A 57,671-nucleotide genomic window follows, 5' to 3' on the forward strand; every position below is an offset into this window, starting at 1 on the left:
ACCGCCGACTACCTGCATCTGATCGGGGAGGTTCAACGTCTGGCGATTGCCGACCGGAACCGTTACGTCGCCGATCCCGAATTCGTCGCGATTCCGCTCGCGCGGCTGATCAGCCGGGATTACGCGGCCGAGCGGCGCAAACTGATCGTGCCGGGCCGCACGATGCCGGTGGTACCGCCGCCCTCCGGTACGGCGCTCGCGCCTGCGGGAGCGCCCGATGGCAAGGTGGAGAAATCCAGTACCACGCACCTGACCGTGGTGGATGCGGCGGGCAACATGGTCGCGCTGACGCAGACGCTCGGTGCCTGGTATGGCTCCGGGGTCGTGGCCGCGGACACCGGCGTGCTGTTCAGCAACCAGTTGAGGCACCTGCACACCGAGCCCGACAGCCCCTCGAAGCTCGCGCCGGGTCGCCGACCGCGATCGAACCAGTCGCCGCTGATCGTGCTGAAGGATGGCCAGCCCTGGCTCGCGATCGGCACGCCGGGCTCGGACGGCATTTGGCAGCGTCTCGCCCAGGTCGTGGTAAATCTCGTCGACTTCGGCATGGACGTGCAGGCTGCGGTGGCCGCGCCGCGCATGATCTACGGCGGGTACCAGGAAACCGGCACGCAGGTGCCCGCGAAGTTCGAGATAGAGGATCGCATCGCGCCCGCCACCATCTCCGCATTGCGCAGCCGCGGCTTTGATCGACAAGCTCAAGCTGACAGTCTAATAATTTGAAAGTAAGTGTCTTTCATATTGTGTCATTAGCAGCTTGTCGAAACCGGTGCGATAGTCAACCCGCCTTCGACAAGCTCAGGCTGACAGCATTCTTTCAATCTCTAGTTCGTATTACTTTACTGTAACAGTTGCCTGCAGTTTATTATATCCTGTTACTGCATCCCATAAATCGGTATTAGCAAGGCGGATGGCATATTCGGGTTTTGCTGCAATGGAAGAATATTTATCGGGCATAAATAAATACATATCATACACACCTGCAGTTAAAGATGTGCCGGTTGCTATTGCTGTTTCTATTTTTGCAGTGCCGCTAAACCATTTACGAATGTCGGTGCTTAATGTATATTGAACTTCCTGACCGTTTGTTTTATTTTTTAAAATTAATTTAACGGGCCTTTCATTAAAAGGTGATGCATAGCCAATATTATTTACAGTAAGTGTAAATGCCATACTGCTTCCTGCAGTAATTTCTTTTGGATAAACAAATTCTTTCAGCACAAAACGATAGCCCAATTTTTTTCGGATGTTAAGCATACAACCATTAGTTTGCCAGTCGTTGTTTACTGCATTGTTGTAAGCACAGTTTAAATAGCTGTAATGGTAAGCCGCCATTTCTGTTTCGGCCATGCCTGCAGGTTCGCAATCGTTTTGCGGACTGTAAGCATCATCACAAGTTTCGCCACCCACAGCAACATACTTGCTATCTGCTTTTGTAAAATTTCTTAATACGGTGTTGGCAGGCTGCCTTGGAGTGGAAGAATTACCATAATCCATATAAGTGCCATAATCATCTGTGCCTGCTAAAAAACAATCGTTATGAAAACCTATCCTGGCTTTATCCGAAGCGCTGAATGCTTCTGATTCCGTAATGGCCAGTGCATTTACTGCAGCATTAACACCATACACAAACCGTTGTTTTATTTGTGGAAACCGAACCTGTATCATCCTGTCTTTTGGCACTGCATCAAGTAATGCTGTTATCACTTCATTCCTGTCGAGCCAGTTATTATCCAATAATTTTCCCTGACCGTTTTGCGAAGCATCTCCAAAATAATCGGTATAATAATTTTCGCCCCACATACCAATCAATCCCATTTGCACCACCGCAATTACATCAGCAGCATCTGTTAACACCGGTTTTAATTGTGCCAGGTGTTGCAACACAATAGTTTTTGGTGCGTCGCCATAAGGTGTACAAATAAATTGTTCGGGGCAACTGCCCGATGTTACGGTGGTAGTATAAACAAATCGTGGAATTAATTTTACCCCTGCTGCACGGGCAATATCAAAATCGTTTTTTACAGATTGCAAAAAAGCAGCCGACAGTGGTGCATTTTTAAAAATATCCATTATAAAATTACGGTACACTATGGTGCTGTACACCTGGTAATTACCGCCATTGGCTGTAGTTAAGCCACGCCACAAAACTAATTGCGATTGTATTAATGCTGTATAAGCGCTTGCCTTTGTTTCAGTAAATTTATAAAATCCTCTTTCAGGATTAGCAAAATCTTCTGTGCTTTCTGTATAAGTAACAGTATTTTTTGTATCTGGCGGCACTGGCGGGCTGGTTGTTTTTGATTTAGAACAGGCAGCCCACACCATAATAACTGCTGCAATAAATAAAATTTTACTGAATATTTTTTTATTGAAAAACATAATCCACAATTTTGTTTGAAATTTATTTTACGCTAATAATATGTTGCAGGTAATTATAGCCTGTAGTTTTTTCCAACATATTTTCATTAGCCAATACTACGCTATATTCTGTTTGGTTGCTTAGTAAAACGTTTGCATCAGGTAAAAATAAAAACATTTGGTAGCTGCCGGGGTTTATGCCTGCGGGCAATTTTATTGTTTCTTTTATTTGATGAGTGCCACTAAACCAAAATTGCGGATTTGCTTTTAATGTTACAATAAATTCTTTTTGTGTTTTTGTATTTCTTAAAATAATTTTTACCGGCCGGGGGTTGTAAAGAGAAGCGTACCCCAAATTTTCCAGAGTAAAATCTATATTTACTCTATCAGTTTTTTTTAACTTCGCAGGCAAGATTGCTTTTCGTAAAACAAACCGGTAGCCCAGTTTTCGTTTTATACTGTACATGCAACCGCTGCTGTCCCAATCGTTGTTTACATCATTATTATAAGCAGCGTTTAAATAGCTGTAATGCATGCGCCGCATTTCTTCTTCGGCGTAGCCGGCAGGCGCACAATCGTTTTGCGGACTAAAACTATCATCGCAGGTTTCGCCGCCGACAACAGTAAATTTTGTATCAGCTTCAATATATTTTCTCAATATTTCATTGGCAGGTTGCCTGGGTTGCGACGAACTTCCATAATCATAATACGTTCCATAATCATCTGCTGTTGATAAAAAGCAATCGTTATGAAAACCAATTCTTGCATTATCAGAATTATTAAATGCTTTCGAAAGTTTTAGTGGCAAACTTTTTACAACTGCGGATGGCCCGTAAACAAATTTTTGTTTTATCTGCGGCGTACGCACCTGCACCATCCTGCTTTTGGGTAAAGCAGTAAGCAACGCTTTTAGTAATTCGTTACGGTGCAACCAGCTGCTGTCTAAAATTTTTCCTGCTCCATTGGTGGAGGCATCACCAAAATAATCTGTAAAATAATTTTCTCCCCAAATACCAATAAATCCTTCCTGCAGTACAGCAATAACATCAGCATTTTTTTGCAGTAATGGTTTTAATTGTTTTATGTGATTTAAAACCACCTCACGAGGAGCGTCGCCATAGGGCGGGCAAATTTTATATTCATCAGTACAATTGCCGCCCTTTGCGTTATTGGTATAAGCAAAGCGCAAAATTATTTTTAAACCAGCTTCTCTCACTGCATCAAAATCTTTTTGCAAATTTTTTAAAAAAGAAATTGATAAGGGTTGATTTTTAAAAGTATCCAGTTCGTATCCTCTGTAAATTAATGAAACCGTTACAGCATAACTTGCCTTAGCGGATTGCTGCGGTTTACTGCGGTATAATTTTAGCTGTGCAGCATCCAGTAAAATATAATTACTTGCTTTAGTACCCGTGGGTATATAAAATCCTCTTTCCGGATTAACTATATCATCCTGACTTTCCTTATATACAATAGTTTTATTTTGTGCCACCGCACTTATTACAACCAAACAGCATAAAAATGACCAACAAAATTTTAGCATAGTTAATCAGAGTTTAAAAAATATTTTCTTTAAAAATAACCAGTAACACAAGCCCCACTCTAAGCATAAAGTTACCAAAGCATTTATTACTGCCTGTAATTTATCAGGCGCAGCAAATAAATCAGTAAAGCCATTAACAAAAATTGCTACTGTATTGTTTAACCATTGCAACCCCACTGTCTCAAAAAATAAGTAAATGAAAATAGCATTGGTACCCACGACAACAAAAATCCATGCATATTTTTTAAAGTCTTTAATATCGGTAAGCCAGTATAAAAATGCCATCATCAATATTACCCATCCTGCCGAAACCACAACAAATGAAGAAGTACTGATACGTTTTATTATGGGTGTAATATTGAGGATATTTAATCCATATCCAACCATTAAAGTAATTGCTGCTGCAACAAATAAAATTTTTAGTTTTTTATATTCTTCAATTGGTGCTATTAATAATTTACCCACCAATACACCACAAATAGTATGTGCTGCTGTAGGAATAAAATTTATTGCCACCCAGCCATCGGTGTTTATTTTGCCCATGAGCAATGTATCGAACCATGCACCAAAATTTTTATGCTCAACAAATGGTTCATCATATCCCGGCATTAAAACAAACCTGTATAAAAATTCAGTAAGTAACAATAGTAAAACAGCAACTGTAATTTGATATGCTGCTGATCTTTTAATAATTAAATAAGCGATAACAGTTGTTACAGATAATTGCGTTAATACATTCCATAACTCCCATACCGTTTTGCCTGCATACACACAATGCAAAGCTGTGCCGCAAATAAACAGTTTAACGGATCTTACCAAAATATGTTTAAAATTTTGCTTCCAGGTAATACCTTTTTTTTGTTTGAAATAAAAAGAAATGTATAAAGCAGCACCGGCCATTGTCATAAATGCAGGTTGCACCAAATCCCAAAAAAGCAAACCATGCCATGGGTGATGAAAAAATTGCTGCACCATATAGTTAGAAAAACCTGTTGGATAAAGATCATTTAATGAACTGTACACCAAGCAACTTTCTGCTGCCAGTAAAATCATAATCAGCCCACGCATTACATCTAACGAAAGCAACCGTTGCTGCTGAAAAGGAGTTATATAATTTTCTGCAGATTGTACTGTTTGCATAATAAAGCAAATTATACAAAGGTTTGCTGAGAATGCTATGCAAACGTTTTACTGGTTTTAACCAGATGTGTAAAAAAGAATTTACTTTTAAGGTATGGAACAAAAGCCGGCTACTATAAAAGAAATTGCAAAACGTCTCAACGTTTCTTTTTCAACTGTATCAAGGGCACTGCACGACCACCCTAATATTGGATTGCGTACAAAAATGCGTGTGCAGCAATTAGCAAAGGAATTAGACTATCAACCCAACCAAACAGCTATTTTTTTTCAGCAGCGCAAAACATTTACCATTGGTGTTATTTTGCCGGAATTATCAGAAGCATTTTTTTCAACTTCTATAAGTGGTATTGAAGATGCCGCTGAAAAAAATAATTATACAGTGTTGCTGGGACAAAGCCACGATAATGAAGAAAGAGAAAAGAAAATTGTAGAAACAATGAAAAACCATCGTGTAGATGGTGTTATAATTTCAATTTCTAAAAACACAGTAAACTACGAGCATTTTGAAAGCCTTAAAAAATATGGCATACCAATCGTATTTTTCGACCGCATACCAAAAATGACTGACATACATTATGTTGCCTGCAATATGATCTCGGGAACCATACAGGCCGTTTTATTTCTTATAAATAAAGGCCACCGCGTAATTGGTATGATCAACGGCCCTGAAAAATTATTTGCCAGCCAGGAAAGAAAAGATGGTTATATACAATCGATGACTAAAAGCCGGTTAAAGTTTGATCCATCGCTGGTGGTAAACAGCGACCTTACTTTAGAAGGCACACAAATGGCAATGGAAGAACTGCTGCGTTCTAAAAGAAAACCTACTGCCATTGTTGCCTTTAATGATTACGTGGCACTTGATGCCATACAGTTTGCATTAAAAAGAAAAAAGAAAATTAATAAAGATATTTGTTTTGTAAGTTTTGCCAATCTTCCCATAAGTACCTACAGTGCCTACCCGCCTTTGGCATCGGTGGAACAGCATCCGTATGTACAGGGACAAAAAGCAACTGAAATTTTAATTGAGCTGATGAATAAAAGTAAAGATGAAACTTCGCAAACAGATGCGTATTACAAAATAATAGTAGATTCTCAATTAGTGGTTAACGAAAAAAAATAAGTTTTAATTTTTGTTATTAAAAAGGACAAACGTTTTACTTATCATTTAGTTGCTACATTAATTAAGTTTGATAATAGATTTCATCATTAACAACTGTACATGCTGCAAAAAATTTTTACTGCATTTGGCCTTAATGAAGCTTTTGATAAAGCTGTGCCTTTTGGCTCGGGGCTGATTAACCATACATGGAAAATTAAAAATGGAAACAACACATTTATTCTCCAAAGAATTAATGATCAGATATTCAAAGACCCCGGAGCTATTGCTTACAATATTGATATAACTGCAAGTTATCTTCGCCAGCATTACCCTGATTATTTATTTGTAATGCCGGTAAAATCAATTTACAAAGAGGATATTTTTTTTGATGAAGAGCATGGTTATTTCCGCCTTAGCCCTTTTGTAGAAAACTCCCACACTATTGATGTGGTAAAAGAACCGCTGGAGGCTTATGAAGCAGCGGCACAATTTGGAAAATTTACTAAATTGTTAGCAGGCTTTGATGCAACCCAATTAAAAATAACACTTGTCGATTTTCATAACCTTACCCTGCGTTACCAGCAATTTGAACAGGCATTATTGAATGGTAATGCTGAAAGAATTCAGCAATCAGCTAAATTAATAGAAACCATCATCGCCAATAAATCTATTGCTGCTATTTTTGAAAAAATAAAATTAAATACAAATTTTAAAATACGGGTTACCCACCACGACACTAAAATTAGTAATGTGCTTTTTGATAACAATATTAAAGGTTTGTGTGTAATTGATCTGGATACTTTAATGCCCGGATATTTTATCAGTGATGTAGGTGATATGCTGCGTACTTATTTAAGCCCGGTAAGTGAAGAAGAAAAAGATTTTTCAAAAATTGAAATACGGAATAATTATTTTGCTGCCATTGCAGAAGGTTATCTTGGCCAGCTAAAAGATGAACTGAGTACCGAAGAAAAAAATCATTTTGTTTATGCCGGAAAATTTATGATCTATATGCAGGCTATACGTTTTCTTACCGATTATATTAACAACGATATTTATTATGGCTCCAAATACGAAGGGCACAATTTTGTAAGAGCAGGCAACCAGTTAACTCTTTTGCAAAAACTAATGGAGAAAGAAGATAAGCTGCAACAAGTTGTAACAAATTTTAATGCCACACAAACTCCTGCAACTGCAGTATAATATTTTATGCATTAAAAAAGCCCGGAAATCATTTTCGGGCTTAATTTTTCATAAGAAAATATTTTTAAAATTTCCATCTCACAAATGCTTCCATTGCCGCATATTCGGCCAAACCCAATTTATTGTATAAAGCTGCAGTGGCACTGTTTCTTTCTTCTGCCCTTTGCCAAAACTCACGGCTGTCCGCACCCTGAAAAACAACACCATCTTTTTGACTTTGATGTTTAAAAATTCCATTGCGTTTTTTTAATACCTGGTCAGGGCTCATAGGCACCGCCATTTCAATAAGGTCGATATCCCACTCTGCCCAGGCACCTTTGTAGAGCCAAAGCCAGCAATCGGAGAGCCAGCTTTCGGCTGTAAGTTTTGAGCTTTTAGCTTTGAGCCGCTTCATCGCTTCAAAAATTCCATCCAGGCAAACTTTATGTGTACCATGTGGATCGGCCAAATCACCTGCAGCATAAATTTGATGTGGCTGTATTTCTTCAATCAGGTTACTAATAATTTCATAGTCTGCTTCTCCAATTGGTTTCTTTTCTACTAAACCAGTTTCGTAAAAAGGTAAATTTAAAAAGTGGGCCCTGTTATCCGGTACACCAACAAAACGGCAGGTGTTTTTTGCTTCTCCCATTCTTATAATACCTTTTACTTTACGCAGCGATTCGATATCTTTTTCTCCATTCTTTTTTATTTTTAAAAAAGCTAATGCTTCATCATACATTTTATCAGCATCTGGGTTGCTGATTCCAAACTGCTGATTGTAATCTTTTATAAAATCTATAAACCTAAAAGCTTCATCATCTGCCACCGCAATATTGCCACTGGTTTGATACGCAATATGAACCTGGTGCCCCTGATCTACCAAACGCTGAAATGTTCCACCCATCGAAATAATATCATCATCAGGATGAGGACTGAAAATCAACACCCTTTTATTTTCCGGCATTGCTCTCTCCGGCCTGAAAGTGTCATCAGCTTTTGGTTTGCCCCCAGGCCACCCTGTTATAGTGCGTTGTAACTGATTAAACACTTCGATATTTATATCATAAGCCTGGCCGTACAGTGCCAGTAAATCACTTAATCCATTTTGATTATAATCGTTATTGGTTAATTTTAAAATGGGTTTATTAAGTGTTAATGCTAAATGTGTTACTGCTTTTTTTATCATGCCATTATTCCACAACACATCATCGGTAAGCCAAGGTGTTTTTTTTCTGGTTAATGCTGCAGCAGCACTTTCATCTAAAATAAATTCAACATTATGGTGGCCCTGTAAATAAGATGCAGGAATAAATTCTGTAACAGGGCCTTCTACCGCCTGCTGAATAATGTTTGCTTTTCTTTCGCCCCATGCCAGCAATACAATTCTTTTTGCTTTTAAAATAGTCCCCACCCCCATCGTTATTGCTTTACGGGGTACGTTGGCAAGGCTGCCAAATTCGTAAGCTGCATCAAAACGTGTAAGATGATCAAGAGTAATTAATCTTGTGGCGGCACTGACATGGCTGCCCGGTTCGTTAAAACCAATATGCCCGTTGCGGCCAATGCCCAGCAATTGAAAATCGATACCACCAAATTCTTCAATTCTTTTTTCATAATCCCAGCAATGCATTTTTACCATCTCCTGCGGTATGCCACCATGCGGAACAAAACAATTTTTGCTTTCAATATCTACATGCTTAAATAAATTTTCTTGCATAAAATACCGGTAACTCTGTAAAGCATCCGGCTGTAAAGAATAATATTCATCCAGGTTAAAGGTTACTACATTTTTAAAACTTAATTCTTTTTTGCGGTACAAAAGTATTAATGCTTCATACACTTTTTTAGGTGTGGCACCTGTTGCCAGCCCCAGCACAGTTGTTTGCCCGTTGCGTTGTTTATGTTGTATCAGTGCGGCTATTTCGTTGGCAGTTGCATTGCATGCTTCTTCTGCAGTGGCGTAAATAGTAGTATCAATTTTTTCGAACGATACTAATTTATGCGGTGCTAAAATTTCTGTTATCATAATTTTTTATTAGAGATTAAAAAAAATCTGGTATAGAAATACCAGACTTGCAGTTTTAACTGCTGCTGCTTTGCTATATGAAAAAAGATTTTTAATAGTCATTACTTAATCCAAAAATTGGTTTACGGGTTTTCCATTTTCCCCTTGTAAAGTCAGGTATTTTTTGCATCGCTCCTCCTTCGGCAATTGATTTTTCGCTCAATGGCGTAACAGCATACCAGGTTGCCAGGTCATACACATCTAAAGGAAATTCCTGCTTTCTTTTTATAGCTTCGATAAATGCATTATCAACAAAAAAATCCATACCACCATGGCCGGAGTTGGCTGCATCTTTTTCATACTTTACCCATAAAGGATGATCCATTTCTTTCATTAATTTTTGCGGATTATCCCATACATGTTTTTCGCTGAGTTGATCGATATGTATCATGCCTTTGTCAAATTCACCTTCGTGATGATCTTGCCAAATACCATTAGTGCCCTGCACCCTGAAACCTAAATTGTAAGGCCGTGGCGAACAGGTATCCAATGATAAAATAATAGTTTCGCCATTGGCAGTTTGCAATTGTGTTGTTACAATGTCTCCTTGCTTAAATTTTATTTTTGCGTTGGGGTGATCGGCCCCGCCTTTAGGATGATTTTTTATGTAGCGGTTAAGGCCTCTTGCTTTTGTTGCAACAGATGATAGAGTGGTTAAGCAATTTCCTCTTTGCAAATTAATCATAGTGCCTACCGGGCCTAAACTATGTGTAGGATAATTTTCTCCATTACGGTCAACATAATGTTGTGTTCTCCATTTTGCTTCGCTGTATGCTTTTTCGCCAAACTCTGCGCCACTATTGTAAGGCGTTATACCGTCATTAAATAAAACACCTCTTAAGTCGTGCTGATAGCCGCCCTGCAAATGCAATACTTCACCAAACATTCCTTTGGTAACCATATTGTGTACCGCCATAATATCCCTGCGGTAACAAACGTTTTCCAAAGGCATAATGGGCACTTTTGTTTTTTCAGATGCGTTTACAATATCCCAGCAATCCTGCAATTTTATTGCACCGCAAACTTCCAAACCCACAATTTTACCGGCATTCACGGCATCAATTCCCTGCGGTATATGCCACTCCCACGGCGAAGCAATAATTACCGCATCAATATCATCACGCTGCAATAAATTTTTGTAATCGTAATTTCCATTGCTGTATTCAACAGGTGCTTTCTTTCCAAATTGTTTTACAATGTTTTGCGCCATTGCCATCATCTGTTTATCAGGGTCTGCCATTGCTATCACTTCCACATCATCCCGCTTCAACATTTCTGATAAATGTAATTGGCCACGAAGCCCCACTGCAATAATCCCAATTCTTACTTTAGTTATTTTTTCTGCAGCAAAAATTTTTAATGGCGATTGCAACAAAATAATTCCTGCACCTGCAGCAGTGGTTTGCTTTAAAAAATTCCGTCGGTTGTATTTAAATGTCATACAGTTATTATTTACTGTTCAAACTTATACCAATAACAAATACTAAATATGTGCAAACGTTTGTGTAATAATCATACCACAAAAAAATTATAAATTATTTTATGGTAAAAAATCGCCGCAGCTAATACGGCGATTTTTTTTGAAATGACAGCAGTTATTTTTATTGCACTACTATTTTAAATATTTTTGTTTCGTCAGGTGTAGCAATCTTTACCCAATAAATACCGGGTTTTATTGCTGCCTGTTTAATACCCTGTATATTTAATTGCTGTACACCTTTTGATAATTGTAGCTGCCTGCTTAATACTATTCTTCCTGATAAATCTATCATTTGCACATTTACTAACCCTGCAGTTTGCAAACTCATTTTTATAAATAAATTATTTACTACCGGGTTGGGGAAAGTTTTAATATCAATTTTACTTTCGTCAGTAATTAACAGCTCTTCTAAACCACCATCTAAAAAAGCTTCTGGTGGCGTACCACAACCTGAGGGATTATAGCTTTGTCCTTCGCAGGAAGAATTTTGATCGTAGCCGGTTCTTTTTGCATACTGATGAAAATTAAAATAAATAGAATCAGTTGGTTGTACAATTGAACCATCATTATTTTTATCCTGTACAAAAATGGCCTGGCAGGCATCGCCGCTAATTACATAATAAGTATTGTACCAGAGGGTATCTGCAGATTGAGTAAGGTACAAACCCAAAACAATATTTGATAAAGACTCAATAGTATTTTGTTTAAACATACTGTTTCTTAAACGGTAAATATTTACTTCGGTATAACGTTGCGATCCGTTAGTGATGCCATACTGATTATTAGCTTTTGCTCTCAATACAGAATCAAGTATATAATTATCTTTTATGGTATTATTTTTTACAGTACAATTTTGCACCCACGATGTGGGGTTAGTACTGCCATAATAAAGACCTGCCGATAAATTATCCCGGAATACATTACTATTTACAGTGTGGTATCCGCTTATGCTGTTAGGTTGCTCGTTACCCACCGACAACCCTGTTCCGTTATTATAAGATTCATTATTTTGTACCAGAACATTTCTTGAGCCATCTAAATAAATACCGGCAGAAACTGCGATGGGGGAAATATTTCTATAGACCGTGTTATTAAGTATAAATCCATTTTTAGAAAAATTATTTGGTGCAGTTACTGTAAAAGTTGCATCATCTACCACCCATTGATAATTACCTGCTGCCACTATACCAATGTTTGCATTATCAAAAACCAAATTATTATTTACAGCAAAAGAATCTACATTTCCATTTACAGTAACAGCCTCTGCATAACCAGTAATATTATTATACACTGTATTGCTGTCGATAATAACATTTCTTATTGATGTATCAGTTGTACCCAGTATTACCAATGGATTAAGGTTATCGCTGCCGGTGGGTATTTTTTGTTTGCTAACATTTCTTGTCCACGCCATATCATAAATTTCATTCTTCTTAATAATTATATTGGAAGATTTGCCGCTTACAATAATACCAAACCTTGTATCTTTTGTACCAACAGACGGGGCCACATTTTGCAATGCAGAATCATTGGTCATCTTAGTTAACTTTAATCCTTCTATACGAATATACTTTGCATCTGAAATTGCAATAAGTGCCGAAAATTTTCCGGTGATATTACTGCCATCAACAATTACATTTTCGCCAGGGTAATTCCGAATGGTGTACCACTGGCCGTTAGTACCCCGGTTACTGCCAATAAAAATCCCGTTGGTTAACGGCTTGTGTGTGCCGGCACGGAGATAAACAGTTACGGGTGCATTAATTAATGTAGAAGGAGAATAAGTATAATTAATACCTGCTAACTCATTTGCTTTTTTAACAGTGCGCCATGGCTTGGTGATGGAGCCGCTGCCGGCTGTATCGTTACCCGTTAAAGCAACATAATAGTCAGAAGCAACAGCGGTTACATTGGTTGATATTAAAGCCGTTTGCGTAACACCTGTATTACCTCCTGCATCTTTTACAAATTCTCCCCAGCCGGGTGCCGAATTTCGCAACGTATCATTTGCAACGGTAACATTAGTGTTGTTGGCAAGATAAACAGCATGAATAAAATTGCTGGTATTGTTAACTGTTGGGTAACCATATTCTACGCTGGTAGCAGTCCAGCGTAAAGTATCAAAAGCACAATTATTTATTTCAATATTTTGTGCCCCCTGTATATTAACAGCATAACCATTTGTATTTTTCAAACTTATAAACCGCAAGCCCTGCAGCTTTACGTATTTAGCACCACTAACAATAAGCATGTTAGGAAAAAATGGGTTAGTAGCCAGTTTGCTTCCATCTATGTAAACTTTACCTTCATCACCTGCATACGGCCTGAGTGTTAAATATTTTCCATTGGCACCACCATTGTTACTGCCAATATACAATTGCGATAAATAGTTAGTAGAATCAATGGTGTAAGTGCCGGCTTTAATATATACAATGGCATCTTTAGTAGTATCTCTTACCCTGTTGATGGCATAGTAAATACGGTTCCATGGGCTGGCCAAAGTACCCGTTCCGTTAGTAGCCTGTGAGCCATCTACATAATAAGAGTTGGCGGTTTGTGCCTTTGCCGAAATATAACACAGCAACAGTAACACAGGTAAATAAATCATTTTCTTTTTCATGAATAATTAAGTTTGGTTGTATAATAAATAAATTAAAGTGTTTAGTTTTTAAAGGCAAGGTGGTAAAATATTCTCTCACTGTAATTCTTACTGTTGATGCTGTTAGTTATCCTGAGAAAAAATAGTACTGTTAATTTCATAGTGTAGCGCAATCGTAAATCAAACATAGTAAATGCTTTTTGGTAAACATTGCGCAAGCGTTTGCACAAAAAGCATTTTACGCAAACGCTTGCACAGAAAGCATTTCATGCAAACGTTTTACATTGCATTTGTGAATATAATACCAGTAACTCTTTGTATTTTTCCAATTCACGTACATAAAAAATTATTATGGAGCAAAAACAAAACAACCGTTACGCCATTATCATCATTGGCATTTTATTTTTTGTATTTGGTTTTGTTACCTGGCTTAATGGAACATTAATACCATTTTTAAAACTGGCATGCCAGTTAGAAAATGATATACAGGCATTTTTTGTAACCTTTGCTTTTTACATGGCATATTTTTTTCTTGCTATACCCTCATCAATAATTTTAAAGAAAACGGGATTTAAAAATGGCATGGCCTTAGGTTTACTGGTAATGGCTGCAGGATCATTAATTTTTGTACCTGCTGCCAATGCCCGAAGTTTTGGATTATTTCTTACCGGTTTGTTTGTACAGGGTATGGGCCTGGCATTATTACAAACAGCATCTAACCCTTACATAAGTATTGTAGGCCCAATTGAAAGCGCAGCTAAACGAATAAGCATTATGGGTATTTGCAATAAAATTGCCGGTATGTTAAGCCCCATCATTTTAGGTGCATTGGTTTTAAAAAATGCAAACGCAATTGAAGAACAGGTAAAAACAGCAACAGATACAGCAACAAAAAATAATCTTTTAAATGAACTGGCCACAAGAGTTATTTCGCCTTATATTATTATGGCGGTAGTAATAGTGCTTTTAGCAATAATGATAAAAAAATCTTCGCTTCCCGAAATTGATATGAACAGGGAAGACGCAACAACAAACAATTCGATTGTAACAAAAACAGGTGTATTTCAATTTAAACATTTAATGTTAGGGGTTTTATGTTTGTTTTTATATGTAGGTGTGGAAGTAATGGCGGGTGATGCCATAGGTGCATACGGCAGAGAATTGGGAATGCCATTAGATGAAACAAAATATTTTACTGCCTTTACTTTGTTTTCGATGCTGGCGGGTTATATCATCGGCATTATTACAATTCCAAAATATATTTCTCAGCAAAATGCATTGGCAATTTCCGCTGTAGCAGGAATAATTTTCAGCATGGCAGTATTTGTAACCACCGGCTACACTGCTATTACTTTTATTGCCTTATTAGGTTTAGCTAATGCATTAATGTGGCCCGCTATTTTTCCGTTAGCCATTAGCGGGTTGGGAAAATTTACAAAAACGGGATCGGCTTTATTAATTATGGGTATTGCTGGCGGCGCATTACTTCCGCTTTTATATACAACTTTAAAAGACAAAGAAATTTTTTCTAATGCCCAGTCGTTTTTAATATGTATGCTTCCTTCTTACTTTTATATTTTTTATTTTGCTGTAAAGGGATATGCCGCAGGCAAAACAATTCCATCAACAAAAATTCAGGCAGCTTAATTTTTTTTAGAATCCGGGTGCGGTAATAACGGTAGAAATCGAGATTGCTGTCGAAATAATGTTTCAACTAGATGGTAAATAAGCAGTGAAAGAAATTTCGGTTTTGCTGTTTTGAAAAATTTAATTTCTTCGGCCTGCGATTTGAATTTATGTTTAAGAATAATGAGCTTTAATTTTTTCTACAGCTTTCAAACAAACATCAATAGAAAGCTGTGCACATTTTAAAGGGTCGTCTTGCTCCAAATCAATAAATTTTAGCTGGTCATCTAAATCATTTAAGAGTTTTGCAAAAGCTTCAAGCCTATTTTATTTGTAAAACAATATTGAAATCTAAACTTGTAGAAAGAAATTCTACAAGAGGGCAACGTATCAGTAAATAAATTGAGGTTATTGATATTTTTTCATTCTTAACAACGCTTCTATAAAATAATAATCAGCATAAATGATGGGAACCTCAACATCTTTATTGGATGGTTTATTTCCTGTGGAAAACAGAAGAAATGCATGATTTTTCTCCTTGCTTAAATATTTGTCTGTTGCCAGTTCAGTGAGCATATCTTTTGCAGCGATTAAATATTTTTTGGCTGATAAGCTGTCTGTACATAAAGTAGAAAGCTCTATCAAAGCAGAAGCTGTGATTGCAGCAGCAGATGCATCACGGGGTGCATAGGGAATTGTGGGGTCATCAAAATCCCAATAGGGAATTTTATCTTTTGGTAATCTTTTAAGATAAATTTCAACTGCGTTAATAGCAGTTTGTAAAAATTCTTTGTTCTTTGTTTCTCTATAAGCCATTGTAAAACCATAAATAGCCCAAGCCTGGCCTCTTGCCCACATACTGTTATCTGCATAGCCCTGGTGAGTTACTCCTTTTATTACCTGCCCTGTAGCAGTATCATACACCAATACATGATACGTACTGAAGTCAGGACGAAAATGATTCTTCATGGTTGTTTCGGCGTGTTTTACAGCAATGTCATACAAATTTTTGCTCCCACCATTTTTGGCAGCCCAGAATAATAATTCCAGGTTCATCATGTTATCAATAATGGTATTGTGCGGCCAGCCTTTTTCTTTTACCCTTGATGGCCAAGATAAAATTGTACCCACATTCGGATTAAACAATTTTGCCAATGAATCGGCTGCTCTTAATAAAACCTTTTTGTAAGCCGGGTTGCCTGTTAACCTGTATCCATTTCCATAGCTGCAATAAAACTGGAAACCCAGGTCATGATTAGCAACGATTGTATCAATAACGCCAACTAATTTTTCTGTAGATTTTTCCGCTGCCTTTTTCCAATATTCATCTTTAGTGCTTTCATATAAATACCATTCAATACCCGGCCAGAAGCCGCTACGCCAGTTATAAATATTATTTTTTGTCCATGCTGTTTTGCCGCTATCAATCACAACCGGCATATTGTTATCTGTATCATCACTATTGGCAGTGGCCTTAGCCTGTGCGGCACAATAAGCAAGTAAATCATCATTTGTCATTTTCTTATTTACATTGCTGTTGCATGCAAAAAGTATTACGGGTATAGCGATTAACATGACCTTTTGCAAACTCAATAAAATATAAACTTGTTTGTACATTTTGATTAATTTATCAGTAGTCAATCTTTTTTAATTTCGGTACCAGGAAATGCATGATTGCCCAAGCCAGCAAATAAGCCAACCCACAAATGATAAACATAATAAAGTAACCCGTCTCTTTATCACCAATGGATTTATAATAATCAAACAATTTTCCTGCTCCTCTTGCAATTAAAATTCCCCCGACTGCGCCAAACATACCGCCAATGCCAGTAACGGAAGCCGTTGCACTTTTGGGAAACATATCACTAACTGTTGTAAATATATTGGAGCTCCATGCCTGGTGCATACCCATGGCACAACCAATCATAATAACGGCTAACCACATATTGATGCTACCAAGATATTGAGCAAATACAACTGGCAAAATAGCTAAAGCAAAAAGCAGCATTGAAGTTTTACGGGCACGGAATACCGGCCACCCTTTTTTAATAAACCACATCGGTAACCATCCACCAAATACACTTCCAATAGTTGATAATGTATAAGCCAATGCCAAAGGCAATGATTTTGCAGTACCTAATAAACCATATTGCTTTTCCAAGAAATCAGGTAACCAGAAAAGATAAAACCACCATACAGGGTCGGTTAAAAATTTACCGACTGCAAATGCCCAGGTTTGTTTATAGGTTAATAATTTGCTCCAGGCTATTTTTTTAGTAACCCCTTCAGCATCTTTTTCATCCTCAGGGTCGCTGTGTATATATTCAAATTCTGCTTGTGATAATTTTTTATGCTTTTTAGGCACTTCATATAAAACAAACCAGAAAATCAGCCATATAAACCCTACTAAGCCGGTTATGATAAATGCCCATTTCCAACCCCATACTTCTGCAATGGCAGGTACCGTAAGTGGAGCTATGATTGCACCAATATTAGCACCTGAATTAAAAATGCCAGTTGCAAATGCTCTTTCCTTTTTGGGAAACCATTCAGCAACTGTTTTGATTGCAGCCGGGAAATTACCGGATTCAGTAAATCCTAAAGCTCCACGGGCAACCATAAAACCCATAGTGCTTGTAACGAAACCATGTGCAATAGCAGCAAGGCTCCACATTGCAGTTGCCAATGCATACCCGATTTTTGAACCCAACTTATCAATTAACTGGCCGGCACCTAAAAAACCAATAGCATAACATATTTGAAATGCAATTACAATATTTGCATAGTCAGTTTCTGTCCAGTTAAACTCTTTTGTTAAAGGAGATTTTAAAATGGCGATAACGGCTCTGTCGAGGTAATTGATGGTGGTTGCAAAGAATACCATTGCACAAATCGTCCACCTGTATTTTCCTATGGCTTGCTGGGTCATGTTTATTTTTTATTAATTGAACAATTATAAAATGCAATAATTCATTCTATCATTTATATGCCTATAAGAATACTTGCTTGTTTTTCGCTAATATATTCTGAATTTTTTCAACACTGTTTTTTGTAGCATCCCCTTTCTCCTGCAATTTTCCGAAAGCAGCAGCAGCAGCAAAACCGATAATGTCTGTTGAGGCATGCTGATTTAAAATACCATAAATCAACCCCGCCATAAAACAATCACCGCTGCCTACTTTGTCTATTACACTTGCTGTTTGAAAGATGGGTGAAACAGTTTGTTGATTTACCGTATCCAATACTGCATAATACCTGATGTTATTTTCATTGCCATCAAAACGAAAAGTATTGGCTACCCATTTGCATTGAGGGAATTTTTGAAAAATGTATTTGGCTGTTTGATTAGCTGTTGACAGATAGTTCTCCTGCGTTCCCTGATCATGAATGTTTGCATCAACAGGAATGCCCAGTAAAGAATTTGCTGACCAAACATTTCCCATCACCACATTACAATACTGAACCAATTCAGGCATTACTTCAATAGGTTGCTTACCGTATTTCCATAACAACGAACGGTGATTTAAATCTACAGAGATAGTAATATTTTTTCGGGCTGCGGCTTGCAGTGCTTCTTTGCAAAGTGCCGCAGCAGATTCACTTACCGCCGGGGCAATAGCACTAAAATGAAACCAGGAAACATTTTCAAGAATCGCATCCCAATCAACAATCCCTGTGGCCAGGGTTGAAAAAGAAGAATACTTTCTATCAAACACATTTTCTGCACTTTTCATATCGGCACCTTCCTTTAAATAATATAAGCCGATGCGTTCGCCGGAATAAATGATGGGAGAAGTATCAATATTTTTTTGTTGCAGATAATCCGTGATATCTTTTGAAATAATATTATCAGGAAGAGCCGTACAATATTTTACCGGCACACCCCATGTTGCCAGTGCTGTTGCCACATTCAATTCGGCACCACCTACAAAAACAGGCATTGTGTTATTGCGAAGCCACTCACCTGCATTAGCCGGTGGCAATCTTAAAAGCAACTCCCCAAAACACAATACTTTTTTCATAGAGTTTATCGTAATACTTTTTTATTTTAAAGAAGCAATTGGCTGAGGGTCCATGTCAGTAAATTCTTTATTCTCACCCGCCATGCCCCATATAAATCCATAACTGGCAGTGCCTACACCAAAGTGCATACTCCATGGTGCGGAGATGACTACTTCGTTATTTGCAATTACCAGATGTCTTGTTTCCTGTGGTTCACCCATAAAATGCATTACTCTTTGTGCAACATCTACATCAAAATAAAAGTAGGCTTCCATTCTCCTGGTATGCGTATGTGGCGGGACCGAATTCCAAACACTGCCTGCTTCCAATGTAGTTAAACCCATTACCAACTGGCAACTTTGTATGCCATCGTTGTGAATGTATTTGTAAATGGTTCTTTTGTTTGATGTAGAAACATCACCAAGATTTACCGGGGCAGCTTCTGCTTTCGTCATCATTTTATTTGGATAAGTGTGATGTGCAAGAACTGACAATATATAAAAATGAGCAGGCGTATCTGCTTCATTGCTGCTGAAGCTTACTTCCATTGTGCCTTTTCCCAAGTATACACATTCCAGTTTATCAATTTCATAAGCAACACCATCTGCACTAACTTTTCCTTTACCGCCAACATTGATGATACCCATTTCTCTTCTTTCCAAAAAGAAATTTGCTTTTAATTCATCTTCATTGGGTAAACTAATTGCTTCACTAGTTGGTACAGCACCTCCGATTATTAAACGGTCGTAATGAGAATATACTAGCTCAATTTTACCGGGCTGCATTAAATTTTGTACCAGAAAATTTTCACGCAGTTGTTGCGTATTCATCTGGCTGGTTTCTTCGGGGCTATTCTGAAATCTGATTTGCATTTTTATTATTTTTAAGTTGTTATTTTTTAATTACCTGGCTTCACTTCTGTCAGCGTCCATATCAGCAGTTTTGGTTTATTTAATTTATCTTTTACAATAAGTTTATAAGCATCTGTTCATAGCCATTTGCACTTTTCCTAATAATTTCTTTACAAGACGTACAATTGTATTTTGTAGAAGCTTTCCAAAGCAACTGATACGAATTTGACATAGTGAATGGTTTAATCTGCTTCCATGTCCATTCTTTAGCTCCGGTTAAATAAGGGAACAGTGCTTCATAACCTTTCTCTAATGATTTACCTGACTTTGTTTTTGCTGTCCAGAAATTAGTACTTGTATTTTCTGATAACTGGGCAATGATCGTAAAAGCATCTAAAATAAAAGCAGTGTAATGCAATGATGTTGTCCTTTCCAGTTCCAACGGAAAATATCCTTTATCATCCATTTGAGCATCTAACCTATCAGTTGCTCTTTTTACAATTTTATCTGCCAGTTCTTTATCGCCTGTAAAATTTGCTAATGCTAAAGCAGTAGCATCATACCACACACCATGATTATTTTTTGCCTCTCTTTCATCAATACCAATTTTGCTGGTTTCCATCCAGGTCAAAAATGCTGCCATCCATTTTCTCAGTTTCTTTTGTTTGCCTTCTTTAAAGTTTTCTGAATTCTTTAATAGCTCCACTCCATCCAAAAGAAAAATGAAATGCCTTACTTCAATAAGCCCTTCTGCTCTGCCATCAGTAACGCCTTTAATGGCTTGTCCAAATTTTAAATTTGGATTCATGGCGGTAGCAGAATCCAGGAACCATACTTTTATTAATTTACCGGCATGCTTTGCATACTTTTCATCACCGGAAAAATAATATGCTAACGAAAGCACATAAACATTTTCGCAGAGCTTTGGCATGTTCTCTTTATCAGAAAAATTTTTTACTTCGGGATTTACTTCACCGTCTTTTCTGATATAAGGCACGCCACCGGGTTTAGAAGGATCGGGCCACCAATATGGGCCGATGCTCATATAATCATGCTTATCACCACTGGGTGGCACATCCGTTTTATCCATTACACTCACTGCTTTAAACTTCAAAGCTCTCTCTGCATCTTTTATCAATTGCTCGTATGCCGGCATTACAGTAGCATCTTTATTATTAATCTTCTCTTTGTTTGTTGCAAGAATATTAAAATCCAGCTTCACCATATCCGATTTGGATAAGTCTGCTTTTTGTGCATTTGTCAAAATTGCCAGCGACCATAAGAAAGTAACTAATCCTGTTTTTTTCATTCGTTCTATTTTATTTATATTATTTTTTTAATGAAAGATTACTCATCATTATCCGTTTTCTTTTTCTTCCCTTCCTTCTCTTTCTTTTGTTTTTCTACATTACTGCCGTGTCTGCCACTGCCATCTGCATCATCTAAAATTCCACCGGCAGGGTTTAATTTATCCATTGCAATCTTTAATCTTTTATATGCTGCAGTAGCTTCAGCATTGTTGCTATAGTTTGCCATCAGCTTTTCTTCAAACGGAGCATTGCTCATATCAAACAATTCATTTTCTCTGGTTAATTTCCATTTGGCATCTCTTACATACCATTTATTTCCCAACTCCATAAAAATCCATTCTCTTGGATTGCTGCTCTTACTCAATAGCTGTGGTAAAAAACTCTTCCCATCAATTACTTTATTAGCAGGCAATGGAGCACCGGCTAATTCTGCAAATGTTGGCAATATGTCGCTGGCATCAATTAAGTTGTTATTAATATTACCTGCCGCTATTTTACCCGGCCAGTTTGCAATGGTTGGTACAAGGCTGCCACATTCCAGCATAGAACCTTTTTTACCTGATAATTGTTTGCCTCCAATGGTTCCTCTTTCAGCATATTTGCTGGCAGTGCCATTATCTCCCATAAAAACTATTAATGTATTCTCTCTTAATTTCAAACTATCCAAAGCATGCAACAATTTGCCTACTAACTTATCCATGTAAGCGGTATTGTCAGCATAAATATCGCTGCCTGCTTTAGTATCCGGTGTAGGTTGAATATCAGCATGCACATGCACCATTGCATAATGAATGTAAAAAGGTTTGTTTTTATTTTTAGCAATAAAATTTACCAGGTGATTATGCATAAGGTCGGGCATGTAAACATTCTTTTCCAATGGTTTTTCAGCATCATTAATAAAGTAGGTGGATGTTTTCTTATTCTCTTTACTCCAATACACCCCACTTCCCCTGAAGGTTACATAATCATCAAATCCAAAATCTTTTGGTGTTAAAGAAAACTGGCTCCACTTGCCAATCATAGATGTAGTATAGCCAACTGCTTTTAAAACACCCGGCGTAAGCACTTCATTCTCTGGCTTAATACGTCCTACCATATCCTGGTTTACACCGCCTGTACGAAAGGCATAACGGCCGGTAAGAATCATCACTCTTGATGGACCGCACAATGGTGCTGTATAAGAATGTTTGAATAACATTCCTTCTTTAGCCATCTTATCAATAATGGGTGTTTTATTATTATCAGCACCATAAGCACTTATATCGCCAATGCCCAAGTCATCTGCCAATATGTAAATGATATTGGGTTTTGTTTTATTGTTTTGTGCAGATGTAAACAAAACAGTACATACAAAAAACGAAGTGGTGAAATACTTAATCATTTTCATATTAATCCCTGATTTTAGATTTATAAATATTTTACTTTCCTGTTAAAAATTAATTTTTTATCCAGCTTACCCCCACATCTTTTTTTTTGAGCTTCCACTTTGGATTAAACCGGGTGATTTCTTTTTCTGTCAGTTTAATTTTATGAACAGCCAATCGTTGATTGATAGAATCAATAACATCTTTATCAACCGGGTGATTAACATAACTGAAACCAGATTTCATTATAATTCCTTTTTGCTTAACCAGTACGAAACCTTTTTCAGTTGTACTGCCGTTTGTATAAACATTGTTTTTTAATGTATAAGTTGAAGCGGCATCTTCAATAACAAACGGTGCATTATTTTTACCAACTGTATTGATAATGGTATTACCCACCAGCATTACATTTTTTGGCGCAATAAACGGTTTGCCTTTGCTGGCATTACCTACAGCAATTTTTATTGCAGGACCAACTGAATTCACCACAGTATTGTATGCCACAATTGCATTATCCGCCGGGTAATATTCATTAAGTGCTGAGCCTTCCAAACCTGACATTATTGTAATCGGTGATTTCAATCCTTTATCACCACCTTCCAGGTTTTCTACATAATTATTAAAAAAAGTATTGTTTGGATTGATAACCCTAAGGCCGGCACTTTCATTTCTGCCCGACTTTCCGTTGATGTAATTGCCATATACAAAACATTGCTGCCCGTGACGGATTACCATGCCGCCATCATTTGCATAAAAGGTATTGAAGCGGTAAATATTATTCCAGCTTTTGTTGCTGATAATTTCTGCTTCCAGTCGTTCCTCTTCCAGGTAATTGTATTCAATAATATTAAAGCCATGTGTGAATGAGGATGTGCTGGTGCCTATCCGCATTTGCTCACCGCCATTTTCTGAAAAAGTTCTGTACCCAAAATAATTATGATGAATATGATGATAAGCAGATGGTGCCACATCACTGCCAGGAACATACCCTTTATCCATTTTGTACTCCACCACCAGCACAGGACCTTTATTGATTTTGCCTTTAAAATAACAATGGTCCACTTCATTATAAGTACCCAGCAGATTGATATAATAATTGGTTTTACCGCTTTGTTCGGTGAGTGTATAATTTATAACTGCACAATTAGTAACCCGGCAATGATTTGCTTCCTTTTTTGATTTGAATGTGATTACATGCTCATCATGACCCAAAGTACAATTGCCTTCAAATAAAAATCCTTCCACCCGCAGATAATTGCCGCCAATTAAAATTTGAGAACTTCCGGATAAAGAAACTTTACCTGCTGTTTGAGCCTTAAGGATGATTGGTTTTAAAGCAGTGCCATTTGCAAGAGGTGAAAAATCAATTTTTACATCAGTATATTTTCCGTTCTTCCAAATAATAACATCACCTGCTTTTACCTTGGTTAAAGCATCATTCAACTGCTTTATATCAGCCACTATTAATTGTGCCGCTCTCAGCGGAATATTGAAAGCGGTTATAGCTAATATCAACCCCAATAATAATGATACTTTTTTCATCAACTTTAAATCTTCTTTATGCTCATTTATTAATCCGCCGAAGTTTTCCAATGCAGTGTGTCGCCTTTAAATCTTGTTAATGCTTTCCATTCTGTTTCTATTCCTTTATCGCCCTGTTGTGTCATCCATTTTTGCAACTCTGCAAACAAGCTGGCTTTTATTTTTTGAAGTGAAGGTTCATTTGCAAGATTCTTCAGTTCATACTTATCTTTTCTAATATTGTATAATTCAAACTCAGGTCTTGTTCTGTACAATACAGCATGTGCATGTTGCTCAGGGTTGCTTTTTGATTTTTCGAGCCAGCCTTCATACAGTTTATTTCCCTCTCTGGAAGCAGAACAATAAAATGGTTCGCTATAATTCAGGTTCCAGATTAATTTGTAATCTTTGTTTTGAACAGAGCGTACCGGGTAATTTTCTGAACCATTTTTTATACCACGGGTAGTGTGTACACCATAAACATAAGTTCGTACTTCGGTATTTGTCCCTTTGAGTGTTGCATAAAAACTTTTTCCATCCAACCGCATTGTTTTCGCTTTATCACCTCTTAAAGTTTCTGGATTACCACCAGCGGCCTGGTAAAGTGTTGGCACCACATCAATATATTGTGCCAGTATTCCTGTACGGGTTGAAGGTTTAATTACCTTCGGCCAGCGAACAATAAAAGCAGCTTTCAATCCCATATTGTAACAGGTCCATTTGCCAAATGGTAATGAAGTGCCATGCTCACTGGCGAAGAGGAACATGGTATTATCCTTGTTTCTTTTATCAACCATATTCATGCAATAACCAACCAAACTATCAGCATAGGTTATCTCTGCATAATATTTCACCAGGCTTTCCCTTGTTTGTTTAGTATCTACCATATATGGAGCAACAGTTAATTTCTCTGCATCATATTGGTTTGGATTGCCTCTTGTCCAAGGGCCATGCGGTTGATTGGTTGCTACAATTAATAAATAAGGTTTGCTTTTATCTTTATTAATCCATTTCTCAGCATCAGAAAGTGTGATATCAATTCCCTCGCCATTATCACTGTTTCTGCCACCGAGGTATTCAAAAGGGAAATTGGCCATTGGTGCATAGTGTTGTTTGCCAATCAGCGCCACTCTGTAACCAATACTTTTAAAATGCTGTACTACACTTACGATATTATCATACACCTGTGCATGATTGGGATAACTGCCATTTCTTACAGGATAAATTCCGGTATATAAACTTTGCCTTGTGGGTCCGCACATAGCAGTTGCATTGTTCATATTGTCAAAACACATTCCTTCTTTTGCCAACTTAGCCAAATTGGGTGTCTTCACATCCGGGTTGCCATAAGGCTCACAATCAACAGAAGTCATATCATCTGCTATGAAAAAAAGTATATCTGGTTTTTTAACTGCTTCATTTTTATTTGTCTGAAAATTATTTTTTCCTCTCTTTTGTGCTTGAACATTTACATGTGCATTTTTAATATCTCCATAAAAAGATGATTCATTTTCATTCAAGATATTGTTCTCCATACCGAACTGGCTGGCATAATATCCTGGCGAAAAATGCTTTACCATTTTTGATTTTTCAGGTAAAAATGAAGAGGTGATTGCAATGCCTGCAAGAGCAAGAATAAACATCCAAACAAAATTTCTTTTCATACTTCGTTCTTATTTATAAGTTTTTTATTTAGGTGCTGCCCATGGCCATGGTTTTGCCTTTGTCCTCAATGCTTCTTTCTCCCACAATGCTGATAGCTCTTTTAGTTTCTCCGGATATGTTGCTGCCAGATTTTTTGTTTCAGTTGGGTCGTTATCCATATCATACAGTTCCCAAGCATTTTCATCTGCTGCTGTAAATACTTTATTCTTCTGTGCTCTTGAAACTAATTTCCACTTACCAACACGAATTGCCCTGTTGCCTTCATGCTCCCAAAAAATATATTCTCTCTTGATTGATTTATTGTTAAACGCTGGCAACAAACTTTTTCCTTCGTATGGTTGAATTTCATTGCCATTGAATTGTTTTGGATAATTGATTCCTGCAATGGCAATACAAGTCGCCATAATATCTATCAAATGGCCGGGCTGTGTACGCAGTTGACCTTTTGCTTTTATTCCGTTTGGCCAATGAACAATAAGTGGTGTTGCAATTCCACCTTCATGAGCCCAATGCTTATATAACCTGTATGGTGTATTACTTACATTCGCCCATTCTTCACCGTAAGCAACCCAACTACTGTCAGGACCCGCCATCACTCCTTTACCACTTCTGATAAATTTTCCATTACGGGTATAAGCAGGTTGTCTTCCAACAAAAACAGAATCGGCTGCATAATCCTTACCCATTTTTTGTTCTGCTGTTGGTGGTATTTCTTTTTGATTGGAATTCAAAGGCTCTGCACAACCACCGTTATCATGCATGTAAAAAATAATGGTGTTATCCAATTCGCCATTTTTTTCCAGTGCGGTAATGATTCTGCCAATACCACGGTCCATCACATCAATCATAGCTGCATACACTTCCATGCGACGCACCTGCCACTCCTTCATTGGTTCATCTTTCCATTCAGGAATATCAATACCTCTTTCTGTTAATACTGCTTTGTTGCTGATAATACCGAGCTTTTTTAATTTTTCAAACCGCTCTTGTCTTGTGGCATCCCAGCCTTTATCATACATGCCTTGGTATTTTTGAACTTCCTTTTCCGGTGCATGCAAAGGCCAGTGTGCACCGGTATAAGCAACATAAAAGAAGAATGGTTTTTCTTTCGGGTTTTCATTTATGAATTTTACAGCCGTGTCACTTATTGCATCGGTATAATAAAAAATTTTTGCAGGAGCAATAAAGGTATTGTTACTCATCAACGTACCGGGGTCGTAAAAACTTCCTGAACCATTCAGTGTTCCGAAAAAACGTTGAAAGCCACGTTGCATGGGCCAGTTCGATTTATCTCCATTCTTCGACATGCTTTTTGCAATATGCCATTTGCCTGACATGTACGTTGCATAACCTGCCTGCTGAAAAACTTCGGCCATGGTTACTGCATTCTTGCTTACATCATCTGTATATCCGGGTTCTTTAAAATTTTCTGTAGATAAATGTCCCATGCCTGCCTGGTGCGGATACAAACCGGTTAATAATGATGCACGGGTAGGACTGCAACGGGCTGTGTTATAGAAATGCGTAAAGCTTAATCCATTCGCAGCAAGTTTGTCAATATTGGGTGTGCTGATTTCTGAACCAAAACATCCGATATCGGAATAACCCATGTCATCAGTAAGGATAACTATTACGTTTGGCCTTTTTGCTTTTTGGTTTTGTGCATTAGCTAAAGACGGAATTAAAATTACACAAATCAACAGAGGAAATACCCCAAGCATAGTGGAGACGTAACCTTCTTCAACTGATTTATTTTTATTACGCTTTATATTCACAACTACAAATAGTTTTTATACATTCATTTATCTGCCACACACCTGAACCCCAAATGTTCCATTCCTGAATCTGCTGATGTTTTCATTCTGGCTGCTACCCGGTAACCACTGCAATAAGATTCGTTACATAAAAATGAACCGCCTCTCATTACTCTTTTAGGCACCCATGATTCGTCGGGGTCATAGCTTGTTGCCGGCCCTTTTGGATTATCAGCCATATTGATTTTCTCAAACTCTGAATAATAATCATGATGATACAGGTCTGCTGTCCATTCCCACACATTGCCGGCCATATCATATAATCCATACCCATTCTGTGCAAAAGATTTCACCGGAGCGGCTCCGGTAAAACCATCTTTATTATCGTTTCTATATGGAAAGGTTCCCTGCCAGTAATTGCATTTTGCTTTACCTGAATCAACATTTACATTGCCCCAGGTGTAAATATTATTTACCATCCCACCTCTTGCTGCAAATTCCCATTCCGCTTCAGTTGGCAAACGTTTGCCTGCCCATTTGCAATATGCCATAGCATCATCCCAACTGATATGAACAACGGGATGTTTTTCTTTACCAACTAAGTCGCTGCCCTTACCTTTTGGATGTTTCCAGTTGGCGCCATGTTTCCATTCCCACCACTGACTGTAATCCTGAAGATTTACTTCGCTGTTGGTTTGAACAAAAACAAGACAAGCCGCTTTAAGCATACTATCAGTCGGTTTGGGTGTTCCTTCCGGCAATTGTTTTTTTACATCTTCCCAGTTCACATCTTTTTCTGCAGTGGTAATATACCCGGTGGCATTTACAAATGCCGCAAATTGTTCATTGGTAACTTCTGTTACATCCATATAAAAGCCATTCACTTTTACAGTATGCTTCGGGTATTCGTCTCTGCGGCCCTGTTCATTATCGGCACCCATTGCAAATGTTCCGCCTTCAATCCAAACCATGCCTTCATGTTTAGAAGGAGCAGTATTGATTAATTGCAAACCAGATGTCGAATTAGTTTTTTTAGTATTGGTAAACCTGTTTGGAATTTTTGAAATACAACAGGATTTGGATTCGCAAGCATCAGTATCTTTTACTTTTGTTGTTGATTGAGCAGTTGTTTTTTGAGCATTGGCAGATATACCGATGTTAACCAATAAAACCACTAACCAATTTTTTATACTACTCATTTTAATTATCTCTTATTTCAACTGTGATTTAAAAAATGCCAGCATTTTGGCATGCATTGCAGCCGTAACAGTTTTATATTTTTTATCATTCACTACATTCACTTTTTCTAATGGGTCTTTTTTATAATCATACAATTCAGTTCCGATAATTAAACTTTTATCAAATGGCTTATTGCTTCTGAAGCCATTGCCCATCCAGATAGTATAGCGGTATTGTTTGGTACGGATAGAATAGCCCATTGCATTGGGGTCTGCATAACCCAATCTTTCATTTTCTGCAGTTGCACTGCTTCTTGGATATTGACTTACAGAAAATTCTTTTACAGATGCAGCCGGATTTTTCATGATGGGTACCAAACTTTTTCCATCTAAAACTTCAGGAATGCTTACACCTGCCAAATCACATAAGGTGGGGAAAATATCAATATGCTCTGATTGAGCATTTGTTTTGGATGGAGCAATTCCGGGAGCAGCAATAATTAATGGAGCCAGGGTTGCCTGTTCAAAATTTGTATGCTTGCACCATAAATTGTGGTCGCCCAAATGCCAGCCATGGTCGCCCCATAAAACGATGATGGTGTTTTTAGTTAGGCCCAATGAATCCAATGTGTTTAACAACTTTCCAACTTGTGCATCCATAAAAGAAATGGCTGCATAATAACCATGTATCAATTCTTTCTGTTTATCTACTGGCAATGTTATACCATAAGGTTTCTGGTCGGTAAAAGAAGTTAATGGAGGAATATCTGTATAACCCCTCATTTCGCCAGCATTGTGATAAGCTATATCAACAGCATTTTTAGATTTATCCTGGAACGCTGCCAAAGGCATATCTTCTCTCTTGTACAAATCCCAATATTTTTTTGGGGCAACAAAAGGCAGATGTGGTTTTGAAATACCAACTGCAAAAAAGAAAGTTTGGTTCTTTTGTTTGAGCTGACCTAAAATATCAATTGCCTGCAAAGTATTTGCACCATCGGTATAAGCATAATCAGGTACATCGGCACTTTCAACAGCAGGTTTAATTTTTGTTTGTACATATTCATTCGCCTCTGCTTTTGTTTTACCATTATCTAATGCTTCTTTTATATATTTTTCCGCCAGTGCTTTAGTTTCAGGCAACTGGTACCTGCCTTCGGCCGGTTCTCCATATGCTCCATAATACTTGTTATCTGTTTTATAATAGGGAACACTCCAGGAAGGTTTATCCAAATCTTTATCAACACAACGTTGGTCATATACTTTTCCAATGCCCTGTGTGGTGTAACCTTGTGTAATAAGGTGTTGGGGTAAACTTAAAATATCTGGATTAATATCTCTCATTCTCGTTTTTAAATCCCACACTTTTGTATAATCGGGTCTTTTACCCGTCATTAAACTTGCACGGGTTGGGCCACACACTGCCTGCTGCACATAGTTACGCATAAACACCGTACCCATTTTTGCCAACCGGTCAATATTGGGTGTTTTGATTTGAGAATTGCCATAACAACCCAAGATGGGTTTTAAATCGTCTATTGCCAGAAACAGAATGTTGGGTTTGTTTTTTTGCTGGGCACCTGCTGTTAACTGACAAAACATCACCAATACAACAACTATTGCGGTAATTTTCTTCATACTTATTTCTTTTCCTGTGATTTAAAAAATGCAACCATTTTGTTATACATTTCTTTAGAAGCAGTTGTGTATTTTTTATCATTTACCACATTAACTTTCTCTAATGGGTCATTGACATAATCATACATTTCGGTTGCATAAATTTTATCAGCGCTATAAGGCTGGTCACTGGTAAAGCTTCTCATCCAAATGGTATACCGGTATTTATCAGTACGCATGCTGTAGCCCATTATTTTATTGTCATCGTATCCTTTTTTCTTCACTTCTTCTTTTTGAAGCTTTCTCGGGTATTGGCTAACAGAAAACTCTTTAACTGAAGCCTTTTTATTCTGCATTACCGGTTTTAAACTTTTACCCTGTAACTGCTCAGGAACAGGCACAGCTGCTAAATCGCAGATAGTTGGAAAAATGTCAAGGTGTTCTGTTTGTGATGTTGTAGTACCAGGTTTTATCCCTGGTGCAGCAATAATTAAAGGAGAACGTGTGGCCTGTTCAAAGTTGGTATGCTTTTCCCACAAGTCATGATCGCCTAAATGCCAACCATGATCACCCCACAAAACAATAATGGTATTATCCAATGTTCCTAAAGATTCCAGCGTATTTAAAAGTATTCCAACCTGGGCATCCATATAAGAAATGGCTGCATAATAACCATGTATTAATTCTTTTTGTTTCTCGGTTTTTAATCCAATGCGTAAATCTTCTCCGGGCAAAGTTGCAAACTCGGGAATATCTGTATAATTTCTTAATTCACCAGATTTGTGATACGCAATATTCACTGCATTTTTTGAATGCTCCTGAAATTTTTCCAATGTCATATCTTCTCTTTTATATAAATCCCAGTATTTTTTGGGGGCAACAAAAGGAAGATGAGGTTTATGAAAACCTACAGCCATAAAAAATGGTTTACCAGCTTTAGTTAATGCAGTAAGTTGTTGCTTTGCTTTTAAAGCATATACGCCATCGTTATAAGCATTATCTGGCACATCTATACATTCTGATGATGGCCCTTTTTTGCTAACCGGAGCTTCGTCATCGCCATCATCATTCTTATCTTTTCCCTTACCTTTTTCTTTTGGTGGAAACAATGCTTTTGTTTCAGCTTTTTGATATTGTGAATTTGCAGGAAAACCAAATCCATTTGCAAAATCAGTTTCTTTTAATTCTAAATAGGGAATACTCCATGATACCGGGTCTACTTTTTTTATTGCACTGCTTGGGTGAAAAATTTTACCAATGCCTGAAGTTGTGTACCCTTGTGTGATTAAATATTGTGGCAGTGTAAGTATATCCGGATTCATGTCCCTCATTTGGGTTTTTAAATCCCAAACTTTGGTTACATCTGGCCGCATACCGGTCATCAGGCTGGCACGGGTTGGTCCGCAAACAGCTTGCTGGCAATAGTTGTTCATAAACACCGTTCCCATTTTTGCAAGCCGGTCGATGTTGGGTGTTTTAACCAGCGTATTACCATAACAACCAGCAATTGGTTTATAATCATCAACTGCTATAAACAAAACATTTGGTTTAGTTGATTTTTGCGCAACCACATTTGCTGATGCTATCAACAAAAAAATACTCAGCAGCCAGGATATTCTTTTCATTTGTTTCAATTTTTTCTAGTCAATTAGACGATATGTATTTATAAAATTGTTTAATTTTTACTTTTTTATTTTAGTCTTCCAGCCAAATCAATGGGTTTCTAACCGGCAGATTTCTTATCACTTCTTCAGTTGCCGGATAATGCTCCATCTTTTTCCAGGTATTCAACCATTTTTCATTTTTATACTTATAATATCCAAATAGTAAAAATGGCTGAGCAACCGGCCAATCATTCCAATACATCACATCAGGGTTGTAAGTCCATGTTTTCTTTTTTGCTACAAACGGATACAAAAAATCAATGGCCAGCTTCAGACTCCTGTTATCGGCTAAGGAAAAATCCCAAAGGTTATCTTTTGAATTATTTAACACATGACAAATAGTACTCATAGCGTCCAGATTAAATAATGAATAACCATAAGGTTTTGTCCGCTTAATTTCCAATGGAAAGCTACCATCTTTATTCATCTGGTTGGGTAATAATATTGTTTTAAACCGGTTTCTGCAATCATCTAATATTTGCTGATTATTTACCAGTTTTGCAAAAACGGCTACCTGCATTACCCAACAGGTGGCATGATTATTTTTTGCATCCCTTTCTTCTATACCATAAGGGTGTGTTGTAACCCATTTTAAATAATCAGCAAACCAGTTTTTGATTTTTTGTAAATCATTTTGGTTAATCAGTTTTGCTTTTTCCATTACTCTTACTCCCTGTGCCACTTCCATCATTTGAATCATATCAATTATACCAACACCCCTGCCGGTTACTTTCCCTTTTATAGCCTGTGCATACAGTAAGGAGGGATTCATAAATGTTGCCGTATCAATAAACCATGCTTTCAAATGAGTCATTGCATGCTTTACATACTTCTCCTCCTTTGTAATGATGTATGCTGAAGTCAAAGAACCCATCACCTGGCTGAAACGTATCATTGCTTTACGGTGTGCCGTAAAGTTTTCAGGATTAGTTAATCCATCTTTTTGAATATAGGGTCCGTTCAGGTCAGCAGGATTGGGCCACCAATAATCGCCTTCAGAAAAAAAATCATGCACTCCACCGGCCGACCTTTCACATTGTGATGCTGTAACCGTAACTGGCTGTTGCAACAATGCCCATTCAGCCTGCTTAAGAATTTCTTTTTTAAGAACTTTTTTTATTTTGCCTGACAACGGAATATCTGCGTATGCTAATTGAAAGCATAAAATAAATAATACTGAGATAAAATAATATTTCTTTGTCATCACCATTTTAACTCAGCAATAAATTTCATTATCGCTTTATTGATTTCACTGTTCTTTTCTTTATCAAACTTTCCATGCAAGCCTCCCTGCACAGTTATAAATTCTGTTTTAACACCAGCGGCTAATAATTTTTTGTGTAAGTCAACAGATTGCTGATAAGGAACTGTTGGGTCAGCATCGCCATGCACAATAAAAATGGGCGGACTATTTTTTGTTATATAATTTATTGGAGAAACTGATCTTGCAAAAGTTGAATCTTTTGCTTTTTCGCCCAGCCAATTGGTTGCCGATTTACTGGTAATATTTTTGCCATACCCCCAATCCCATACATCGGTGATGCCATACTTATCAATGATAGCGGCCACTTTGATATTTCCAATTTCCGGGCAGTTTGTGTCAAAACGATAATCGTTTCCAAGCAATCCGCCCATTAAAGCCAGATGGCCCCCGGCACTGCCACCCATTATTACAATTTTATTGATATCGATGTTAAGCGCTGCTGCATTCTTTATTAAATATATTAAAGCACATCTTGTGTCTTCTATGGCAGCAGGAGCAGTTGCCTGGCCGGTAAGGCGGTACTCCATATTGGCCACAGCAAAACCTGCTTTAAAGAAAGTATTAAACCCTCCCTGCGATTCTTTTACTCCGTGGTTCCATCCTCCTCCATGTATATTAATTAATACAGGAGTTGGTTTGTTTTTTTTGGGGGGAAGGTAAAGATCCACTTTACCTTCCCATCCGTTAACTTTTGTATACACCACATTTAATTGTGCAGTAAAGCCTTCAGGATATTCTACCGGTTTATAAGTTGTATCTGCACTTGTTTGTGCCAACAAACAAACAGGTAAAAGAAAAAACAATATGGTTAAATATTTTTTCAAACTTAATAACCCGGGTTTTGTGGTATAACTATTTTGGTATTATTATCTATTTCACGTTGCGGAATAGGTAATAACAGTTTATCATTAGTAATATACCCCTGAATGGTTGGTAATGTAGGTGCCGGGCTTGGGTACCTGCTATAATGGCTTGTAAACATAAAAGCATAATGAGATTTCAATCTTGCTACAGCATTCTCACTTAACAGTGGTAAGGTTGTATTGAATCGGAGCAAATCAAACCAACGCACATTCTCAAAAGCAAATTCCAATCTTCTTTCCTTTGATAAAGAATCTGCAAAACGCTGGTCGGTAGGAACTGTTAAGGCTGTTAATGGTGTAGCCCCTAATCCAGCACGTGCCCTGGTTTGATTTATTAATGCCAGGCTTGCAGGAGTATTACCCTGTGCTTCTGCCAACATTAATACAACATCTGCAAATCTTAAAACAATCCAGTCGTTTTCAGCATCGTCAATCAGGGTTACCGGAGTAATATGTTTTTTAGCATACAGCCTTCTGTTATTACCAGTTGACCAAATTCCCAGATTTACTGGTTTACGGGCATCGGCTGCAGTATAAGCTGCTTCCAGTTCTATTGTGCCGGTATTAAAACCATCGCCATCACCATTAACAACTGCAGTGCCGCTTAATTCTGGAGCAAATGTATTGGGCCATGGAGAGCCTAAGCCTATTCCACCTGCTTTATACCGTACAGCAAATATTATTTCTCTGTTCATTTCATTGCTGATAGAAAAAATATCAGCATAGGGAGTTAAACCTGAGGTTAATAAACCATAACCACTATTAGTAATAACATCATTTAATAAAGGGATAGCATCTGTTTTTCTGTTGAGTGTAAGATAAACTTTGGCCAGTAAAGTTTTTGCTGCCCAGGCATTTGCCTTACCTAAATTTGCGCCGGAATTGGCTGCAGCAAATGCAGTGTAATTTAATGACACACCGTTTGCAGAAGCATATAGCAAATCGGCAATTATTAATTTGTAGATATCATCAACCGAAGACCTGTTTACATTAACAGCTTCAAGTGCCTGTGCACCTGAGAAGGGTTCATGAATTAAGAATACGCCACCATAAAGCCTTACTAAATTAAAATAATGATTGGCTCTTAAAAATGCAGCCTGTGCAGATAATTCTTTAAGTTCGGCATCAGTAATGGCAACACCAGTTGTTCCCCTGGTAAGTGTACCATTTGTTTCATTATAATTTATTTCTAAAGCATTTAATACAAGATTGATATTACGGATATTGGCATAGTTAGTAGTCCAATAAGTATATACTGAAGCCAGTGAGGTACTGGGAACAAATAAATCCAGATCACTTTTTTCACGGTTAGGAACGGAAGTGCTACCAGGATTACCCATTATGGCATTATCACTTCTTAACTCTGTCATTTGCCATTCTTCCAGCAATGTTGGTCTCAGGCCTGCATAACAACCATTTAATGCAATCTGAATATCACCAGCAGTTTTATAATAATTATCAATTGCAACATTATTAAGTGGATACCTGTCAATATTTTTTTTGCAGGAAGCTAAAACAAGCAGGCTTGCAAAAAGAATTATTATTAAATTTTTCATTCTAAATTATTTTAAAATTGATTTATTAAAAATTAATGTCTAATCCTACCATTAATGTTCTGGGTATAGGGAAAGTTCCCCGTTGATACCCATCAATTAAAACAGAACTGTATGGGCCGTTTTGGAATCTGCCTTCCGGGTTAAGGCTTCTGTAATTAGATGCCATATGGAAATAAAGGTTTTGTGCAGCTACATAAAACCTAAGGCCGTTCAACCCTAATCTTTTAATTACAGAAGGCTGTATTGCATAACTTATATTTACTTCTCTTAATGACCAATAGGATGCGTCTTCAATAACATAGTCGGTTAACATCCAGTTGAAGCCTGTTCCTCTTGTTATGGGTGTTTTTCCATCTCCCGGAAAAGCGGCACTTACCCAGCGGTTTGTATTATAAACTCTCATCAACCTGCCCGATTCATTATAATTAGGATCGCCATTAATGAGTTTTCCGCCCTGGCTTCCCTGGAGGAAAATGCTTACTTCAAACCCTTTGTAACCAAGTTTGTTAGTAACGCCCCAAATAAATTCAGGATATGGATTACCAAGAACAGTTCTGTCGTTATTGTCAAGCTTATTATCTCCATTAATATCTACAATTTTTAATCCGCCAGGTGTAAATACAGCTGGTAAAGTGGAGGTTAACCCTTTTGCTCTTGCATCATCAATTTGGGCTTGAGACATCCAAACTCCATCAGTTTTAAATCCTAAAAATTCTACCAAAGGCTTTCCCACCTGGTTCCTGTAAACTTCAGCCCGCTCTCCCTGATTTAACAAGAAAGCCTCTGATCCTAATTCAATAATTTTATTTTTATTACGTGAAAGATTTGCAGCAGTTGTCCATGTAAAATTCTTTGTTTGAATATTTTTGGTGTTCAGCTCAAGTTCGAATCCGGTATTTTTTAAACTTCCTAAATTATTCCAGTATTGCTGAGCACCAGTAAATGCCATTATGGATTGCTGTAACAGCAATTTTTCTGTTTTTGATTGATAAACATCAAGTGTTAACCCAATTTTGTTTTTAAATAAAGAAACATCTACACCAAAATTGTTTTGAAATGTTCTTTCCCAGGTAATATTTGGATTTGATAATATTGAAGTAGAAGAAATTAATCCCGGGCTGCTGGTACCTGTTGCAGTTCCTAATGGATAGTTTGAGCCATATAATAAATCCAGCCATGCATCCGCTACAATCCTGTTGTTACCCGTAGCCCCATAACTTCCCCTGAATTTAAGGTTGCTTAACCAATCTATATCACTGAGTAATTTTTCTTTGCTGGCTACCCATCCAAATGATATTGCCGGAAAAGTACCCCATTTATTACCCGGGCCAAAATATGAACTACCATCAGTACGTAAACTGGCAGATAATAAATACTTGCTTTTATAAGCATAAGTTACACGGCCTAAAAATGAATTAAGGCCAATTATAGCTTTGGTGCCAAATGTTCTGGCCTTATCAGTTTGTGCAGCACTGGATAATGTTCTGATATCATCACTTGGAAAATCCAGACCGGTGGTTTGTTCTCTTACTATCTCTGTTCTTTCAGTGGTAGCACCTACCAATGCAGTAAAGTCGTGGTTCTTAAAGCTTTTCACATAATTCAAAGTATTTTCTGACAACAAATAGATATTAGAGTTATTACTAAATACTCCAATATTCAAATCGCCATCTCTATTTGCATTTCTTTGAGAAAAACTGAGGCCTTTTGTATAGTTAACGTAACCACTTGCTAAGGATTTAAAATTCAATCCCGGTAAAATATTAATATTTAATTCTACAGCGGATTGTAATCTGTATTCATTCGTATTTATATCAGTTCTGTCAACTTCTGACTTTGGGTTTTGTTGAGCCGACCCACCAGCACTGGCATTGCCAGACCAGGTGCTGCCGTCCGGCATAGTACCAGAGTAATTTAAAGCATTAAAATGTCTTTGATGAGCGTAATCTCCTGCCTTAATATTTGATTGCAGTGGATTTGTTCTTGCAAATGCAGCTGTTACTTCTGTATGACGCACAGGAAGCCATCCGGGCATTCTCCAGAAATTAGTAAAATTTTGTGATGGTGCTTCTCTTTTTGAATAAGAAGGATTTAAATTAACCGACAATTTTACTTTTTTACTGAGTTCAATATCCATCTTGCCCCTCAAATTAAACTTCTCATAATTGCTTTTGTACATCATGCCCTCATCACCCTGGTAGGCAGTTGACAAATAATATTTTACGGCTTTACTACCGCCGGAAACACCAAACTGCAGGTTTTGAAAAGTAGCAGGTCTTAATGACTCTGCCTGCCAATTTACCGCTCCGCCGAGTATTTGATTTTCCAGTATATAAGCGGCCCTTTCACCAGTTGGGACTGTATTAGTTGCCTGGTTTACTGTTGGATCTGTAGCTCTTTTTGCCATTTCTTCAAATAACAGGCTTACGTATTCGCTGTAAGTCATAATATCATAGCGTTTGTAATCTGTTTTCTGGCCAATGCTATATTTAAAATTATACTTGGGTTTGTCGGCAACTCCTTTTTTTGTAGTTACCAAAATAACTCCGCTGGAACCTCTTGAACCATAAATTGCCGCAGATGCAGCATCTTTTAAAACTTCAATTGATTCTACATCAGCCGGATTAATAAAGGCTAAGCCATCGGGTGTAATCTGTCCATCAACAACAACCAATGGCTGGGCTCCTGCATTTATTGAACTAATACCCCTGATACTTATTTTTGGTTCAGCACCAGCTTCTGAAGAAATATTTTGTACCGTAACACCAGCAATTTTTCCCTGGAGTGCCTGGTCCAATCTAGAAACAGGAGTTTCATCTATGCGGTCGTTTTTGTACTTAGAAACAGCACCAGAAATATTAGATCTTTTTTGAGTACCATAACCAATTACCACCACTTCGCTTTGAGTAGTAGCTTCGGATACTAAGGAAACATCAATGATTGATTTGTTGTCGATGGAAATGTTTTGTGAAGAAAACCCCACAAAGGAAAAAGCCAAAAATTTAATATTTGGGCCAACAGCAATGGCATAAGTTCCATCCTGCTTAGTTGTGGTGCCGGTTTTATCTTTTCCGGCAACAATGGAAACGCCACTGAGTGGATTACCAGTTGCCAGGTCAATCACCTTGCCGGTGATTTCCTTTTTTTGTGCAGATGCAAACCCGGCCAATAAAATGAAAGGCAGCATTAATAGCAAAAATCGTAATTGTTTCATAACAGCAGTTTTTTTAAATCGTTATTAGTTTTAGACCTTTATTATAAATGAATAGTATTTACTTCATAAAATCTTCTCTCATCGGGCTAAACACATCAATCAATACACCGGCTTCAATACATACAGCACCATGCAACACATTAGGTGGGATGTAAAACCCATCTCCGGTTTTAAGAATTTGTTTTTCACCATCAATCTCCACTTCAAAAACACCGCTTTCCACGTGTGTTATTTGTGTGTGATGATGCTGGTGAACCGAACCAATACCGCCAGCTTCAAATGCCACTTTTACCAGCATCAAACGTTCATCATAACTCATAATTTTTCGTTTAACACCTGCTCCTACCTGCTCCCAGGCTATATCATCATCCTTAATAAATGTATTTACCACTTCGTTTGTATTCATAAACTTTGTTTTTAATTAACAAATCTGTTTTCCAATTTATTTCAATCCTTTTCCATCGTACAAAAGTGAATAAGGGCCCGTCCACTCAATTTTTTCATTTGTAAGATTCAAAGAATGTTTTTTTGTTTTTTCAAAATCTTTGTTGCTCTGTGCTATCATTATTTTTTTCCCTGCAACTATAATTTCAGCTACTGTAAAATCACTATTGTTTAATAATAATTTTATTTCTTGTACAGCAGGATATGCATTGGTGGAAAACTCATAGATAGGATCATACTTTCCGTGTATTTCTATAACACTGATAAATGCCTGGTCTTTTCCTTTCTTCCTGATAATATAAGCCGGCTCCCGCCTGATGTTGAAATTTGGGTCGTTTGCTCCTGAACGGGTAAAGAAAATTTTTGCTGAATCCTGTACCAGGGAAGAAACCGTATAATAGATATGGCTGTTTAAAAAAGTAAACTGAACGGTTGTGTCAGCTACTGTAGCTTCTGCTTCTTTCCAGATAAACTGGTAACCGTTTTTTAAACCGAGTGTTTCCTGTTTTTTAGTATTAGCGGTATACTTAAATGAAGGATTGATGAACTGACCATTGTATTGAAAGGGCAGGTCGTATTGATGTTCATCTGAAGATGTTGCATTATAAATATCAACCACTAATTTTTTTTCGTCAGGTAATTGCAACATATATACAGTACGTTGCAAGCCGATTCTTTGATAGGCATTATTTTCTTTAGCGGATACCACTAATACTGATGGATTACTAATAGCTGAAAATAATTTTTGTGCATGTGATTTTTCACCCAATTCGCTATTACCATTAAAATGACTGGTTTCATCAACAACAATGGTATTATGTGCAATTGTTTGCGCAGCATAAGCTGCATTTTCAGGAAGATAACGGCCACCATATTTTTGTTCAATACCAATAAACCGGGCAGAACCATAATCCTGTAAAATTTCATTGCCCTTATCAAAAAGGTTGATATTCAATCTGTCAAAATGGCCATGCCCCATTCCTTGTGAGGCATATTTAAAAATCAAACTGGTTAAAGTATTACCACTTCCATTTCTTAACACACTTATACCGCCTTCATTTCCTTTTACACCATCAGTACTTTCAATGGTCTTGTACGGATAGAATGCGGTAATACTCTTTTTTGTTGCTAATGCCGCTGCAATAGAAGAACCGCCTTTATTAAGCATTACCCTGTTTTGCTTATTTGCAATAGTTAGTAATCCATCGTCATTACCATATACTTTCCAGGCAATATTTATTGCCGTAACTATTTCATTGGTAGTATAATCTTTGTCCTTTATGGCATCATTCATTGGAAAAAAAACACCATCCGTGTTTGTTTGCTGCAAACAGGTCATCAATGCCTTTTGCAAAATTTTATTTCGATGCTCAAATATTTTTAAAGAAGGATTGGTATTATTTAATGCATTTGCAAATAGCATGTAGGGCAAAATAGCATACCGTACATAATAAGGACCTTCCGTGTAGTAACCATCAGGTGAAAAAAGTTGATTCATTTGTGCAATAAAACCTGTCTTGCCATCTTTATCTGAACCTTTTAATGCTATATCAATATACTCCCGGTTATTGCTGGCAATACCAATAATGCCTACACCGGCAGAAGCCCAAACATTATGATTGTGTATACGGTCAAACCATCCTCTTAAATCTTTGGTGAAATAATCTACTTCAGGTTTAAAAGCACCTTCCTCAATTTTCTTTCTATCCGCAACATTGAGTGAATTATAAATAAGGTCATACGCCATGCCTGCATATACCATCCAGTTAGCATCGTTTAATGCCTGCCAGAAAATTCTTCCGGGTGAAGCACTGGTAGCCTGGGGATGATTTTTTAAAGTGGGATTCAGCACAGCATATTTCAGCAACATATTCTTTACTAATGCTGCATATTTAATATCCCCTGTAAGATTATATAAAATACCGCCGTTAAACATCAGCGTATAATTTGCCTTATGCTTATCATGAGTGTAACCACCGGCAGGGTCTTTTGGAAAAGGCACATCAACATCTTTACCTACAAATCCGTCAACTTCTTTTTTAATTTCATTGTACGAGTGTGTAAGAACCGGGAAAGCGCCTACCTTCTTTTTTACTTCAGCTGCTTCTGACTTTGTAAAAAAAGTAACAGGATGTTGCTGTGCATTAGAGAACACAGAAACAAATAATAAAACTGTTAATATTGGCAATCGCAGCATCCTTATATTTTAATTCCGCTTTAAGAGAAATAAGTTCCGCCATTAATTTCCACACTCTCTCCATTAATAAATGAAGAAGCATCACTGGCCAGATACAAAACAAGGTCACCAACTTCTTCCGCTTTACCTTCTCTTCTTAAAGGAGTGGCTGCAGCAACATTTGTTCTAACTTCAGGTTTGGTAAATGTGTTATGAAAAGTAGTGTTAATCATTCCGGGAGAAACACAATTAACCCTGATGCCTTTAGGCCCCAGTTCTTTGGCAAGCCCTCTTGTTAATGTAAGCACACCGCCTTTAGCAGCTGCATATGCTGCGCCTCCAAATCCACCACCATCTCTTGCAGCTTGTGATGAAAAATTTACAATAGCACCGCCATCTGTCATATACGGCACCACTTCTTTTGTAACCAGGTAAACCGATTTAAGGTTTACATTCATCACCGCATCCCAAAAGTCTTCGTCAATATCTGCCAAAACTTTACGGCCCATTAAGCCACCGGCAACATTTACCAAAATATGAATGGTATTTCCATAAGCTGCAACACATTCCCCCACCATTTTTTTTACATCTTCTGCTTTTGTTACATCGCCATAAACAGCAATAGCATTTCCTCCAGCCTCATTTATTAATTGTATAGTTTCATCAGCCAGAGATTTGTTGCCAAAATAATTAACACAAACTTTTACTCCTGCAGCTGCAAGTTTTAATGAAACCTGCCGGCCAATATCTCTCGACCCCCCGGTTACTATTGCTACTTTACCTTTCATGACGTTAGAGAATTTTTTATAAGCTAAAAATTATTGTGTGGAAAGAAGCTGTATTACAGAGTGTATAGCTACAATTTTATCATTAGTAATAACATCAACTGATTTAAAACAGCAAGTTTCGCCTTGTAATATTAAGTGGCAATAATCAGTATCCTTTTTTTTAGCTCATTTTAATATTGTAAATATTCCGGCTATTTGTTAGACAATTTTCTCAATAAATGCTAATGCATTGATAAAATACTAAATTATATACTCCGATAACGATACCGGTAACGATACCGGTATTCTCGTAATGTTTTAAACAGTAGCTTTACTCTTCAAACGATTTGCTAATGGATAAGCCGGCTACCATAAAAGATATTGCCAGGAAATTAAACATTTCTATCTCTACTGTTTCAAGGGCGATGAGAAATGCAGCTGATGTAAATAGTGATACCAAAAAAGCTGTAATGGCATTATCCGAAGAACTAAATTATCAACCCAACAGACTGGCACTTGGCCTAAAACAAAAACAAACACATACCATTGGCGTAATTGTCCCTAACCTCGATTATGTTTTATCTATGATGGTAAGAGGGATTGATGAGGTGGCATTAGAAGCAGGATATACTGTAATGGTATGCCAGAGCAATGAGTCATTCGGAAGAGAAATTGTAAATACAAGGCGATTGCTGGAAAGTCTGGTTGATGGTTTTATTATCTCCGTCTCCAGTGAAACTAAGTCATTTGAACACTTCAAAAAGATTCAGGAAAGAAATATTCCCATGGTGGTGTTTGACCGTGTTACACCTGACCTGGTTGCCCCGAGTGTAAGACTGGATAATGAAAATGGTGGTTTTATTGCTACCGAACATTTACTGGAACAGGGCTATAAACGCATAGCCATTTTGGCCGGTCCAAAAAATTTAGGTATCAGCAACAGCCGTATGGATGGTTATTTAAATGCTTTGAAAAAATACAAAATCAAAAAAGATGATGACCTGATTATTCATTGTGATTTTAACCAGGATTATGCATTTTTTGCCACACAGGAGTTATTAGCAATAAAAAAAAGACCTGATGCCATTTTCACCATCAGCGACAGGATGGCCATTGGTGCCATGCTGGCCATTAAAAAAAAGGGATTAAAAATGCCAGAGGATATAGGCTTAGTGGGTTTTAATAATGAACCTGTTGTAAGTCTTGTTACACCTCAAATATCCAGTGTTGACATGTCGTCTTTTGAATTGGGAAAGGCAGCAGCAAAACTATTTATAGAAACCATGCACCATCAGGAAGACATGAGTAACGCAGAACAAATTTTAAAGCCTAAACTATTCATAAGAGAATCTTCACAAAAAATATTACCTAAAATTACCCGTTAAAATAAACTATGTTACTAAGAATCTTATTCCTCAACTTTTCGCTTTTAGTGAGTATAATTTCACTGGCTAAAACTATTGTGGTAAAAAACCAGGAAGAACTTGCAAGAGCAAATAAAGAAGCAAAACCAGGTGATTTAGTTATACTGCAAAATGGAGAATGGAACAATGTAATCTTAGCGTTGAATTGCAATGGCACAAAAGAACAGCCCATTTACTTTAAAGCACAAACACCCGGAAAAGTTTTAATCACTGGTAATTCAAAACTAAAAATTGGCGGAAACTATATTATAGTTGATGGCCTTTACTTTACTAATGGGTATTCTGATGCAGAGTCTGTTATAACATTCAGAAACAATAGTGATGAAATAGCCAATAACTGCAGGGTAACAAATACAGTTATCAATGATTTTAATAACCCAAAAAGATTAGATGCTAATTACTGGATATCTTTTTATGGTAAAAAAAACCGGCTTGACCATTGCAGTTTTTTAAATAAAAAAAATTTAGGCGTATTGCTGGCAGTTATACTGGATGATGAAAGAAGCAGGGAAAATTTTCATTTGATTGACCATAATTATTTTGGGTTGCGGATACCTCTTGCATCCAATGCCGGTGAAATTATAAGAGTAGGCGTATCTGAACATTGCCAGTTTAATTCCAACACACAAATTATTGACAATTATTTTGAACATTGTGATGGCGAAACAGAAATCATATCTATCAAATCCTGCAAAAATATTATACGCAATAATTTGTTTAAAGAATGCCAGGGAAGCGTTGTACTTCGCCACGGCAATTTTAACACTGTAGAAAGTAATATTTTTTTTGGTAATAATAAAGAAGGCACCGGCGGTGTAAGAATTATAAATAAAGGGCAATGGGTGGTAAATAATTTATTTTATAAATGCCGTGGCGTAGGTTTCCGTTCACCTATGTCGATAATGAATGGCATTCCAAATTCTCCTGCAAACAGATATCTTGAAGTTTCAGAGGCAGTAGTTAGTAATAATAGTTTCTATGAATGTACTCCCATAAGTTTTTGTGAGGGAAGTGATTCTGAAAGAACGGTGCAACCGTATAATGTAAAATTTCTAAATAATCTTTTTTACAACTCGAAAGACAAGCAACTTTATAATATTTATGATGATTGCAGCAGAATTAGTTTTACGGGAAATTTAGTGAGTGAAGCAATACAACAGGAGTTGACTGATGGTTTTTTTAAAACTTTAATTACCACAAAAAATACAGCTAATTTAGTTGTTCCGGTGGCTGGAATTAATTTAACCACCCCTGTCCCGGACTCATTAAAATCAATAGGAAAATTAAGACTCGCCAATGCACTTGATTCAAAACAAGGTTTGTCAGATATTAATCAACTGCAGAAAATAATTAATAATGCAAGTAATGCTTGTGGAGCAAAATGGTTCAGTCAAAAAAATAAAATCACAAAAACAGTAAGTGTAAATTGCAAAACAGCCGCTGAGGTTATTCAACAAATCAACTGCATCACTAAAAATAAACTGATCATCAATCTAACCGGGAGCGAATACGGTTTCAGTACGCCTTTAAATATTAATAATGATGTATTGATAACAACATCACAAAAGCAAATGATTAAATTTTATTTATCAGATTCTAATGTAGATTATTTTATTCAGATAAAAGCTGGGACTAAATTGATGCTTAGCAACATTGCACTTGACCTTACATCTTCTACAGCTAAAAAAATTATCACTACAGATACTTCCGGCAGTAGCAATCATTGCAATTTTTCAATGAGCAATTGCAGTATAAGCAATAGTAATGGCACTTTCTTCAATGCTGCCAGATCAAGTGTATCTGACAGTATTCTTATAAATAATTGCAGTTTTAAAAATGGCACAGGCGATGTTTTTAAATTTATTGAGGAAACAGATAATAAGGGATATTATAATGTGGAGAAATTAAAAATAACAAACTGCACATTCGCCGATTATAAAGGAGAAATTTTAGGAATGCTGCGAAGCGGAAGAGATGAAAGTACCATGGGGCCGCTCCTTATTTTTTCAAATAATAAATTAACCAATTGTTTTACAAAGAAAGATCCATCATTAATAAATATTTATGGGGTACAACGTTCTTATATTGAAAAAAATTCATTTATCAATACTAATACTGGTAAAACATTGATACTTTTTGAAGACGCAGTAAGGGCAGTACATATTTTAAGAAACAATGAAATGATTAAATCAGGAATTATTGTTACCGATAAATTTGTAAACTCTGAAAACAATACCATTCATTAAAAAAATTGAAATATTTTTTTGCATTTTGATAACAGATGTCTTCAATTATTTTTCCAACCTGTGCCCTCATCATCAGGCAATTCTCCGTTTTCTATTTCTTCGCCAAACATGTTACATAATATCCTCCTAAAATAGTCATGTCGTGGATAGCTCATAAAACTTCTGCTATCGGTAAGCATTCCAACATTTTCAGATAAGTTAAAAATATGCTGCTATTTCCCGAAATATAAAATCCTTTTACCAGTTAATAACTATTATTGGTTGACTTTAAAAAATTCAATTGTGCTAAATTATTTTAGTCAAACTGGTAGCTTGTTTTTTTGTTTGAAATTTTTCTCTCAAAATTTTCATATCATCACTTACTTTTCTATCTAAAATATTTGCATAATGCTGTGTGCTTTTAATGCTTCTGTGGCCAAGCATCTTGCTTACACTTTCAATTGAAACACCGTTTGTAAGTGTAACCGTTGTGGCGAATGTGTGCCGGGCAATGCGAAAAGCGAGTTCTTTAGTGATACCGCATACATCAGTAATTTCTTTTAAGTAACTATTCATTTTTCGATTGCTGAGTACTGGCAGCAAACTCTTTTCATTGATACACTGGGGATGATTTTTATATTTATCCAAAACACTCTCTGCCATTGGCAGCAAAGGAATATTACTTTGTGTATCAGTTTTTTGTCTGCTTATAAAAATCCATTTTTCGCCATCAATGCCCAGGCTAATATTATTTCGGGTTAGCTGTTTTACATCTATGTAAGCCAACCCTGTGTAGCAACTAAATAAGAAATCTCTCACCTGGCCGAGCCTCTCAATACTAAATTCTTTTGCTGCAATTGCATCAATTTCGTCCTGTGAAAGAAATGCTCTTACTACTTCTTTAAACTTTGATTTATAATTTACAAAAGGATCTTTATCCAACCAGTTATTTGAAATACAAATGCGGATGATTTTGCCAAAATTCTTTACATATTTAACTGCTGAATTTACTGTTTTGCATGCTGTGGTGACCTTAAAAAAGTTAACAAAATTAGACTTGCTACCATCAGCAAACAAGATGTTCAAATTATGAACACCTTACCAGTAAAGCATTTTAGTAAAAATTGGTGAGTAAATTTTGAAGAAAGTTTACTCACCGAATAACTCACCAGCATTTTGATTTCTGATGAATATTTTGCATAATGCCAAAACTAAAAAGCCTGCAAAATCGTTGATTTTGCAGGCTTTTGGTGAGAATTGATATTCTAAAAGCGGACCGGACGGGACTCGAACCCGCGACCTCTGCCGTGACAGGGCAGCATTCTAACCAACTGAACTACCGATCCAACTACCCAAACCCTGAGTTTAAAATTAAGATTTAATTTCACCCTCCTTTTTTGGGAGGGCAAAGATAGGTTTTTGATTTTCCCGTACCAAAACTTTTATTAAAATATTGTATTCCCTAATTTTACAGTCTATCTTACAATAAAAATGATTGCCAGTAATCTATATCGTAAACCAAATAGTAAAAATTAAATGCCTGAACTTAAAAACCGACAGTTTCTCGATTTTGAAAAGCCTGTAAAAGATTTGTACGACCAGATTGAAGTACAAAAGGCCAGCGCTGAAAAAAGCAAGATTGATTTAAGTGATACCATTACCAAACTGGAACAAAAAATTACAGAAACTAAAAGAGAATTAACTGATAATCTTACGCCCTGGCAAAAAGTACAGTTAAGCCGTCACCCCGACAGGCCATATACCTTAAAGTACATTGATAAAATGTGTACTAATTTTATTGAATTACACGGCGACAGAAATGTAAAAGATGATAAAGCAATGGTGGGTGGTTTTGCCCAGTTAGATGGCGAAACTGTAATGATTATTGGCCAGCAAAAAGGTATTAATACCAAAATGCGGCAGCTTAGAAATTTTGGTATGGCCAACCCGGAAGGTTACAGAAAAGCATTGCGCCTGATGCGGTTGGCAGAAAAATTTAATAAACCTGTTATTACATTAATTGATACTCCCGGTGCCTACCCCGGATTGGAAGCTGAAGAAAGAGGACAGGGTGAAGCCATTGCCCGAAATATTTATGAAATGATACGCCTGAAAGTGCCGGTGATTTGTGTGATTATTGGCGAAGGCGCAAGTGGTGGTGCATTAGGCATTGGTGTAGGTGATAAAGTTTTTATGCTGGAGAATACCTGGTACACTGTAATTTCTCCGGAAAGTTGCAGCAGTATTTTGTGGCGTACCTGGGATAAAAAAGAAACTGCAGCAGAACAATTAAAATTAACTGCCGAAAATATGATTGAATTTGGTTTGGTAGATGGAAAAATACCAGAACCACTTGGCGGTGCCCACTGGGATTATGATGAAGCTGCACAAATTTTAAAGCAACATTTATTACCTGTTATTGCTGAACTTAAAAAAATTCCTGCACAGGAAAGAATAAACCAGCGGATTGAAAAATTTGGCAAGATGGGGTTTTGGCAGGAAACCGGTGTTTAAAAAGATTTATTATAAAGGAGTCTTCGTACAGGAAGACTTTTGTTTTTATAATACTGCAGAAAGTAAATGCCAGATACGCTTAGATAAAAGTTGAATAAAGTTATAGTGTTGAAGAGTGCGACGCCAATGAAGTTGAATAAAGAAATATCGCTGGTTACAAAAAAATATTTCTGCTGCTAAAAAATATTTGCTAAAAGAAAAAATACTATGTTAAAAGTTGGAGTTATTGGTACGGGGCATTTAGGAAAATTCCATTTGAATAACTGGGCCGAAATTGAAGGCATACAATTAATTGGCTTTTGTGATACTGATGACGCTAATGCAAAATTGGTTAGCGAAAAATATAATTTACCAAGGTATGATGATGCTGAAAAATTAATTGACGATTGTGATATTGTAGATATTGTGGCGCCAACAGTTTTTCATTTTGAATTATGTGAAGCTGCAATAAAAAAAGGCAAACATGTATTTGTAGAAAAGCCTTTGGCCAATACAATGGACGAAGCAAGAGAACTGGTAAAGCTTGCCAAAGAAGCAAATATAAAATTTCAGGTAGGCCATGTAGAAAGGTTTAACCCTGCGTTTTTATCATTAAAAGAATACAACCTGCAGCCGATGTTTATTGAAGTACACAGGCTGGCACAGTTCAACCCCCGGGGTACTGATGTGAGTGTGATTTTAGATTTAATGATACATGATATTGATATTATTTTAAGCCTGGTAAAAAGTAATGTAAATTATATTAGTGCCAACGGTGTAGCTGTAATGAGCGATACGCCTGATATTGCCAACGTAAGAATTGAATTTGATAATGGCTGTGTGGCCAACCTTACCAGCAGCCGCATATCGATGAAAAAAATGCGGAAGATGCGGCTGTTTCAAAAAGATGCTTATATAGGTATTGATTTTTTAGAGAAGAAAACAGAAATAATAAAACTAAATACTCCCGGCGATAAAAATGTTTTTACGTTTGACATTGAAACCAACAGTGGTAAAAAAACTATTGCAATTGCCAGCCCCAATGTAGCAGATGTAAATGCGATAAAAATGGAACTGGAAGAATTTAGAAATGCAATTATAAACAATACCGAAACTCCTGTAAGTGTGGTGGATGGTTTTAGGGCAATGGAAGTGGCACACCAGATACTCGAAAAAATAAGCAAGGCTAACCATAATTAAAATGAGCAGCTAAAATTTAACAACGCTGCATAATTTGTTCTCTAAAATTATTTTTTGTTACAGTTGAAACAACCCCGGATTCATATAGGATGGTATGCAGCAGGCGATTTTATTGCTGCAATTATTGCATGGGTTATTTTTTATTTTGTAAGAAAACAAATTATTGGTGAAGCTCCTGTGGTGGGCAATAAATTTTATTTGGGCTTAGTGCTTTATCCACTTGCATGGATTAGTTTATACCACCTTGGCGGCAGTTATAAAAACATTTATCACAAAAGCAGGTTGATGGAATTTTTAAATACTTTCAACAATTCTTTTATTGGCAGCATCGTAATTCTTTTTTTGTTTTTACTGTACGATTCTAGTAAAGATTACAACATTTACTCTAAAGAATTTTTTTCGCTGCTGGGCATACAGGTGCTGATTACTTTTATTTTTCGCTTATATTTTTTAGCCAGGGCAAAAACTCAGCTGGAAACCGGTTTAGTTTTTTTTAATACACTGATAGTTGGCTCCAGCAGCAATGCAGCAGCTTTATACAATTCCATAATTACTAATAAAGAAAAAACCGGATACAGGATAATGGGTTTTGTAAATACCAATGGCAACAACATTTCTAATTTGCCTGAGGCCATTATAAATTTTGGCAATGCAGAAAATATAACTCAGGTAATTACAGAAAAAAATATTGAAGAAGTAATTATTGCAGTAGAAAAAAAAGAAAGAGAAAAAATTGAAAAGATCTTACAGCAACTGAGCGATAAAAATGTAAACATAAAAATTACACCCGACACGGTTGATATTTTAAGTGGTGCCGTACAAACCAATAATGTGTTGGGTGTGCCGTTAATTGATCTGCACTCGGGGCTACTGGTTTCGTGGCAGCAAAATGTAAAACGTTTACTCGACATTGTGATTTCTATTATTGCAATGGTGCTGCTTTCGCCTTTAATTATTTATACAGCACTGCGTTTAAAAGCATCTTCACGTGGGCCTTTATTTTTTTTTCAGGAAAGAATTGGGTATAAAGGCAACCCGTTTATAATGTATAAATTCAGAAGCATGGTGCAGGATGCTGAAAAAAATGGGCCATTGTTAAGTTTTGATGATGACCCAAGGATTACAAAATGGGGTAAGGTAATGCGCAAGTGGCGCTTAGATGAATTGCCGCAGTTATTAAATATTATTAAAGGCGAAATGAGTTTGGTGGGGCCAAGACCAGAAAGAAAATTTTATATCGATCAGATTATTCAACAGCATCCAGAGTATAATTATTTGTTTAAAGTAAAGCCCGGCCTCAGCAGCTGGGGAATGGTTAAATTTGGTTATGCTTCATCCATTAAAGAAATGATTGAACGCATGCCTTACGATTTAATGTACATTGAAAATATTTCGCTGGCGCTTGATTTTAAAATAATGCTGCACACTATTAAGATTATATTTAGCGGTAAAGGGAAGTAGGGAATTTGGAATTTGGAATTGGTAATTTGGAATTAAGGATTAGGTGTGTAGCACTTCGCAGTTATTATTAAGTTTAATCGAATGAATTGATTTGTTTATTTTTTAAAAAAACATAATTGTTTTGAAAAAATTTTTCTTCTTAATATTATTTTTTTATTCGCAATTGCCCATTGCCCATTGCCAACCCTTCGACAAAGCTCAGGGTGACAATTACTGGCAACAACAGGTAAATTATAAAATTGATGTTGCATTAAATGATACTTCCCATACTTTAGACGGCTATATAAAAATGGATTACTTTAATAATTCACCTGATACTATTTTTTTTATCTGGATACATCTTTGGCCCAATGCTTTTAAAAACGACCGAACCGCTTTTACCGATCAAATGCTGGAAAACGGCAGCACTGCATTTTATTTTTCGGATGATGATAAACGGGGCTATATTAACCGGTTGAATTTTAAAGTAAATACAATTACTGCCAAAACCGAAGATCATCCGCAACACCAGGATATTATTAAATTAATTTTACCCACTCCCCTATTACCAAAAACTAATTGCAAAATAGAAACACCTTTTCATGTAAAAATTCCTGAAAATTTTTCACGGGGCGGACATAACGGGCAGGCTTACCAAATAACACAATGGTATCCTAAGCCTGCGGTGTACGATAAAAAAGGCTGGCATCCCATTCCATATTTAGACCAGGGGGAATTTTACAGTGAGTTTGGCAATTATGAAGTGCAGGTAACATTGCCAAAAAATTATGTAGTTGCTGCAACCGGAGAATTGCAGGAAGCCGATGAAAAAGAATGGTTGCAAAACAGAAAATTATTTACAAGAAATAAGGATAAAAAAGAAAAGCAAAAAACTTCGACTGTCGTATCTGATGAAGAAAACAAAACTTTACATTACATACAAAATAATGTACACGACTTTGCATGGTTTGCCGATAAAACTTTTTCTGTTGCAACGGATACCATACAATTACCATCTGGTAGAATAATAAATGCCTATGCTTTTTATTATGCTGAGAATAAAGAAATATGGGACAACAGCATCGCATTAACTAAACAAGCCATTCTTACTAAAAGCAAATGGATTGGTGAGTATCCATACAATATAGTTAGTGTAGTTGAAGATGAAAAAGAAGGTGGCGGAATGGAATATCCCACCATAACATATTTATCCTCTGGCGGTAGCGAAAAAATGCTTGACTTTGTTATTAATCATGAAGTGGGACACAATTGGTTTTATGGTATTTTAGCCAGCAACGAACGCACACATTCCTGGATGGATGAAGGGATGAATACGCATTATGATAACCGCTATGCATTGCAGTATTATAAAAACACCTCTTACTATATTACATCTAATTCCCCTTTTTTAAAAAAGAGAATGCCGGATGATTTGCAACAACCCATTTTACAAACTATTATCGATGTAAAAAGAGACCAGCCCATTGAAACGGTTTCCGAAAAATTTAGTGAACTTAATTACGGTATGATTGCTTATATAAAAACTGGGCAATGGATGCAGTTATTAGAAAATGAATTAGGCAAAGATGTATTTGACAGTTGCATGAAAGAATATTACCGCCGCTGGAGTTTTAAACATCCTTACCCCGAAGATTTTAAAAAGGTGATGGAAGAAGTGAGTGGGAAAAATTTAGATGCCACTTTTGCTTTACAAAATAAAAAAGGTGCCCTTACAAAAACTGTTGTAAAAAAAGATTTACGCTTTGCATCTTTCTTTAGTTTAAAAGAAACCGATAAACACAATTATATTTTTGCATCTCCGGTAATTGGTGTAAACCTTTATGATAAATTGATGATTGGTGCAGTATTACACAATTACACTTTACCAACAACCAAATTGCAGTTTGTTGCAGTGCCGTTATTTGCTACTGGCAGTAAAAAAATAAATGGCATTGGCAGGGTTAGTTACAGCTGGTATCCTGATAACAGTTTTCAAAAAATTGAAATTGGTTTAAACGGCTCCCGCTTTTCAAGTAACCATAGCTTAGATACCACAGGCAAAAAAATATTTGAAAATTTTTATAAGATAGTGCCGCATGTAAGATTATATTTTAAACATGGTTACCGAAGCAGTATATCAAGCTGGTTAGATGTCCGGTTATTTGCCATTGGCGAAAACGAGTTTGACAATTTCGAATACAAAACAGGCAGCGACAGTACTGTTATATATCCAACACGTTTAAAATCGGCTACACGTTACATTAACCAGCTCACATTTAATATTGATAACAGCCGGGTATTGTATCCTTACAATTTTCAGTTGCAACTGCAACAGGGCGAAGGTTTTTACAGGTTTAATGCAACCGGAAATTATTTTTTCAATTATTCAAAAGGAGGAGGTCTACAGGCACGGATATTTGCTGCAAAATTTGGTTACACGGGTTCAAGAAATAATACTGCATATTTATATCAACCAAAATTACTGGCTGGTAATGGGCAGGAAGATTACACTTACAGCAATTATTTTTTAGGCCGCACTGCCTCGCCAGCTTATGGTAAAATTGCTATAGAAAATGGCGGCATTGCTGCTCAGCAGGTAATGATACAAAATACCGGAGGCCTTAAACTCAGGCTGGATCAATACAGCAGTGTGCAGGGATATTCAGAAAATTGGGTGGCGGCTTTTAATGTAAACAGTACACTGCCCGAAAAATTATTTCCTGTAAAATTACCTTTAAAAATATTTTTTGATGGAGGCTCGTATGCAGAGGCATGGCGTAAAAATGCTTTTACTCCAAAATTTTTGTACACTGCAGGTTTGCAGGTATCACTTTTAAAAAATGTACTGAATATTTATGTGCCGCTGCTTTACAGTAAAGTATTTAAGGAGCAATTAAAAACCGACAAGGAGGCCAACAGGCTCATTAAAAAAATTACTTTCAGTATTGATATTCAAAATTTTTCATTGCGCAAACTGGCTCCCCAAATTCCTTTTTGATGGAAAGCATACAATACCTTTTACATCAGCAAATAAATAAAAAAAAGTGGGATGACTGTATTGACACTGCAGCAAATGATTTGTTATATGCTACCAGTACATATTTAGATTGCATGGCTGTGCAATGGGATGCATTGGTGTTAAATGATTACGAAATGGTAATGCCACTACCCTGTAGAAAAAAATATGGCATCAATTATTTATTTCAGCCTTCTATTACGCCTGCATTGGGGGTTATTGGCAATGGCGTTACTGCAGAAATTATTAATGCATTTCTCCAAGCAATACCCAATAAATTTAAAGTATGGGATATAAGTTTTAACAGCAGCAATAAAATTGCATTTAATAAAGGAACTGTTGTTGCAAGAAATAATTATACTTTAGAACTTAATCATTCTTACAATCAACTCCAGCAAAACTATTCTGAAAATATTAACCGAAATATTGCTAAAGCCATTAAAAGTGGCTGCGTTGTAAAAAAAGAAATTTCGTTTGAAGAAGTAGCAACTATTTGTAAAAAGGAATTTCCCAAATTTACAAATGTAGAAAATGGTTTGTTTGAAAAACTGCATGAAGTTTACAAAGCGTATAAAAACAATGCAGCAACCTACGGTGCTTTTTCAAAAGAAGGTAATTTATTAGCTTCCTGCATTTTTTTGTTTTTTAAAAACAGAACGTATTACTGGCTGGTGGGCAACACGCCGGAAAGTAAACAATACGGAGCTTCGGCATTACTGGTAGATAGTTTTATACAAGACCATGCAGGCAAAAATCTGCTACTCGATTTTGAAGGCAGCGATACAGAAAGTGTTGCAGATTTTTATAAAAAATTTGGAGCAGTTGCAGAGCCATATACCACTTTGTATGTAAACAAACTGCCCTTCCCTTTTAGTTTGGTAAAGCCTTTGCCACGGCATTACAAATTGCTTATTTCAAAATAGAGAGAAAAATTTCATTGGGCTGGATGGCGTTTTTATAATACGCATTCAAATTGTTGTAATCAATCACTTCCACTTTAAAGTCAGCTTTTTGTAACCGGTTGATGTAATCCTGCAGTTGATAAATTCTTATATGGTCTTTTTGTCCGTACAATGCTGATTGTTTTGCAGGATTGTTAATTTCAGGAGTTTCTAAGGTGGTTAAAATTGTTGTTGAATAAGGCACCTGTAAAATTGCCCTGCCACCGGGTTTTAAAACACGATGCATTTCCTGCATCGCTTTTGCATCATCAGGAATATGTTCCAAAATATGATTACCAATAATTACATCAAAACTATTATCAGCAAAGGATAAACGGGTAGCATCTTCATTTTTTATTTTGCCATCAATAATTTTATAAAATAAAGGTTCAATATCTGCAGTAACTACCTCGTTATGTTCTTTTATAAAATTGTAAATATTTTTTTCGGGAGAAAAATGGAGTATTTTTTTATTAGAGATTTTAATTTCATTTTTCAGCAATGCGATAATGAGTCTTTCTCTTGCAGTGCTTAAACAGGCTGGGCATAAAATATTTTCGCCATAACCGGCAATTACTTCATTTGTATTTATTGCATTGGCATTTTCTGCAGTTGGATAATCGGAAACAAATTTACTGTAGGCTGCACCGCAACAATTACAATCAAAGCCTGCTCCTTTATATTTTGCATATTGAATTTTATAATTTACCCGTTTTATACTCGACAAAATATTTCGATAGTTGCCCTGTAAAAAATAATACAGGCCAATTTTTTTTAAAATATTTTTTACAGTTTCTTTCAACGAAAATTATTATTGAGCAAATAACGATTCGGCTACAATTAAATCTAATGGCCGGGTAATTTTTATATTATTCTCCTCTCCCGCTATTAAATTTACTTTTAAACCAAAAGCTTCTGCAACAGTTGCCTCGTCCGTAAATTTTTCTTTATAATCTATATTGAATGCTGGTAATAAAATTTTACTGTGAAATGTTTGCGGCGTTTGCACCAGTTTAATATTATTTCTTTCTAATGCTGTGCTATGGTCGTCTGTAATAAGGCGAATACTGTCTTTACAATCAATTACAGGAATAGCAGTTCCATTTTCAATAGCAGCTTTGTAACAACGCTTAATTAAATCCACCGTTACCAGGCAACGTACTGCATCATGCACAAAAACAATACTCTCCTCTTCAATTAAACTTAAGCCGTTTTGTACCGAATGAAATCTTGTTCTTCCTCCAACAGTTATTGTAATACGGCTGTAATCGAAAAAAGCATCAATAATTTCCTGGCCTGCAGCTACATGTTCTTCGGGTAGTACCAAAATAACTTGCATATCCTCATACGATTTTAAAAATGTATCAATCGTATAATACAATACCGGTTTACCTTTTAATAATAAAAATTGTTTGGGAACAGCGTTATTCATCCTGGTTCCGGTTCCTCCGGCTACAATTACAGCAATTTTTTTGAGCCCCAATTTATCTTCCATCTTAAAAAATGAGTACTTTAAATTTATTATTCCGCTAAATTACGATACCACAGGAGTTAAATCAAAAACAAAATACTGTTTGGATAATTGATATCAGAACCGCTTGGGTAAAAGTTCAATACAGATTTACTGCACAAGAGTGCGACGCCAATGAAGATAAATAGTAATTCAAATGATGGGCTAAAAAAAATGACAGGATAATTATCGATTCGGTCTTCTACATTTCCTCCCCCATCGGGGTTTGCTGCAGGCAAACGAACGTAGTTCAAGAGGGGGCCTTAATCGTGATATATTTTTACATAATTTTCATTATCGCTGTTTCTCATGCCACGGTACATACCTGCGCTGTTTAGCACCATGGCCACATTACCAGCAGCATCTACACCAATCATACCACCCTCACCATCCATCTGTGGTAATTTATTCATCACCACTTCATGCATAGCCTGCTGCAAACTCATGCCTTTGTATTCCATTAAACAACTTACATCATACGCAGCAACGGCTCGTATAAACGGCTCACCGTGACCTGTACAACTAATAGCGCAGGTTTTATTATTGGCATAAGTGCCGCAGCCAATTAATGGGCTGTCGCCAATACGGCCATATTTTTTATTGGTCATGCCACCGGTACTGGTAGCCGCAGCAATGTTACCATCCACATCACACGCCACTGCACCAACGGTACCAAATTTTTTATCTTTAAATAATTCTTCCAAACCCTGGTGTGTGTGATCGAGAGAATAATTATCGCTGTCTCTTATAGCCTTCCATTGATCGTAACGAAATTGCGAAAAGAAAAATTCATCGGGTTCTAATTTTATACCCTGCTTAATAGCAAAATCATTTGCACCTTTACCACTTAAAAAAACATGATTGCTTTTTTGCATTACTTCGGCAGCAAGCTCTATCGGATTTCGTACATTACGTACAGCAGCAACCGCACCTGCGGCTAAATCTTTTCCGTTCATAATGGCAGCATCCATTTCCTGCACACCTTTTTTTGTAAATACAGCGCCACGGCCTGCATTAAACATCAGGTTATCTTCTAAAATTACAATAGCCGCTTTTACTGCATTTATTGCAGTGCCGCCTTCCTCTAAAACTGCATAGCCGGCATTTAAAG

Annotated in this window: 41 protein-coding genes and 1 tRNA gene (1 of these 42 running past the window's edge); 11 read left to right on the forward strand and 31 right to left on the reverse strand. The window is 36.8% G+C overall.

Annotated features, from left to right (window positions below; translation table 11 throughout):
- The coding region (locus ACY651_RS07770) for a gamma-glutamyltransferase (protein WP_462251380.1) at positions 1-723 on the forward strand (723 nt) is incomplete at its 5' end.
- Between the two features lie 111 nt (positions 724-834).
- On the opposite strand, the gene ACY651_RS07775 is transcribed toward ACY651_RS07770, so the two are convergent.
- From ACY651_RS07775 to ACY651_RS07785, 3 genes are read right to left on the reverse strand one after another with little or no spacing between them, the layout of a single operon-like run.
- On the reverse strand, positions 835-2,382 hold the full coding sequence (locus tag ACY651_RS07775; RefSeq protein WP_462251382.1) for a DUF4832 domain-containing protein: 1,548 nt from the start codon (positions 2,380-2,382) through the stop codon (positions 835-837).
- Positions 2,383-2,404: 22 nt separating this feature from the next.
- Positions 2,405-3,904 carry a DUF4832 domain-containing protein gene (locus ACY651_RS07780; RefSeq protein ID WP_462251384.1) on the reverse strand — a complete coding sequence of 500 codons (1,500 nt, stop codon included), beginning with the start codon at positions 3,902-3,904 and terminating at the stop codon, positions 2,405-2,407.
- 6 nt (positions 3,905-3,910) lie between these two features.
- Positions 3,911-5,044, reverse strand: a complete 1,134-nt coding sequence (locus ACY651_RS07785) for an acyltransferase family protein (RefSeq protein WP_462251386.1) — start codon at positions 5,042-5,044, stop codon at positions 3,911-3,913.
- A gap of 94 nt (positions 5,045-5,138) precedes the next feature.
- Between ACY651_RS07785 and ACY651_RS07790 the strand changes: the two genes are divergently transcribed.
- Together ACY651_RS07790 and ACY651_RS07795 are read left to right on the forward strand one after the other, a co-directional pair.
- Positions 5,139-6,167, forward strand: coding sequence for a LacI family DNA-binding transcriptional regulator (locus tag ACY651_RS07790; RefSeq protein ID WP_462251388.1), 1,029 nt, complete (start codon positions 5,139-5,141; stop codon positions 6,165-6,167).
- Positions 6,168-6,266: 99 nt separating this feature from the next.
- Entirely contained in the window at positions 6,267-7,349 is a 1,083-nt protein-coding gene (locus tag ACY651_RS07795) for a phosphotransferase enzyme family protein (RefSeq protein ID WP_462251390.1), read from the forward strand.
- A gap of 64 nt (positions 7,350-7,413) precedes the next feature.
- On the opposite strand, the gene nagB is transcribed toward ACY651_RS07795, so the two are convergent.
- The 3 genes from nagB to ACY651_RS07810 all read right to left on the reverse strand — a co-directional run bounded on the left by nagB (position 7,414) and on the right by ACY651_RS07810 (position 13,496).
- Positions 7,414-9,357 (reverse strand): glucosamine-6-phosphate deaminase, encoded by a 1,944-nt coding sequence (gene nagB, locus ACY651_RS07800; protein WP_462251392.1) that lies wholly within the window; start codon positions 9,355-9,357, stop codon positions 7,414-7,416.
- Positions 9,358-9,448: 91 nt separating this feature from the next.
- Positions 9,449-10,837 (reverse strand): Gfo/Idh/MocA family protein, encoded by a 1,389-nt coding sequence (locus tag ACY651_RS07805; protein WP_462251394.1) that lies wholly within the window; start codon positions 10,835-10,837, stop codon positions 9,449-9,451.
- Positions 10,838-10,997: 160 nt separating this feature from the next.
- On the reverse strand, positions 10,998-13,496 hold the full coding sequence (locus ACY651_RS07810; RefSeq protein ID WP_462251396.1) for a right-handed parallel beta-helix repeat-containing protein: 2,499 nt from the start codon (positions 13,494-13,496) through the stop codon (positions 10,998-11,000).
- A gap of 330 nt (positions 13,497-13,826) precedes the next feature.
- Between ACY651_RS07810 and ACY651_RS07815 the strand changes: the two genes are divergently transcribed.
- Positions 13,827-15,122, forward strand: a complete 1,296-nt coding sequence (locus tag ACY651_RS07815; RefSeq protein WP_462251398.1) for a sugar MFS transporter — start codon at positions 13,827-13,829, stop codon at positions 15,120-15,122.
- Between the two features lie 387 nt (positions 15,123-15,509).
- On the opposite strand, the gene ACY651_RS07820 is transcribed toward ACY651_RS07815, so the two are convergent.
- The 19 genes from ACY651_RS07820 to ACY651_RS07910 all read right to left on the reverse strand — a co-directional run bounded on the left by ACY651_RS07820 (position 15,510) and on the right by ACY651_RS07910 (position 42,332).
- Entirely contained in the window at positions 15,510-16,718 is a 1,209-nt protein-coding gene (locus tag ACY651_RS07820; RefSeq protein ID WP_462251400.1) for a glycoside hydrolase family 88 protein, read from the reverse strand.
- Between the two features lie 13 nt (positions 16,719-16,731).
- Entirely contained in the window at positions 16,732-18,030 is a 1,299-nt protein-coding gene (locus tag ACY651_RS07825) for an MFS transporter (protein WP_462251402.1), read from the reverse strand.
- A 61-nt stretch (positions 18,031-18,091) separates the two neighbouring features.
- Positions 18,092-19,123: a sugar kinase gene (locus ACY651_RS07830; protein ID WP_462251404.1), complete on the reverse strand. Its 1,032-nt coding sequence runs from the start codon at positions 19,121-19,123 to the stop codon at positions 18,092-18,094.
- A 21-nt stretch (positions 19,124-19,144) separates the two neighbouring features.
- Positions 19,145-19,975 carry a 5-dehydro-4-deoxy-D-glucuronate isomerase gene (kduI, locus tag ACY651_RS07835; RefSeq protein WP_462251406.1) on the reverse strand — a complete coding sequence of 277 codons (831 nt, stop codon included), beginning with the start codon at positions 19,973-19,975 and terminating at the stop codon, positions 19,145-19,147.
- Positions 19,976-20,066: 91 nt separating this feature from the next.
- On the reverse strand, positions 20,067-21,263 hold the full coding sequence (locus ACY651_RS07840) for an alginate lyase family protein (protein ID WP_462251408.1): 1,197 nt from the start codon (positions 21,261-21,263) through the stop codon (positions 20,067-20,069).
- A 38-nt stretch (positions 21,264-21,301) separates the two neighbouring features.
- Positions 21,302-22,645 (reverse strand): sulfatase-like hydrolase/transferase, encoded by a 1,344-nt coding sequence (locus tag ACY651_RS07845; RefSeq protein WP_462251410.1) that lies wholly within the window; start codon positions 22,643-22,645, stop codon positions 21,302-21,304.
- 55 nt (positions 22,646-22,700) lie between these two features.
- Positions 22,701-24,170, reverse strand: a complete 1,470-nt coding sequence (locus tag ACY651_RS07850; protein ID WP_462251412.1) for a polysaccharide lyase 6 family protein — start codon at positions 24,168-24,170, stop codon at positions 22,701-22,703.
- 29 nt (positions 24,171-24,199) lie between these two features.
- The gene (locus tag ACY651_RS07855; protein WP_462251415.1) at positions 24,200-25,813 is read right to left on the reverse strand and encodes a sulfatase family protein; all 1,614 of its coding nucleotides are present in this window, start codon (positions 25,811-25,813) and stop codon (positions 24,200-24,202) included.
- 24 nt (positions 25,814-25,837) lie between these two features.
- Entirely contained in the window at positions 25,838-27,589 is a 1,752-nt protein-coding gene (locus tag ACY651_RS07860) for an arylsulfatase (RefSeq protein ID WP_462251417.1), read from the reverse strand.
- A 23-nt stretch (positions 27,590-27,612) separates the two neighbouring features.
- Positions 27,613-28,767, reverse strand: coding sequence for a formylglycine-generating enzyme family protein (locus ACY651_RS07865; protein ID WP_462251419.1), 1,155 nt, complete (start codon positions 28,765-28,767; stop codon positions 27,613-27,615).
- Between the two features lie 12 nt (positions 28,768-28,779).
- The gene (locus ACY651_RS07870) at positions 28,780-30,384 is read right to left on the reverse strand and encodes a sulfatase (RefSeq protein ID WP_462251421.1); all 1,605 of its coding nucleotides are present in this window, start codon (positions 30,382-30,384) and stop codon (positions 28,780-28,782) included.
- Positions 30,385-30,386: 2 nt separating this feature from the next.
- Complete coding sequence (locus ACY651_RS07875) at positions 30,387-31,988, reverse strand: sulfatase (RefSeq protein ID WP_462251423.1); 1,602 nt, start codon at positions 31,986-31,988, stop codon at positions 30,387-30,389.
- Positions 31,989-32,058: 70 nt separating this feature from the next.
- On the reverse strand, positions 32,059-33,231 hold the full coding sequence (locus ACY651_RS07880; RefSeq protein ID WP_462251425.1) for an alginate lyase family protein: 1,173 nt from the start codon (positions 33,229-33,231) through the stop codon (positions 32,059-32,061).
- On the reverse strand, positions 33,231-34,115 hold the full coding sequence (locus tag ACY651_RS07885; RefSeq protein WP_462251427.1) for an alpha/beta hydrolase fold domain-containing protein: 885 nt from the start codon (positions 34,113-34,115) through the stop codon (positions 33,231-33,233). Before ACY651_RS07885 ends, ACY651_RS07880 begins: the two co-directional genes overlap by 1 nt.
- Positions 34,116-34,117: 2 nt before the next feature.
- Entirely contained in the window at positions 34,118-35,710 is a 1,593-nt protein-coding gene (locus ACY651_RS07890; protein ID WP_462251429.1) for a RagB/SusD family nutrient uptake outer membrane protein, read from the reverse strand.
- Between the two features lie 25 nt (positions 35,711-35,735).
- Positions 35,736-38,924, reverse strand: coding sequence for a SusC/RagA family TonB-linked outer membrane protein (locus tag ACY651_RS07895; RefSeq protein WP_462251431.1), 3,189 nt, complete (start codon positions 38,922-38,924; stop codon positions 35,736-35,738).
- 58 nt (positions 38,925-38,982) lie between these two features.
- A complete protein-coding gene (locus ACY651_RS07900; RefSeq protein WP_462251433.1) occupies positions 38,983-39,330 on the reverse strand; it encodes a cupin domain-containing protein in 348 nt (115 codons plus the stop codon).
- A 36-nt stretch (positions 39,331-39,366) separates the two neighbouring features.
- On the reverse strand, positions 39,367-41,565 hold the full coding sequence (locus ACY651_RS07905; RefSeq protein ID WP_462251435.1) for a heparinase II/III domain-containing protein: 2,199 nt from the start codon (positions 41,563-41,565) through the stop codon (positions 39,367-39,369).
- Between the two features lie 20 nt (positions 41,566-41,585).
- Entirely contained in the window at positions 41,586-42,332 is a 747-nt protein-coding gene (locus ACY651_RS07910) for an SDR family NAD(P)-dependent oxidoreductase (RefSeq protein ID WP_462251437.1), read from the reverse strand.
- Positions 42,333-42,664: 332 nt separating this feature from the next.
- On the opposite strand from ACY651_RS07910, the gene ACY651_RS07915 reads away from it, so the two are divergent.
- The gene (locus ACY651_RS07915; RefSeq protein ID WP_462251439.1) at positions 42,665-43,696 is read left to right on the forward strand and encodes a LacI family DNA-binding transcriptional regulator; all 1,032 of its coding nucleotides are present in this window, start codon (positions 42,665-42,667) and stop codon (positions 43,694-43,696) included.
- 8 nt (positions 43,697-43,704) lie between these two features.
- Positions 43,705-45,981 carry a polysaccharide lyase 6 family protein gene (locus ACY651_RS07920; RefSeq protein WP_462251441.1) on the forward strand — a complete coding sequence of 759 codons (2,277 nt, stop codon included), beginning with the start codon at positions 43,705-43,707 and terminating at the stop codon, positions 45,979-45,981.
- A gap of 41 nt (positions 45,982-46,022) precedes the next feature.
- On the opposite strand, the gene ACY651_RS07925 is transcribed toward ACY651_RS07920, so the two are convergent.
- The 3 genes from ACY651_RS07925 to ACY651_RS07935 all read right to left on the reverse strand — a co-directional run bounded on the left by ACY651_RS07925 (position 46,023) and on the right by ACY651_RS07935 (position 47,306).
- Entirely contained in the window at positions 46,023-46,160 is a 138-nt protein-coding gene (locus tag ACY651_RS07925; RefSeq protein ID WP_462251443.1) for a glucuronate isomerase, read from the reverse strand.
- A gap of 106 nt (positions 46,161-46,266) precedes the next feature.
- The gene (locus ACY651_RS07930; protein ID WP_462251445.1) at positions 46,267-47,046 is read right to left on the reverse strand and encodes a site-specific integrase; all 780 of its coding nucleotides are present in this window, start codon (positions 47,044-47,046) and stop codon (positions 46,267-46,269) included.
- A 186-nt stretch (positions 47,047-47,232) separates the two neighbouring features.
- Positions 47,233-47,306: transfer RNA gene (locus tag ACY651_RS07935), tRNA-Asp, on the reverse strand.
- Between the two features lie 190 nt (positions 47,307-47,496).
- Between ACY651_RS07935 and ACY651_RS07940 the strand changes: the two genes are divergently transcribed.
- From ACY651_RS07940 to ACY651_RS07960, 5 genes are all read left to right on the forward strand, one after another.
- On the forward strand, positions 47,497-48,474 hold the full coding sequence (locus ACY651_RS07940) for an acetyl-CoA carboxylase carboxyltransferase subunit alpha (RefSeq protein WP_462251447.1): 978 nt from the start codon (positions 47,497-47,499) through the stop codon (positions 48,472-48,474).
- Positions 48,475-48,681: 207 nt separating this feature from the next.
- The gene (locus ACY651_RS07945; protein ID WP_462251449.1) at positions 48,682-49,653 is read left to right on the forward strand and encodes a Gfo/Idh/MocA family protein; all 972 of its coding nucleotides are present in this window, start codon (positions 48,682-48,684) and stop codon (positions 49,651-49,653) included.
- 63 nt (positions 49,654-49,716) lie between these two features.
- Positions 49,717-51,114 carry a sugar transferase gene (locus ACY651_RS07950; protein ID WP_462251451.1) on the forward strand — a complete coding sequence of 466 codons (1,398 nt, stop codon included), beginning with the start codon at positions 49,717-49,719 and terminating at the stop codon, positions 51,112-51,114.
- Positions 51,115-51,235: 121 nt separating this feature from the next.
- Positions 51,236-54,091, forward strand: a complete 2,856-nt coding sequence (locus ACY651_RS07955; protein WP_462251453.1) for a M1 family metallopeptidase — start codon at positions 51,236-51,238, stop codon at positions 54,089-54,091.
- A complete protein-coding gene (locus ACY651_RS07960; RefSeq protein WP_462251455.1) occupies positions 54,091-55,032 on the forward strand; it encodes a hypothetical protein in 942 nt (313 codons plus the stop codon). The genes ACY651_RS07955 and ACY651_RS07960 overlap by 1 nt, the downstream gene beginning before the upstream one ends.
- On the opposite strand, the gene ACY651_RS07965 is transcribed toward ACY651_RS07960, so the two are convergent.
- From ACY651_RS07965 to ACY651_RS07975, 3 genes are all read right to left on the reverse strand, one after another.
- On the reverse strand, positions 55,019-55,852 hold the full coding sequence (locus tag ACY651_RS07965) for a class I SAM-dependent methyltransferase (RefSeq protein WP_462251457.1): 834 nt from the start codon (positions 55,850-55,852) through the stop codon (positions 55,019-55,021). The two genes, ACY651_RS07960 and ACY651_RS07965, sit on opposite strands and share 14 nt — an antisense overlap.
- Before the next feature lie 9 nt (positions 55,853-55,861).
- Positions 55,862-56,545: a 2-C-methyl-D-erythritol 4-phosphate cytidylyltransferase gene (locus ACY651_RS07970; protein WP_462251459.1), complete on the reverse strand. Its 684-nt coding sequence runs from the start codon at positions 56,543-56,545 to the stop codon at positions 55,862-55,864.
- A 278-nt stretch (positions 56,546-56,823) separates the two neighbouring features.
- Positions 56,824-57,671 carry the 3' portion of an isoaspartyl peptidase/L-asparaginase family protein gene (locus ACY651_RS07975; RefSeq protein WP_462251461.1) on the reverse strand. 103 nt of this gene lie beyond the right edge of the window, so 848 of the gene's 951 nt are visible here — the last part of the coding sequence; the start codon falls outside the window, past its right edge; the stop codon is at positions 56,824-56,826.

This window comes from Ferruginibacter sp. (assembly GCF_031391665.1).
Taxonomy (GTDB): Bacteria; Bacteroidota; Bacteroidia; order Chitinophagales; family Chitinophagaceae; genus Ferruginibacter.

What these genes read in the sequence shown, in the direction of transcription:
- ACY651_RS07900 (WP_462251433.1), bottom strand. Translation starts at nt 39,330, where the DNA reads ATGAATACAAACGAAGTGGTAAATACATTTATTAAGGATGATGATATA.
- ACY651_RS07775 (WP_462251382.1), bottom strand. Translation starts at nt 2,382, where the DNA reads ATGTTTTTCAATAAAAAAATATTCAGTAAAATTTTATTTATTGCAGCA.
- ACY651_RS07805 (WP_462251394.1), bottom strand. Translation starts at nt 10,837, where the DNA reads ATGACATTTAAATACAACCGACGGAATTTTTTAAAGCAAACCACTGCT.
- ACY651_RS07940 (WP_462251447.1), top strand. Translation starts at nt 47,497, where the DNA reads ATGCCTGAACTTAAAAACCGACAGTTTCTCGATTTTGAAAAGCCTGTA.
- ACY651_RS07890 (WP_462251429.1), bottom strand. Translation starts at nt 35,710, where the DNA reads ATGAAAAATTTAATAATAATTCTTTTTGCAAGCCTGCTTGTTTTAGCT.
- ACY651_RS07960 (WP_462251455.1), top strand. Translation starts at nt 54,091, where the DNA reads ATGGAAAGCATACAATACCTTTTACATCAGCAAATAAATAAAAAAAAG.
- ACY651_RS07840 (WP_462251408.1), bottom strand. Translation starts at nt 21,263, where the DNA reads ATGAAAAAAACAGGATTAGTTACTTTCTTATGGTCGCTGGCAATTTTG.
- ACY651_RS07920 (WP_462251441.1), top strand. Translation starts at nt 43,705, where the DNA reads ATGTTACTAAGAATCTTATTCCTCAACTTTTCGCTTTTAGTGAGTATA.
- ACY651_RS07830 (WP_462251404.1), bottom strand. Translation starts at nt 19,123, where the DNA reads ATGAAAAAAGTATTGTGTTTTGGGGAGTTGCTTTTAAGATTGCCACCG.
- ACY651_RS07810 (WP_462251396.1), bottom strand. Translation starts at nt 13,496, where the DNA reads ATGAAAAAGAAAATGATTTATTTACCTGTGTTACTGTTGCTGTGTTAT.
- ACY651_RS07815 (WP_462251398.1), top strand. Translation starts at nt 13,827, where the DNA reads ATGGAGCAAAAACAAAACAACCGTTACGCCATTATCATCATTGGCATT.
- ACY651_RS07795 (WP_462251390.1), top strand. Translation starts at nt 6,267, where the DNA reads ATGCTGCAAAAAATTTTTACTGCATTTGGCCTTAATGAAGCTTTTGAT.
- ACY651_RS07970 (WP_462251459.1), bottom strand. Translation starts at nt 56,545, where the DNA reads ATGGAAGATAAATTGGGGCTCAAAAAAATTGCTGTAATTGTAGCCGGA.
- ACY651_RS07850 (WP_462251412.1), bottom strand. Translation starts at nt 24,170, where the DNA reads ATGAAAAAAGTATCATTATTATTGGGGTTGATATTAGCTATAACCGCT.
- ACY651_RS07915 (WP_462251439.1), top strand. Translation starts at nt 42,665, where the DNA reads ATGGATAAGCCGGCTACCATAAAAGATATTGCCAGGAAATTAAACATT.
- ACY651_RS07855 (WP_462251415.1), bottom strand. Translation starts at nt 25,813, where the DNA reads ATGAAAAGAAATTTTGTTTGGATGTTTATTCTTGCTCTTGCAGGCATT.
- ACY651_RS07880 (WP_462251425.1), bottom strand. Translation starts at nt 33,231, where the DNA reads ATGACAAAGAAATATTATTTTATCTCAGTATTATTTATTTTATGCTTT.
- kduI (WP_462251406.1), bottom strand. Translation starts at nt 19,975, where the DNA reads ATGCAAATCAGATTTCAGAATAGCCCCGAAGAAACCAGCCAGATGAAT.
- ACY651_RS07875 (WP_462251423.1), bottom strand. Translation starts at nt 31,988, where the DNA reads ATGAAAAGAATATCCTGGCTGCTGAGTATTTTTTTGTTGATAGCATCA.
- ACY651_RS07780 (WP_462251384.1), bottom strand. Translation starts at nt 3,904, where the DNA reads ATGCTAAAATTTTGTTGGTCATTTTTATGCTGTTTGGTTGTAATAAGT.
- ACY651_RS07905 (WP_462251435.1), bottom strand. Translation starts at nt 41,565, where the DNA reads ATGCTGCGATTGCCAATATTAACAGTTTTATTATTTGTTTCTGTGTTC.
- ACY651_RS07895 (WP_462251431.1), bottom strand. Translation starts at nt 38,924, where the DNA reads ATGAAACAATTACGATTTTTGCTATTAATGCTGCCTTTCATTTTATTG.
- ACY651_RS07820 (WP_462251400.1), bottom strand. Translation starts at nt 16,718, where the DNA reads ATGTACAAACAAGTTTATATTTTATTGAGTTTGCAAAAGGTCATGTTA.
- ACY651_RS07785 (WP_462251386.1), bottom strand. Translation starts at nt 5,044, where the DNA reads ATGCAAACAGTACAATCTGCAGAAAATTATATAACTCCTTTTCAGCAG.
- ACY651_RS07870 (WP_462251421.1), bottom strand. Translation starts at nt 30,384, where the DNA reads ATGAAGAAAATTACCGCAATAGTTGTTGTATTGGTGATGTTTTGTCAG.
- ACY651_RS07825 (WP_462251402.1), bottom strand. Translation starts at nt 18,030, where the DNA reads ATGACCCAGCAAGCCATAGGAAAATACAGGTGGACGATTTGTGCAATG.
- ACY651_RS07925 (WP_462251443.1), bottom strand. Translation starts at nt 46,160, where the DNA reads ATGCTTACCGATAGCAGAAGTTTTATGAGCTATCCACGACATGACTAT.
- ACY651_RS07910 (WP_462251437.1), bottom strand. Translation starts at nt 42,332, where the DNA reads ATGAAAGGTAAAGTAGCAATAGTAACCGGGGGGTCGAGAGATATTGGC.
- ACY651_RS07845 (WP_462251410.1), bottom strand. Translation starts at nt 22,645, where the DNA reads ATGATTAAGTATTTCACCACTTCGTTTTTTGTATGTACTGTTTTGTTT.
- nagB (WP_462251392.1), bottom strand. Translation starts at nt 9,357, where the DNA reads ATGATAACAGAAATTTTAGCACCGCATAAATTAGTATCGTTCGAAAAA.
- ACY651_RS07865 (WP_462251419.1), bottom strand. Translation starts at nt 28,767, where the DNA reads ATGAGTAGTATAAAAAATTGGTTAGTGGTTTTATTGGTTAACATCGGT.
- ACY651_RS07945 (WP_462251449.1), top strand. Translation starts at nt 48,682, where the DNA reads ATGTTAAAAGTTGGAGTTATTGGTACGGGGCATTTAGGAAAATTCCAT.
- ACY651_RS07790 (WP_462251388.1), top strand. Translation starts at nt 5,139, where the DNA reads ATGGAACAAAAGCCGGCTACTATAAAAGAAATTGCAAAACGTCTCAAC.